Origin of the sequence: Pantanalinema rosaneae CENA516, from assembly GCF_050753385.1 — a bacterium.
GTDB classification, from domain to species: Bacteria; Cyanobacteriota; Cyanobacteriia; order Leptolyngbyales; family Leptolyngbyaceae; genus Pantanalinema; species Pantanalinema rosaneae.
The window spans coordinates 1-57671 of record NZ_JBLZFZ010000041.1; the positions used below are offsets into that span (position 1 = coordinate 1).

General features: G+C 50.1%; 48 protein-coding genes and 1 tRNA gene (1 of these 49 running past the window's edge). 28 read left to right on the forward strand and 21 right to left on the reverse strand.

Annotation, left to right across the window (positions count from 1 at the left end; translation table 11 throughout):
- From queA to ACN4EK_RS21280, 11 genes are all read left to right on the forward strand, one after another.
- Positions 1-772, forward strand: a 772-nt coding sequence (gene queA, locus ACN4EK_RS21230; RefSeq protein ID WP_431660199.1) for a tRNA preQ1(34) S-adenosylmethionine ribosyltransferase-isomerase QueA, incomplete at its 5' end; no start/stop codon positions are given.
- Between the two features lie 319 nt (positions 773-1091).
- Positions 1092-2840 (forward strand): ATP-binding protein, encoded by a 1749-nt coding sequence (locus ACN4EK_RS21235; protein WP_431660200.1) that lies wholly within the window; start codon positions 1092-1094, stop codon positions 2838-2840.
- 109 nt (positions 2841-2949) lie between these two features.
- Positions 2950-5682 (forward strand): ATP-binding response regulator, encoded by a 2733-nt coding sequence (locus tag ACN4EK_RS21240; RefSeq protein WP_431660201.1) that lies wholly within the window; start codon positions 2950-2952, stop codon positions 5680-5682.
- Positions 5683-5754: 72 nt separating this feature from the next.
- Positions 5755-6135, forward strand: a complete 381-nt coding sequence (locus ACN4EK_RS21245) for a response regulator (RefSeq protein ID WP_431660202.1) — start codon at positions 5755-5757, stop codon at positions 6133-6135.
- A 155-nt stretch (positions 6136-6290) separates the two neighbouring features.
- Positions 6291-6722 carry a hypothetical protein gene (locus ACN4EK_RS21250; RefSeq protein WP_431660203.1) on the forward strand — a complete coding sequence of 144 codons (432 nt, stop codon included), beginning with the start codon at positions 6291-6293 and terminating at the stop codon, positions 6720-6722.
- 254 nt (positions 6723-6976) lie between these two features.
- Positions 6977-7477, forward strand: coding sequence for a DUF2231 domain-containing protein (locus tag ACN4EK_RS21255; protein WP_431660204.1), 501 nt, complete (start codon positions 6977-6979; stop codon positions 7475-7477).
- Positions 7474-8076, forward strand: a complete 603-nt coding sequence (locus ACN4EK_RS21260; RefSeq protein ID WP_431660205.1) for a DUF2231 domain-containing protein — start codon at positions 7474-7476, stop codon at positions 8074-8076. Before ACN4EK_RS21255 ends, ACN4EK_RS21260 begins: the two co-directional genes overlap by 4 nt.
- Positions 8077-8116: 40 nt before the next feature.
- Positions 8117-9025, forward strand: coding sequence for a cytochrome c oxidase subunit II (locus ACN4EK_RS21265; RefSeq protein WP_431660206.1), 909 nt, complete (start codon positions 8117-8119; stop codon positions 9023-9025).
- Positions 9026-9467: 442 nt separating this feature from the next.
- Complete coding sequence (gene ctaD, locus ACN4EK_RS21270; RefSeq protein WP_431660207.1) at positions 9468-11141, forward strand: cytochrome c oxidase subunit I; 1674 nt, start codon at positions 9468-9470, stop codon at positions 11139-11141.
- Between the two features lie 40 nt (positions 11142-11181).
- A complete protein-coding gene (locus ACN4EK_RS21275; protein WP_431660208.1) occupies positions 11182-11793 on the forward strand; it encodes a cytochrome c oxidase subunit 3 in 612 nt (203 codons plus the stop codon).
- A 100-nt stretch (positions 11794-11893) separates the two neighbouring features.
- Positions 11894-13471, forward strand: coding sequence for a GMC oxidoreductase (locus ACN4EK_RS21280; RefSeq protein WP_431660209.1), 1578 nt, complete (start codon positions 11894-11896; stop codon positions 13469-13471).
- Between the two features lie 176 nt (positions 13472-13647).
- Here the strand turns inward: ACN4EK_RS21280 and ACN4EK_RS21285 are convergent, their stop codons facing one another.
- The 3 genes from ACN4EK_RS21285 to ACN4EK_RS21295 all read right to left on the reverse strand — a co-directional run bounded on the left by ACN4EK_RS21285 (position 13648) and on the right by ACN4EK_RS21295 (position 15247).
- Positions 13648-14133, reverse strand: coding sequence for a hypothetical protein (locus ACN4EK_RS21285; RefSeq protein WP_431660210.1), 486 nt, complete (start codon positions 14131-14133; stop codon positions 13648-13650).
- A gap of 113 nt (positions 14134-14246) precedes the next feature.
- Positions 14247-14663, reverse strand: coding sequence for a hypothetical protein (locus ACN4EK_RS21290; RefSeq protein WP_431660211.1), 417 nt, complete (start codon positions 14661-14663; stop codon positions 14247-14249).
- 65 nt (positions 14664-14728) lie between these two features.
- Positions 14729-15247, reverse strand: a complete 519-nt coding sequence (locus tag ACN4EK_RS21295; RefSeq protein WP_431660212.1) for a TolB family protein — start codon at positions 15245-15247, stop codon at positions 14729-14731.
- Between the two features lie 239 nt (positions 15248-15486).
- Between ACN4EK_RS21295 and ACN4EK_RS21300 the strand changes: the two genes are divergently transcribed.
- Positions 15487-15717, forward strand: a complete 231-nt coding sequence (locus ACN4EK_RS21300; protein WP_431660213.1) for a hypothetical protein — start codon at positions 15487-15489, stop codon at positions 15715-15717.
- A gap of 128 nt (positions 15718-15845) precedes the next feature.
- Here the strand turns inward: ACN4EK_RS21300 and ACN4EK_RS21305 are convergent, their stop codons facing one another.
- Positions 15846-17903 (reverse strand): ABC1 kinase family protein, encoded by a 2058-nt coding sequence (locus ACN4EK_RS21305; RefSeq protein ID WP_431660214.1) that lies wholly within the window; start codon positions 17901-17903, stop codon positions 15846-15848.
- A 114-nt stretch (positions 17904-18017) separates the two neighbouring features.
- A complete protein-coding gene (locus tag ACN4EK_RS21310) occupies positions 18018-19877 on the reverse strand; it encodes a tetratricopeptide repeat protein (RefSeq protein ID WP_431660215.1) in 1860 nt (619 codons plus the stop codon).
- Between the two features lie 172 nt (positions 19878-20049).
- Here ACN4EK_RS21310 and recN point away from each other — a divergent pair, with 172 nt between their 5' ends.
- From recN to ACN4EK_RS21350, 8 genes are all read left to right on the forward strand, one after another.
- Positions 20050-22047: a DNA repair protein RecN gene (gene recN / locus ACN4EK_RS21315; protein WP_431660216.1), complete on the forward strand. Its 1998-nt coding sequence runs from the start codon at positions 20050-20052 to the stop codon at positions 22045-22047.
- 402 nt (positions 22048-22449) lie between these two features.
- The gene (locus ACN4EK_RS21320; protein ID WP_431660217.1) at positions 22450-25143 is read left to right on the forward strand and encodes a GAF domain-containing protein; all 2694 of its coding nucleotides are present in this window, start codon (positions 22450-22452) and stop codon (positions 25141-25143) included.
- Between the two features lie 7 nt (positions 25144-25150).
- Positions 25151-25990, forward strand: coding sequence for an FkbM family methyltransferase (locus ACN4EK_RS21325; protein ID WP_431660218.1), 840 nt, complete (start codon positions 25151-25153; stop codon positions 25988-25990).
- 120 nt (positions 25991-26110) lie between these two features.
- Entirely contained in the window at positions 26111-26512 is a 402-nt protein-coding gene (locus ACN4EK_RS21330) for a DUF3119 family protein (protein WP_431660219.1), read from the forward strand.
- 68 nt (positions 26513-26580) lie between these two features.
- Entirely contained in the window at positions 26581-27903 is a 1323-nt protein-coding gene (locus ACN4EK_RS21335) for a DUF3086 domain-containing protein (RefSeq protein WP_431660220.1), read from the forward strand.
- A 137-nt stretch (positions 27904-28040) separates the two neighbouring features.
- Entirely contained in the window at positions 28041-28724 is a 684-nt protein-coding gene (gene plsY / locus ACN4EK_RS21340) for a glycerol-3-phosphate 1-O-acyltransferase PlsY (protein WP_431660221.1), read from the forward strand.
- Between the two features lie 58 nt (positions 28725-28782).
- Entirely contained in the window at positions 28783-29106 is a 324-nt protein-coding gene (locus ACN4EK_RS21345; RefSeq protein WP_431660222.1) for a hypothetical protein, read from the forward strand.
- On the forward strand, positions 29107-29649 hold the full coding sequence (locus tag ACN4EK_RS21350; protein WP_431660223.1) for a GIY-YIG nuclease family protein: 543 nt from the start codon (positions 29107-29109) through the stop codon (positions 29647-29649).
- Positions 29650-29750: 101 nt separating this feature from the next.
- Here ACN4EK_RS21350 and ACN4EK_RS21355 read toward each other — a convergent pair whose 3' ends face one another.
- Positions 29751-30350, reverse strand: a complete 600-nt coding sequence (locus ACN4EK_RS21355; protein ID WP_431660224.1) for a hypothetical protein — start codon at positions 30348-30350, stop codon at positions 29751-29753.
- 262 nt (positions 30351-30612) lie between these two features.
- Complete coding sequence (locus ACN4EK_RS21360; RefSeq protein ID WP_431660226.1) at positions 30613-31617, reverse strand: phosphoribulokinase; 1005 nt, start codon at positions 31615-31617, stop codon at positions 30613-30615.
- Between the two features lie 652 nt (positions 31618-32269).
- Between ACN4EK_RS21360 and petH the strand changes: the two genes are divergently transcribed.
- Positions 32270-33499: a ferredoxin--NADP reductase gene (gene petH, locus ACN4EK_RS21365; RefSeq protein ID WP_431660227.1), complete on the forward strand. Its 1230-nt coding sequence runs from the start codon at positions 32270-32272 to the stop codon at positions 33497-33499.
- A gap of 220 nt (positions 33500-33719) precedes the next feature.
- Here the strand turns inward: petH and ACN4EK_RS21370 are convergent, their stop codons facing one another.
- On the reverse strand, positions 33720-34475 hold the full coding sequence (locus ACN4EK_RS21370) for a 2-phosphosulfolactate phosphatase family protein (RefSeq protein WP_431660228.1): 756 nt from the start codon (positions 34473-34475) through the stop codon (positions 33720-33722).
- A gap of 301 nt (positions 34476-34776) precedes the next feature.
- On the opposite strand from ACN4EK_RS21370, the gene ACN4EK_RS21375 reads away from it, so the two are divergent.
- On the forward strand, positions 34777-35715 hold the full coding sequence (locus ACN4EK_RS21375) for a phosphoribulokinase (protein ID WP_431660229.1): 939 nt from the start codon (positions 34777-34779) through the stop codon (positions 35713-35715).
- Positions 35716-35732: 17 nt separating this feature from the next.
- Here the strand turns inward: ACN4EK_RS21375 and ACN4EK_RS21380 are convergent.
- The 3 genes from ACN4EK_RS21380 to ACN4EK_RS21390 all read right to left on the reverse strand — a co-directional run bounded on the left by ACN4EK_RS21380 (position 35733) and on the right by ACN4EK_RS21390 (position 38409).
- Positions 35733-35816, reverse strand: a tRNA-Ser gene (locus tag ACN4EK_RS21380).
- A gap of 121 nt (positions 35817-35937) precedes the next feature.
- Positions 35938-37305, reverse strand: a complete 1368-nt coding sequence (locus tag ACN4EK_RS21385) for a GIY-YIG nuclease family protein (RefSeq protein WP_431660230.1) — start codon at positions 37303-37305, stop codon at positions 35938-35940.
- A 111-nt stretch (positions 37306-37416) separates the two neighbouring features.
- Positions 37417-38409 (reverse strand): TIGR04168 family protein, encoded by a 993-nt coding sequence (locus ACN4EK_RS21390; RefSeq protein ID WP_431660231.1) that lies wholly within the window; start codon positions 38407-38409, stop codon positions 37417-37419.
- A 94-nt stretch (positions 38410-38503) separates the two neighbouring features.
- Here ACN4EK_RS21390 and ACN4EK_RS21395 point away from each other — a divergent pair, with 94 nt between their 5' ends.
- The 4 genes from ACN4EK_RS21395 (at position 38504) to ACN4EK_RS21410 (ending at position 46106) form a co-directional block, all read left to right on the forward strand.
- A complete protein-coding gene (locus ACN4EK_RS21395; RefSeq protein ID WP_431660232.1) occupies positions 38504-39508 on the forward strand; it encodes a zinc-dependent alcohol dehydrogenase family protein in 1005 nt (334 codons plus the stop codon).
- Positions 39508-41730 (forward strand): pentapeptide repeat-containing protein, encoded by a 2223-nt coding sequence (locus ACN4EK_RS21400; protein ID WP_431660233.1) that lies wholly within the window; start codon positions 39508-39510, stop codon positions 41728-41730. The genes ACN4EK_RS21395 and ACN4EK_RS21400 overlap by 1 nt, the downstream gene beginning before the upstream one ends.
- Positions 41731-41948: 218 nt before the next feature.
- Positions 41949-42419, forward strand: coding sequence for an ABA4-like family protein (locus ACN4EK_RS21405; protein ID WP_431660234.1), 471 nt, complete (start codon positions 41949-41951; stop codon positions 42417-42419).
- A gap of 333 nt (positions 42420-42752) precedes the next feature.
- Positions 42753-46106 carry a sensor histidine kinase gene (locus tag ACN4EK_RS21410; protein ID WP_431660235.1) on the forward strand — a complete coding sequence of 1118 codons (3354 nt, stop codon included), beginning with the start codon at positions 42753-42755 and terminating at the stop codon, positions 46104-46106.
- Between the two features lie 14 nt (positions 46107-46120).
- Here the strand turns inward: ACN4EK_RS21410 and ACN4EK_RS21415 are convergent, their stop codons facing one another.
- The 6 genes from ACN4EK_RS21415 to ACN4EK_RS21440 all read right to left on the reverse strand — a co-directional run bounded on the left by ACN4EK_RS21415 (position 46121) and on the right by ACN4EK_RS21440 (position 51018).
- Positions 46121-46810, reverse strand: a complete 690-nt coding sequence (locus tag ACN4EK_RS21415) for a pentapeptide repeat-containing protein (RefSeq protein WP_431660237.1) — start codon at positions 46808-46810, stop codon at positions 46121-46123.
- A gap of 298 nt (positions 46811-47108) precedes the next feature.
- Positions 47109-47336 carry a hypothetical protein gene (locus ACN4EK_RS21420; RefSeq protein ID WP_431660239.1) on the reverse strand — a complete coding sequence of 76 codons (228 nt, stop codon included), beginning with the start codon at positions 47334-47336 and terminating at the stop codon, positions 47109-47111.
- Positions 47337-47845: 509 nt separating this feature from the next.
- Positions 47846-49858, reverse strand: coding sequence for a ribonuclease catalytic domain-containing protein (locus tag ACN4EK_RS21425; protein ID WP_431660240.1), 2013 nt, complete (start codon positions 49856-49858; stop codon positions 47846-47848).
- 61 nt (positions 49859-49919) lie between these two features.
- Positions 49920-50135: a 30S ribosomal protein S18 gene (rpsR, locus tag ACN4EK_RS21430; protein ID WP_431660241.1), complete on the reverse strand. Its 216-nt coding sequence runs from the start codon at positions 50133-50135 to the stop codon at positions 49920-49922.
- A 111-nt stretch (positions 50136-50246) separates the two neighbouring features.
- A complete protein-coding gene (gene rpmG / locus ACN4EK_RS21435; RefSeq protein ID WP_431660242.1) occupies positions 50247-50441 on the reverse strand; it encodes a 50S ribosomal protein L33 in 195 nt (64 codons plus the stop codon).
- 46 nt (positions 50442-50487) lie between these two features.
- Positions 50488-51018 (reverse strand): RDD family protein, encoded by a 531-nt coding sequence (locus ACN4EK_RS21440; RefSeq protein ID WP_431660243.1) that lies wholly within the window; start codon positions 51016-51018, stop codon positions 50488-50490.
- Positions 51019-51136: 118 nt separating this feature from the next.
- Here ACN4EK_RS21440 and ACN4EK_RS21445 point away from each other — a divergent pair, with 118 nt between their 5' ends.
- Positions 51137-51475 (forward strand): hypothetical protein, encoded by a 339-nt coding sequence (locus tag ACN4EK_RS21445; RefSeq protein ID WP_431660245.1) that lies wholly within the window; start codon positions 51137-51139, stop codon positions 51473-51475.
- Between the two features lie 50 nt (positions 51476-51525).
- Here the strand turns inward: ACN4EK_RS21445 and ACN4EK_RS21450 are convergent, their stop codons facing one another.
- Entirely contained in the window at positions 51526-52311 is a 786-nt protein-coding gene (locus ACN4EK_RS21450) for an MlaE family lipid ABC transporter permease subunit (protein WP_431660247.1), read from the reverse strand.
- Positions 52312-52704: 393 nt separating this feature from the next.
- Between ACN4EK_RS21450 and ACN4EK_RS21455 the strand changes: the two genes are divergently transcribed.
- Positions 52705-55785, forward strand: coding sequence for a GAF domain-containing protein (locus ACN4EK_RS21455; RefSeq protein ID WP_431660249.1), 3081 nt, complete (start codon positions 52705-52707; stop codon positions 55783-55785).
- 9 nt (positions 55786-55794) lie between these two features.
- Here the strand turns inward: ACN4EK_RS21455 and ACN4EK_RS21460 are convergent, their stop codons facing one another.
- The 3 genes from ACN4EK_RS21460 to ACN4EK_RS21470 all read right to left on the reverse strand — a co-directional run.
- On the reverse strand, positions 55795-56298 hold the full coding sequence (locus ACN4EK_RS21460) for a GNAT family N-acetyltransferase (protein ID WP_431660251.1): 504 nt from the start codon (positions 56296-56298) through the stop codon (positions 55795-55797).
- 5 nt (positions 56299-56303) lie between these two features.
- Positions 56304-56579 (reverse strand): hypothetical protein, encoded by a 276-nt coding sequence (locus ACN4EK_RS21465; RefSeq protein ID WP_431660253.1) that lies wholly within the window; start codon positions 56577-56579, stop codon positions 56304-56306.
- A 131-nt stretch (positions 56580-56710) separates the two neighbouring features.
- Positions 56711-57671, reverse strand: partial view of an AmpG family muropeptide MFS transporter gene (locus ACN4EK_RS21470; RefSeq protein WP_431660254.1) — the 3' portion only. 329 nt of this gene lie beyond the right edge of the window; only the last 961 of its 1290 coding nucleotides appear in the window; its start codon lies off the right edge, out of view; its stop codon occupies positions 56711-56713.

Below are 57671 nucleotides of genomic sequence, written 5' to 3' on the forward strand. Positions count from 1 at the left end.
AGATGTGTATAAGAGACAGCCACTCCCCACTCCCCCATCTTCCCCCGAGGGCATTTGGGCAAACATCCTGGCAACCGATCCAGCCACCAGTGGGCGAATTATTCAATTTGAAGTCCCTCCAGAGTTCTCGTTACGAGAATGGATCTATCAAATGGGACAGTTACCACTCCCGCCTTATATCACCCAGACGGAGAGCGAGCCAGAACAATATCAGACCGTCTATGCGGCAAGCCCTGGAGCCGTGGCAGCACCTACAGCCGGGTTGCATTTTACTCCAGAACTATTGCAGCGCTTAGAGGAATCGGGAATTCGGCAGGCATTTGTCACCCTGCATGTGGGGGTGGGCACGTTTCGTCCGGTAGAAGTGGAGGACATTACGAGCCACCAAATGCATTCCGAGTGGGTCGAAGTCCCAGCGGATACGGTTGAGCAAATTCAACGTACCAAAGCCGAGGGCGGACGCGTAATTGCCGTTGGGACTACGGTGGTGCGATCGCTGGAGGGGGTTACCAACCAATTGGGAACGTTGCAGGCGTTTTGTGGCAGAACAAATTTATTTATTTATCCCGGTTATCAGTGGCAAGTGATTGATGGCATGATTACCAATTTTCATTTGCCGAAATCAAGTCTGATGATGTTAGTCAGTGCCCTGATTAGTCGGCAGAGACTATTGGATCTGTATCGGATCGCGATCGCTGAACAATATCGATTTTATTCTTTCGGGGACGCAATGTTGATCCTACCAGCCGCCAGAATTAACCGTGAGGCGTAAACTATTTTATCCATTTAAATAATAGAAATTCTTAAGCTCAGAGTGTGATTAGAAAAACAGCCGGTTAGAGAGTGGTAGTAGAAAGTATGATCAGCTTCTCAGTCGCAATATTTTTCTTTTAAGAACTATAAATTGGCTACTCAATTCAGATCAAAAATAATCTCAAATCAGTGGTTAATCACTCGTTTTAATTGGGTATTCTCTGATGAAGTAAGTATTTAAAAAGTTTCGACGGTACTTCAGGGGTAAAAAATAGAGGATTAAAGCAAGTTACTTGATCCTCATTTTCCGAATGCACTCGATAGGGCAGATAACGTCAATGACTGCGATTAACTTCAAGAGAATTCTCACGAAACGAGAGGTTCTAAATGTTCTACATGATCTGGTCAATGCCTTTGAAATTGAACTTTCTGTGCAAGATGCTACCGGAAATCCTTGCCTCCAGATTGGTAGTGATCAGAGCAGTTCTCTAGACGTAGTTGAGTCAGATCCGATTTATGGCAGTGGCGCGATCGTCGGTTGGGTGAGTTGTCGTTCTCAGAGCGATCGTTCGATTACAAAATCACAAAATGTAGCGATCGCTACGCTTTTATCGCACCTGATAAATCAAGAAATCGAAAAGAAATCTTTAGCCCATGAATTATTAGAAAAGTATGAGGAAATTGATCTCTTTCAAGACGTTTCCACCCAAATTACCACCAGTTTAGATCTGCAAGAACTGACGCAACTGGTGATTGAAGAAACCCGCAAAGTGATCGCTTCGACAAGAGGGGCTGTGTTGCTGGTAGATGCCGCTACCGAACCGTTACGGGTACTGGCGGCCTTTGGTCAGCCCTGGTATGAAGCCACTCCACCCCAGTTAGGAGAGGGGATCTTGGGGCAGATTGTCGCCTCCGGACAGGGCGAAATTGTCAACGAGGTGATTTCAGATGCTGGGGTCAGCGCTCTAATTGCCGTACCCATGCGCGTCAAAGACCAGGTGATTGGTGCGATCGTCCTCAGTCATGATCCCGCAATTCCCTACACCACCCATGATTTAAAGCTGCTGACTATTTTTGCGTCCCAGGCGGCGATCGCGATCGAAAAAGCCCTGCTGTATGAACAAAGTTGTATGGCAGCGTTATCGGCACAAATTCAGGCGCAACAACTTCAGCAGACCTTGCAAGAGTTAAAGCAGACCCAGGCGCAACTGATTCAAACTGAAAAAATGTCGAGTTTGGGGCAATTAGTCGCAGGGGTTGCCCACGAGATTAATAATCCGATCAATTTTATTGGTGGCAATCTGTCGCCTGCCTGTGAATATGCCCTGGATTTATTGAACTTACTGGCACTTTATCAACAGTGCTATCCCCAACCATTGGCGGTAATTCAGGAGAAAATTGCGGAGATTGATCTCGATTTCCTCACAGCTGATTTACCCAAGCTATTGTCCTCAATGCGGTTAGGGGTCGATCGCATCCAAAAGATTGTCCTGAGTCTGAAGAATTTCTCGCGACTTGATCAAACCGAACTGAGTCAAGTCAACCTCCATGAAGGGTTGGATAGTACCTTACTAATTCTGCAACATCGCTTAAAAGCCAACGGTCGCCAGGTGGGAATTCAGATTATTAAAGAGTATGGCGAACTTCCGCCCGTCGAATGCTATGCCGGACAACTGAATCAGGTATTTATGAATCTGATCAGTAATGCGATCGACGCGTTAGAAGAATCAACCCAGCAATTTTCTGATACCCAGCGATTACCAAGTGCAATGGCAAGTTGCCCCCTACCTACCATTTGGCTGCGGACAGAGTGGCAACACCCAGATCAGATTGTGATTCGGATTCGAGACAACGGTATTGGCATCCCCTCTGAGGTACAAGAAAAACTATTTGATGCCTTTTTCACTACCAAACCAATCGGCAAAGGCACAGGGTTAGGACTTTCGATTAGTCATCAGATCATTGTGGATAAACATGGTGGTTCATTGCACTGCTGCTCTCGATCGGGTGAAGGTACAGAATTTGTCATTGTCCTGCCAGTACGGGCGATCACCCCATCGCCTCCTGCTCCCACCATTGCGGTTTAAGTCTTCGCCTGGTGGGTCAAATACCTAACGATGCAGACAACCTAACCATTGGGTGCGTGAATGCTGTGAGAAAGTTCGAGCTGCGGTAGTCTAACCAACGGAGAAATCAGTGAATAGCCCCAACCCAGATCTGCGATCGCGCCACCATGCCCAATGGCTCACCGCCCTGCGATCGTCCTCTCGAATTGCCAGCCTGCTCGTCATTGCAATTGGTGGCATTGTCTTAGTGGGTTGGCTGTTCGATCTCCCGGCGCTCAAAAGTGTGTTGCCGATTTGGGTGACAATGAAGGCAAACACAGCGATCGCGTTTATGCTGGCAGGCTGCTCACTTTGGCAGTTACAGCATTCCCAACTCTCTAGCACCCGCATTGCCCGGATTTGTGCGGGATTGGTACTAGCGATCGGGCTGTTAACCCTGATTCAATACAACTTCGGCATTAATTTAGGCATTGATCAACTAATCTTTTCAGAATCAGCAGATGCCGTAGGAACGTTTGCGCCGGGACGGATGGCTGCCAATACCGCGTTTAATTTCCTCTTAATCGGGATCGCACTGTTACTACTGACACGATCGCGCCCGTTCTATGCTCTTGTCCAGCTATTGAGCTTTATCACCTTTCTGATTGCCTTCCTGGGCTTGCTCGGCTACCTCTATAACATTCAGGAATTCTATGGTTTTGGTTCCTACACCAAAATGGCAGTTCATACTGCTACAACCTTCATCATCCTCGGCATCGGCATAATTTTCCTGCATCCCCAGCGCGGCTTAATGGCCGTCATTACCAGCGAGCACGCGGGTGGCATCATGGCACGGCGACTATTGCTAGCCGTGGTCGGTATTCCCCCGATTCTGAGTGGGCTAATCTTAGCAGGCTATCGCGCCAAACTTTATAACAGTGAGGTGGGGCTATCCCTGTCTGCAATCTTCAGCATCATTGTGTTTGTGGCGTTGATCTGGATGAATGCCAGAGCCTTAGAACGCGTTGATAGCCGCCGTCAACGCGCCGAGGAACAAAGCCAGGTGGATGCGATCGCCGCCGCCCGAGCCGCCACCTACCTGACAGTGGTGATTGATAATTTGGCAGATGGGTTACTGGTGACCGATCCACTGGGGCAAATTGCTCGCTTTAATCCTGCCCTGGTCAACATGTTTGGACTCCACAACACAGATCTAGTGGGGCATCCCTGCCGGACGCTGTTTCCCGCCGCCATTACTGCCTTAGTTGAACAGGTCACCTCTCAATCAAGAGACGTTTTTACGGCGGAAGTTGCCCTGGCAAACCAACGAGTGGGACAAGCCGTTACCACCAACATTATGCGAGAGGCTAATTCCTCACAGCCTGCGGAGTGGCTCGGATCAGTCACTTTAATTCGGGATGTGACGGCAGAGAAAGAGATTGACCAAATGAAAACGGAGTTCATTTCTACGGTGTCCCATGAATTACGCACCCCGTTGACTTCCGTATTAGGCTTTGCCGCAATTATTCAGGAAAAGCTGGAAACGATCGCTCCAGTGATTCCGACTGACGATCGTAAAACCCAACGAAATCTGAATCAAATCGAAAAAAACATCAGCATTATCGTCTCCGAAGCTGAACGGTTAACGTCCTTGATTAACGACGTGCTGGATGTTGCCAAGATGGAAGCGGGCAAGGTGGAATGGCACATGCAACCGTTGGTGATAACAGCCATCTTTGAACGGGCAATTGCGGCGACTTCAGCCTTAGTTGAGAGTAAAGGACTGCTATTACAAACCAGAATCACACCGGATTTACCGGAAATATTTGGCGATCGCGATCGGTTAATCCAAGTCATGATTAATCTGATCTCAAATGCAATCAAATTTACCGATACAGGTTCCATTACCTGTGAAGTCAGTCGGCAACGGGATCACTTATTAATTCAAGTCGTGGATACCGGAGTGGGGATTCATCCTCAAGATCAACCCAAGGTATTTGATAAGTTTAAACAAGTGGGAGATACGTTAACCGATAAACCAAAAGGGACAGGGTTAGGTCTACCAATCTGTAAGCAAATTATTGAACATCATGGCGGCAGCATTTGGGTAGAAAGTGAGCCAGGTCAAGGTAGTCGCTTCTGTTTTACGCTACCGATTTACACATCATTCGATCCAGAACTGAGATCCAACATGGATGCTTTAGTCAAGCAATTGAAAGCCCATGTCGTTACCACAACCCCCGATGCAATTTCGCAAACTAAAACGATCCTAGTGGTTGATGATGATCATCATATTCGGGAGTTGTTACGCCAGGAATTAGAAGCGGCAGGGTATGAGGTGCATGAAGCGATCGATGGTATGGATGCCCTGGCTCAGGTCAAAATTGTCAAGCCTGATTTAATTCTTTTGGATGTGATGATGCCCCAAATTAATGGATTTGATGTGGCGGCTGTACTGAAAAATAATCCTCAAACAACTGATATTCCCATTATCGTGCTATCGATTATTGAAGATAAAAGTCAGGGCTATCGAGTCGGTATCGATCGCTATCTGACGAAACCAATTAATCGTGAGGAATTAATGCAAGATATTGGTTCACTTTTGTCTCAGGGGACATCCAGCAAAAAAGTGTTAGTGGTAGATAAAAATGTCTCTACCCTACGCATCATTTCTGAGGTATTACAATCCCAGGGCTTCAATGTAGTAGAAGCTTCAGATAGTCAGGAATGTATCGAAAAGGCTCTATCCACCAAGCCCGATATGATTATTGTTGATTCAGTGTTTTCGCAACAACATAACCTGATCCGGACGCTACGCTTTGAAAAAGGTTTAGAAAATCTCTTCTTTATTTTTCTCGCGGATCACGATCGCCCTGGTTTGTAACCCGCTAAACCGATCGCCAAATAGTTCCATGCCTCGCCATAAATATTGTCAGCACTTTAGCAATATTCGCTTATGAGCCCAAAAATTCTGATTGTAGACGACGAACCCAATATTTTGATTCTGATGGAACAAGCTCTGGAAACGCTAGAGGATGCTGGAGTCGAGTTACTAACCGCCAAAAATGGTGAAGAAGCCCTCAAACTGATTAGAACCGAAAGACCAGAACTGGTGTTCTTAGATGTAATGATGCCCAAGCTGAATGGTTTAGAAGTCTGCAAAGCCGTCAAAGGTGATCCTGAATTACAGGGGGTTTATGTAATTATGTTGACCGCTAAGGGACAGGAGGACGATCGCCAGAAGGGTAGTGATGTGGGAGCCGATCTCTATATGACTAAGCCCTTTCGACCAAAAGTAGTATTAGAAAAATCAATGCAAATTTTAGGGATTGAATAAATTTCTAGTAGCTAGCAACATTCAGGTTTTAACAGTTTTTCAGGAGAGATTACTCCTAGAGGCAGACGTGCAGAATCTGTCTTAAGAGTCTCATGCAACCCAGATCAACTTGATACTGTAGCCATATACACAAATGGTTAACAGGAGTCTTTATTATGGCTGAAGGGGCGAAAAAGCAGGATCCTAATCAAGAGTCTGAACAAGCAGGCTCTAAAGTGATCTCAGAAGGTGAACAAAATCTTCCTGAGGCAGATATCACAGCCCAAAGTTATGATGCTGAACAAATTCAAGAGGCTGTAGCTGAAGGTGAAGCCGAGTCCCCCCGAGTTGATTTAGATGCTGATTATGCTGCCGCTCAACAGATGAGTCAGGGGGCAAAAAGCAGTGCATCAGCCGCAACCAGTATGGGCAACCCTCAGTTTGAACAGTCCCATCAGGAATCAGCGAAAGCCGTGGCTGATTCGACTGGCAACCCCGATGATTATCGAGATATGGCAAAGGATGTCACTCATGCTCCCACTGAAACGGGCGATGTTAGTGATGATGTGATGCAACGATCGAGCCAGAAAGGTCAGGCTCAAAAGTAAGCTGCTTTAGCCCGTTTAACTTAATCCCCTATCAACTCCCTAGCTTCAGAGTGAATCCCGATCGTCTAACCATGTAGTTGGACGATCGTTTTTTATGGCATATTCCTAGTAATATTTTCCTCTGTTCGGGGGTTACTGCATCGCTTGCGACTATCCGATTCCTAAAGAGTATGCGACACTGCATAGCAACTGGTTCCGATTTGGAATCTACCCCGTAGCAAACGGTCGATCACCCGTGACTCAGGGAAATACTGATGCTGAACTATTTACCGCCATTAAACGATCACAATTTACCGTACCCCGATACGATTCATCCGATCGTCGTTCACTTTGTGATCGCGATGGTCTTATTTGCCTTCGTTTGCGATCTGATCGGCTACTTCACCAAAAACTCCCGGTTTTATGAAGTCAGTTGGTGGAATCTGTTTTTCTCCACCCTATCCATTTTTATCGCGGTCATTTTTGGTCAAATAGAGGCTGGGCTGGCAGAACCCTATCAAGCGGTGCAATCTACCCTGAATTTGCATACCTTGATCGGCTGGGCACTCGCTGGAATTCTATCAGCCTTTACGGCTTGGCGCTTCGTCTTGCGATCGCGCGACCCGCAAACGGTGCCCATTCCTTATCTCGGAGCCAGCGCCGTTCTAGCGTTACTCGTCTGTGTGCAGACTTACCTGGGAGATGAGTTGGTCTGGATTTATGGGCTACACACACTGCCGATCGTGGAAGCGGTGAAACAGGGAGCGCTGCGATGAACGAGGAGTTAATTCAACAATTAAGTGGGCTAGGAGCGAATGGCTTACCCTACGTCATGCCGATTCATCCCAACTTGGTCCATCTCACGCTTGGTCTATTTATTATTGGCATTGCCTTTGACATTGCCGGAGCCCTATTTCCCTTAGAAAAGTCCATCCTGAAGTTTTTGTCACTGACCGCCGTTCGTTCTAATTTTTTTGATGTCGGTTGGTACAACGTTCTAGCCTCTGCGATCGTCACGTTTTTCACCGTTGCGGCAGGGTTTTACGAAATCATGCTCGCTGCCCCCGCCGTCGATCTAAAAAGTTCCTGGGGATTAGGGGCGATGGAAACGATGCTGTGGCATGGTTTGGGTGGTGTGTTCCTCTTAATCCTGATCGTCGGCATGACCGTCTGGCGCGGTTATCAGCGCTTTCTCTGGCGGAAGGAAATGGCGCGGCAAGTGCAATGGAGCTATTTGCTCGCCGGATTGGTGATTCTCTTAATCATGTTTGTGCAGGGAACGCTCGGTGCCCATCTGATTGCCGACTTTGGGGTTCACAACACAGCGAGTGGTCTATTACATCTGGGCGAAGATCCCAATTTACTCCTGAAATAATGTCCTGATTCGTTCTAACGGCAATGGTTCGGAGGTTTGAATGAAACTGATCACGATTGTGCAACTGCTGTTATTTACACTCGCGATCGCGGCAGCCAGTTGGTGGATGGGACAGCAAGCCTATGGTTGGCTCCCTCCGCAAGCGGCAACCGAAGCCAAATTGATTGATGATTTATTTAGTTTTTTAGTGGCGTTAGGGACGTTCATCTTTTTAGGAGTGACGGGATTTATCGCCTACTCCCTGGTCTTCCACCGCGCTCCCCGCTATGACCTGAGTGATGGGCCGGCGATCGAAGGCAATGTCACGTTAGAAGTAATTTGGACGGCAATCCCGATTTTATTAGTGTTTCTAATTGCTGGCTATAGCTATCAAACCTATGAGCAGATGGCGATTCGGGGGCCGATGGAAGTGGTGCATTTACACATGCCAGGGATGGAGTCTGCCTATGCCGCCGATGCTACGAGTGAACCCGTGGAAGCGATCGAAGTTCATGCCAAACAGTGGGCATGGTCGTTCCGCTATCCCGACCAGAATGTCACGAGTACAGAGTTGCATTTGCCTGTGAACCATCGCATCCGGTTAGCCATGCAGACGGAGGATGTGATTCATGGCTTTTTCGTCCCCGCCTTTCGCCTCAAGCAAGACATTATTCCTAAACGGACGATCGAGTTTGAATTCACTCCGGTTAGAGAAGGCAAATATCGCCTGAGTGATTCCCAATTTAGCGGCACCTACTTTGCCACGATGCAAACGGAGGTAGTGGTCGAGTCGCCCCAAGCTTATCAACAATGGCTGACGCAAACCGCCTCATACCCAGCCACGCCAGCCAAGAATCCGGCTTACGCGGAATATACCCAACAAATTCAGCAACCAGGGTTTAAAACAGGTTGGGCAACGGTAAAACCTGCTAAACCTCCTTTAGTCAATCAACCCAGCCAAGCCGGATAGCCCCCAAATTTGGGTTACGGTGTACACACAAGTGATCAAATCTAGCTAAAGCGCTAACGAACCGCCCCCCGACCCCCAATACTGGGGGAGTCGTTCGCAGAGCGTGTGCGTAGCACATACCATTCAAAGTCCCCCAGTATTGGGGGATTTAGGGGGCTCAAAAGATGTCAACGAAGTCAGACTCGACTTATGTGTACACCGTAGCCCAAATCTAGGGGGAAACAACCGTTCAACCGTTCAAAGTCCTCAGAATATAGTCTGCGGCATCGTAGAAAGGGGGATTTAGGAGGCGCAACAGTTGGCAAGGATGACTACTCAAACTTGTATACACGTAGATTTCCAAGGGGGATTTAGGCAAATCTTCCATCGTTGGCAACAAACCATAGAACCTTTAAACCACTTCCTTCAAGTTAATCATTCCAGCTTTAGAGATAGGTGATTAATGACTAACGTTCCGATCGATCGCATGGATGTCCTGGGAGACCCATCTGAATCCGAGCCTCCCCATAATTGGCGACACTACTTTAGCTTTAGTACCGACCATAAAGTGATCGGGATTCAATATCTGGTCACATCTTTTATTTTCTTTCTGATCGGTGGCGTATTCTCAATGGTGATTCGCGCCGAACTGATCACCCCAGAGGCCGACTTCCTCGATCGCACTCTATATAACAGCATGTTCACCATGCATGGGACGATCATGATCTTTTTGTGGATCTTTCCGTCCCTGGTCGGGCTGTCCAATTATCTCGTGCCGTTGATGATCGGGGCGCAGGATATGGCGTTTCCCCGCTTAAATGCCGTGGCGTTCTGGCTAGTCCCCATTTTCGGCATTTTGCTGATGGCGACCTTCTTCTTGCCGGACGGTACTGCCCAATCCGGGTGGTGGGTCTATCCCCCGGTGAGTATTCAAAATCCTTCGGGGCGGTTAATTAACGGTCAGGCCGTATGGATTCTGGCGGTAGCTATTTCCGGGATTTCCTCGATCATGGGGGCAGTGAATTTTGTTGCCACGATCGTCAAAATGCGGGCACCGGGCATGACCTTCTTTCGGATGCCCATCTTTGTCTGGACGGTGTTGAGTGCCCAGTTGATCCAACTAACGGCTCTGCCTGCTTTAACGGCGGGAGCGGTGATGTTGTTATTTGATTTGACCGTTGGTACTGCCTTCTTCAATCCCGATAAAGGCGGCAACCCGATTCTGTTCCAGCACTTCTTCTGGTTCTACTCCCATCCGGCGGTGTATGTGATGGTGCTGCCGATCTTCGGTGTGTTTTCCGAAATCTTTCCAGCGTTCTCCCGCAAGCCCTTATTTGGCTACAAAGTCGTGGCGGTTTCCTCAATGGTGATCGCCGGAGTCAGTATTCTGGTTTGGGTTCACCACATGTACACCAGTGGCACTCCCGGCTGGATGCGTCTGGTATTTATGCTGTCTACCATGTGTGTCGCCGTACCTACAGGCATTAAGATTTTTGCCTGGACAGCGACCATCTGGCGGGGCAAATTGCGGCTGGATACACCGATGCTATTTGCCTTGGGCGGCATGGTGATGTTTTTGTTCGCCGGAATTACCGGCATCATGCTGGCTTCTGTGCCGATCGATATTCACGTCAACAACACCTATTTTGTCGTTGGTCACTTCCACTATGTAGTCAACAGCACAATCACCATGGGCATGTTTGCTGCCATCTACTTCTGGTTCCCCAAAATGACCGGACGGATGTATTACGAAGGCTTAGGCAAACTGCATTTCTGGCTGGCGTTTCTCGGCAATAATCTCACCTTCCTGCCCATGCACCCCGCCGGATTGCAAGGCATGGTGCGCCGAATTTCCTCCTACGATCCCGAATACGCCTTCTGGAACGTGCTGTCCAGTTTGGGAGCTTTTCTCCTCGGCATGTCTACCCTGCCATTTATTTTGAATATCGTCGGCTCCTGGGTGCAAGGCGAACCAGCTCCCGCCAATCCCTGGCGGGCGATCGGGCTGGAATGGCTTGTCTCCTCCCCACCCCCCGTCGAGAACTTTGAACAGCCTCCCGTCGTTGTCTCAGATCCCTACGGCTACGGCAAATCCGAACCCCTGATCGCCGGATCTCCTTCTAGCGACAGTCCATAAACCACTCCCCATCTCCCTCACCTCCCTTACCTTCCCACCTATGGACAGTTCCCTCACCTCCGAACCGATCGAGCAACAGGCTCACGCTACGGCTGCCCATACCCACGATGTCCAGGGCACCAGCCTATTTGGCTTCATCGTCTTCCTGCTCTCCGAGAGCATGATTTTCTTCAGCTTCTTTGCCGGTTACATTGCCCTCAAAACCACCACACCCGATTGGTCTCCGCCGGGGATGGAGCGGTTAGAGGTGTTTAGCCCCGCCATTAATACGATCGTCCTGGTGTCCAGTAGCCTGGTGATTTACTTCGCGGAAGAAGCCCTCAAACGTCATAAGCTCACCTTATTCCGGGTGTTCTGGTTTCTGACTTCGGCAATGGGTGCTTACTTCCTGGTCGGGCAAGCGATCGAGTGGAGTAGCTTACCCTTTGGCTTTACCGATGGCGTATTTGGTGGCACATTCTATCTGCTGACTGGATTTCATGGGCTACACGTTCTCACCGGAATTTTGCTGCAATTCTTGATGCTGGCTCGTTCCTTTACCCCTGGCAACTACGACACCGGACATGTGGGAGTAACGGAAGTGTCCCTATTCTGGCACTTCGTCGATGTCATCTGGATCATTCTGTTCTGCCTGATCTACCTCTGGCAGTAATTCGATCGAATTGCCTGAGCGGACAAATAGCCTATCTCCCCCATCCTCCCCAACTCCCTCATCTCCCTATCTCCCCCATTCCCTCGCGAGGACAGCCTCCATGATTATTGATGATCAACACTACGACCTCATCATTATTGGTACTGGTGCAGGTGGTGGAACCCTGGCACACAAACTTGCCGCCACAGGTAAAAAGATTTTGATCCTGGAACGAGGTGGCTTTCTGCCCCAGGAAGCCGAAAACTGGGACACGACGGAGGTGTTTCGCAAAGAGCGCTACCACCCAAATGAACAATGGTTTGACAATGCTGGAGAGCCATTTCGACCGCAAACCAATTACTGCGTCGGTGGGAATACCAAAGTCTATGGTGCCGCCTTACTGCGGATGCGGGAGCGCGACTTTGAGGAGGTGAAACATCAGAACGGCGTTTCGCCAGCCTGGGGTCTGAAATATGCCGACTTTGAACCGTACTACACAGAAGCAGAGCGGTTATATCAGGTGCATGGGGGTCAGCCTGAAAGCGACCCAACCGAGCCGCATCACAGTAGTGGCTACGAGTGTCCGCCGATTAGTCACGAACCCCGGATGCAGGAGATTTGTCAGTCGATCGCGTCCCAAGGACTCCATCCCTTTCACCTGCCGTTAGCCCTGAAACTGAATGAAGCCGATCGCGACCAAAGTACCTGTATTCGGTGTGATACCTGCGATGGCTATCCCTGCAAAGTTCATGCCAAAGCGGACGCAGAGATTACGGGCATTCGTCCGGCACTGGACTATCCCAATGTCACGTTGAAAACGAATGCGAAAGTGTTATATCTGCACACGAATGAATCTGGACGAGAGGTAAAAGCCGTTCAGGCAGAGGTGAACGGGCAGCGTTACCTATTCTCCGGACACCTATTTGTGGTGGCGTGTGGAGCCGTCAACTCAGCCGCGTTATTGCTGCGATCGACGAATGATAAACATCCGCATGGACTGGCAAATAGTTCTTCGCAGGTGGGACGCAACTTCATGAAGCACTTGATCAGTGCCGTGGTGCAGATCAGTCCGACCGCCAATCCCTCGGTCTATCCCAAGACGATCGCCGTGAATGATTTCTACTGGGGAGAACCGGGTTATCCTTACCCGATGGGACACATCCAAAACACGGGTAAAATTCACCAGGAAATGATTCCGGGGGAAGCACCACCCTTACTCTCGATCGTGTCTCGTCTGATGCCGGGATTTAGTTTGCGCCAACTGGCGACCCATGCGACGGGCTGGTGGCTGCAAACCGAAGATCTACCCGATGCCAAGAATCAGGTACGAGTGGTTGGCGACAAGTTGTATTTGGACTACACCCCTAACAACACGGATGCCCACGATCGCCTGGTGTATCGCTGGACTGAAGTGCTGAAAGCGGTGGACAAAAGCGCTGAACATACCGCCCTCCGCCGTGGCTTCTATCCTCGCAGTGACGAACCGATCCAGGTGGTTGCCAATCAATGTGGCACCTGTCGGTTTGGCGAAGATCCTGCCACCTCAGTGCTTGATCTCAACTGCCGCACTCATGATGTCGATAATCTGTACGTCGTCGATGGCAGCTTTTTCCCCTCGAATGCCGGAGTTAGCCCAGCCTTAACCATCATGGCGAATGCCCTACGGGTTGGCGATCACTTGCGCGATCGCTTGAAATAACATCTCCCATTCTTGTGAGTAGAGAGCTGAACCTTAGCTGAACGGCACTGACTTAAAGATACACTTAACTTTAATCGCCCCCTAAATCCCCCAATTCTGCGGGACTTTGAGGTTCGGCTCCCCCAAAATTGGGGGTTGGGGGGCAGTTCGGATTGTTATTTCAGTGACATTCAACCTTAGCTGACATCAATGCCTCTAGACTTCCAAAACTCGATTTGTTCTTGGTTAGCTTTTTCGATCTTTGCCTGTCTCAAATTTTCATTTAGCACTTCTGCAACTTGCTGCCTCGTAAAACTGTTGTAATTGCCTCCTATTGTTTGCACTGGTTGTAAAAGGCTAATCACCTCTGCTCCGAAACATTTCCACCAGGTATATTGTTGAGAGAAAAGATTAATTCCATAGAGCACATAATTAGCAAAATGCTCACAATTATTAACAGAAATATTGTACTGGGCTACTGACATGAATTTCTGTACTCGCTCAGATTCCTGAGACGTGATTTTAACCACTCCTCTCAACTCAAGACCATTTGGGCCCCAACCTAATGAATTAGAAAGCCCCGGAGTTTCAGCAAGGTAGTAGTGATCAGCTAAACCAGCCAGCTCCTGAATTGGTACTTTAAAGACTCTTAAAACGCTGGATTCTACAACTTCAAACCGCATAAATGCATATCCATAAACCGCAGCTAAAAATAGGATGCCCTTGATTATGCAATGCATCACAAATGCACCTAAAAAGTATCCTCAAACTTAAGCAGTCTGCTTGCTGATTCAGCCTAACGTAACGGTCGAATAAAACTACTGTTGGCGCGGACGAGGCAAATTTGGTCATTGTCACCGATCGTCACTTTCAGCCAGGGTTTGTTGGATTCATCCAGCAGCGTCACCATGCCAGCGGGAGTCATGTTGGCAACTAAGACGGTGTTGTAAGGAAACCGGCGAACGACGCTCCATTCTCGAACATTCATGCGGGGATATTTGGCATCCGGAGCGTACCACTCGGTTGGCATGGCAGATGACCACCGGCAATTTAAGCCATTGGCATCATCATCGACCACAATCCATTTTTCATGACTGGTGCGACGCGAAAAGTCACCAGTGCTATCGGCAACCGGAACCGATTGCGCCAGCACTGGAGTTGGAGCTAACAACAATAAAGAGAATGCCGCGATCGCAAATAACTGTTTCAGCATAAGGGTTCTATCCTTAGGAACTCGTACTAGCAACTACCCATTGCTCCCAGGCTGTTTCTGAAGCATCACCGCGACGGATTGACTCCATTGATCGGTTGACCCATGCGGTTATACAGCAGAATATCCCATTGTCCATTCACACTAGCTTCAAAGGCAATCACATTGCCATCCGCACTGATCACGGGATTGCGTACTGCTGCCCGCAGATTTTCCGTTAAGTTACGCAGTTGGCGGGTATTGCGATCGTAGAGATAAATCCCAGACTGCCCCTGCCGATTTCCAGCAAACACGATGAAGCGACCATTCTCCGATACCGCCGGATTCGACTCCAGAGTATCGATCGCATTTAGCCCCGGTAGCTCCACCAGAGTTTGATCCACCATGTCATACAAATAAATGTCCTGGCTACCCCGGCGATCGGAGGAAAACACAATATACCGTCCAGCAATTCGAGGTGTCACCTCCCCAAAGGGACTATTCAAACTGCGGCCACTGGGATCATAGGGAAAGGTAATCAGGCGAGAGCCACCACACCCCCCCAAACATCCTGCCAAAACTAACCCCAGAATCGTACGCAGTCTCACAGCCAGACCCGATTAGTAACATGAAGGAAATATTGCCCCCTCACGTTAACACGCAGGTTACGCAATCATGCCAGGTTTGATAAATCGTTGATTGACAGTCAGGAGGACGATCGCAAATCGGCATCTGGTGTAACGAGTTATCACGATTCTAAAAAAATCTGTATAGTCTACGACATTTCTCTGCCTAAATGAGAAGCTGAACAGTATAGATACTTAGAACTTGGATTAAAAAATCGCGTATGAATACCACCGATCCTCTCCGAGAACAGGTTGTCCAACAACGTCAGGACAAAGAGCATTTACATGAGAACGTTTTAAGTCGGGCGGAAGCAGAAGTTGCCACGACAGAAACAGGCACCGGCTTAAATGAGCAAGTCCGGGAACAGGTGGCTCAACTCCGCCAGGAGGCAGACGCGCTCCAAGAAAAGGTATTAAGTCGGGCAGAACAGCAGGTGAATCCGGCGAATTAGATCTCGATTGGCTGTCCCCACCCACTCCATACACGACTGCCAAACTTTCGGTTTGTTACGCTCCTGAATATCAAATGCAGCCCCGGTTACACGGGGTTTTTATTGGCAATCCGCATCTGGGCGCTGAACTACCGCTCGATCGCCGTCAGCCGAGGTGGAGTTACTTCCAGGGTTGCCGATAGCTCCGGTTCATCAGTCAGCAGAAATTCCCGAATTAACCGCGCGAGAACCCGTTGTGCCAATCCTTCCGCGATTTGCTGTCCCATCTGGTGCGTCTCTGGTTTTAGGAACAGGCGGGGCAGAACCGGCAAAATTTTCGTCGGATCAAACCCACGGGTTTCTTGTAGAATCCCCCAAATTCGCTTGATATGATCCAGATTTTTCTCAGTAGCCGGGGGAATTGCCGGATGGCTGACCGTTAAGCCCACCCATTCCCCGATCGCGGAGGTCGCGGTTTGCCATACACTTAACCCGATCGCATCCAGCCCCACCACAATTTCATTGACCAGATAGGTGCGAATCAGTTCACCCCGTTCCGAGAACAAATAATCCACGGTTTGATCCACAACCTGTCCTAAATCGTAGTCACTGCTATTCCGGGCATTCCGCAGCAGATTTTCCAGGCGATTCCAGCGGAAACTGCCATCCTTGAACAGGAGATCACGTAACGAAGTACGCAGTTGGGGAGCGGGATCGGTCAGCAACCGTTTGGAGACATAGGGATAAGCTTTACTCAGAACCTTAAAGTCCGGCTCCACATTGATCGCAATCCCTTCTAGCGTCACCAGCGATCGAATAATCAAGGCATAGTACGCTGGCACTCGGAAGGGATATTCATACATCAATGCCGACAGCTTATCGGTAATGCTTTTGATGTTGATCTCAGCCACCGTTGCCCCTAAAGCATCACTAAACACTTCCGCAAACGCCGGAATAATTGGGGTGAGATCGGTATCCGGTGTGAGGAATTCCAGATTGACATAATCCCTCGCCAAGCCTTCAAAGTCGCGGTTGACGAGATGGACGATCGCTTCAATCAGTCCATAGCGTTGATGGGGCTTGATCTCACTCATCATGCCAAAGTCGAGATAGGCTAGTTTGCCATCCGGAGTCGCCAGCAAATTCCCAGGATGGGGATCGGCATGGAAAAAACCATATTCCAACAATTGCCGCAGGGAACACTGCACCCCCACATCCAGCAGATAACTGGCATCAATCCCCTGGGCTCGAATCGCTTCCGGTTGGGTCAGCTTCGTTCCCGTAATCCACTCCATTGTCAACACTCGTCGGCCCGTGTACTGCCAATAAATCCGGGGCACATAGACATCGCGCATGTGACCATAGAGTTGAGCAAAGCGTTCGGCATTCCGACCTTCTTGCTCGTAGTCCATCTCTTCAAAAATGCGACTGGCAAACTCATCCATGATCCCGACCAGATCACTGCGAATTTGCTTGATCCGCCGCATGGCTAACGCCGCCATTTGCCGCAGGATATACATGTCTAATGTCACCGCCTGGGCCAGTCCGGGACGCTGCACCTTGACTGCCACCTCTTCCCCAGTTTTGAGTTTGCCCCGATACACTTGCCCCAGGGAGGCTGCCGCGATCGGGAAGTCCGTCAACTCGGCATAGATCTCATCTGGAGGGCTACCTAATTCTTCTTGAATGAATTGGAAGGCGATCGCATTGTCAAAAGCAGGTAACTGGTCTTGCAGTTTGGTCAGTTCTTCCAGATACAGAGGCGGCACTAAATCAGGTCGAGTCGATAATGCCTGTCCTACCTTAATGAAAGCGGGTCCCAGATTGGTCAACAGTTCTCGCAACCGAATCGCCTGCCGCCGTTGCTTGGCTTCCGTCAGTCCGGTGCGCCGGTTCCACCACCAGGTCAAGCCAAAGCCGATGAAGGGAAGAAAAATTTGGACGATGCGCCACCACACTTGGAAGGGACGCTGGTTGTAGTAAGCAGAAATCTCTTCCGCGTTGTAGCGTAAAGCGGGATTGTCCTCGGCGGCAGGTAACTGGGCGTATTTGAGTGAGGGCACTGCCCCAGATAACACTTCACCCTCGATCGTAGCCCTGGAGTCGATCGGCGGATCCAATTCTGAAACGGCAATCTCGTCCGGGGTCATGCCGGGACGGTAACTCCGGGAGGTGGAGGAAATCGGCGGTGCAGTGTTGACATTCATGGGGGTGATGGGGGTTAGGGGAGAAGCTTAGACCGTAATATTAAGTATTGTAACAAGCGAACCTCGATCGCGGACAGATTCCCTTCCACCCTACACTGTAGACCCTACCCTGGTTCAAGTCTGGGCAACCGCCCTTAAAGCCGTGATGACCCGTTGGATCACACCCTGCCAATCCCCAGGAGTTGATTGCCGGAATAAGCGCATGGTGGGATACCAGGGACTATCCTCGCGATCGAGCAGCCAGCGCCAATCGGCGGCATAGGGTAACAGCACCCAGACGGGTTTCCCTAATGCACCCGCTAAATGAGCAACAGCCGTATCAACACTAATGACTAAATCGAGTTGGGCGACGATCGCGGCGGTGGCAGCAAAGTCCGTTAATAGGGAGCTTAAGTCGGTAATCGGCTGAATTAATCCGCCTTCAGTTATATCTGTGGCGTGAAATCCAACTTGCAGACTATAGAGTTGCACCTGCTCCACTGCTGCCAACGGCATCATGGTAGATAAGGAACAGGATTTCATCCGATAGGTCCATAAAGCCCGGTGGGGTTTGCGATGGCTACCAGCCCACACAATGCCCACGTTGAAGTGAGTGTCGGGTAGTTGGGTCGGTGGCAATTCAGCCCCAGCCAGATAGGGAATATCCGTTGGCAGGTTCGCTAAGGTGATACCGAGTTGGTACGGCAGGCTGAGTAACGGACAGTGCAGATCGTACTCTGGCAAAGGATCTCCCGCCGGAATCACCTGGGTCACTCCAGCCACCGTTTGAAATAAGCGATCGAGTTCGGGTTGACATTCGACGATCACCTTAGCCCCCCGTTCGGCTAACAGCGGCACAAACCGGAGGAATTGGATCGAATCCCCTAATCCTTGTTCTGTATGGATCAAAATCGTTTTGCCTTGCAGATCGGAGCCTTGCCATTGAGGTTTTGGCAGCGATCGGGGTTGACCACCGTTACAGTACCAGCGCCACTCATATTCTGCCCAACCGGATTGCCAATCTCCTGCGGCTAAGAACGCCATACCCAGGTTGAGATGGGCTTCAGCAAAATTCGCATTTAGATGAATCGCCTGTTGGTACTGGGAGATTGCCTGATCAAGTTGGTTTTGTTGCTGAAAAGCAATACCTAAATTGTTATAGGCATCGGCAAACTCGGGTTTAAGCGCGATCGCCTGGTGAAAATGCGCGATCGCCGTTTCAGTGTGCGCCTGATTCTGAAGCAGAATTCCCAGGTTATTATGGGCTTCCGGTTGGTCGGGATGGAGCGCTAACGCTTGCTCATACGTGGCGATCGCGGCTTCCGGTCGTTCCAATGCTTCCCAAAGACTGGCTAGGTTATAGTAGCCACTAGCATTTTGCGGTTGCAGGTCAATAAAGCGTTCATACCATAGCATCGCCGCTTCTAGCTGACCTTGTTCTTGGAGCAAACTGCCTAAATTGTTATACGGTTCGGCATAGTTCGGATCAAGGGCGATCGCCTGCTGAAATTCAGTCTGGGCGGCATCCCATTGTCCTAACTGTTTTAACGCATTGCCGAGATTGTTATAGGCTCTGGCATAGTTTGGTTTTAACTGGATTGCCTGTTGGTAATGGGCGATCGCGCCGTAGTAATCCTGTTGTTTTAAGAGTAAATTGCCCCAGTTAAAGTGTGTCGGGGCATGGTGCGGATTTAATTCCACTGAATGCCGAAAATGAATTGCAGCAGCATCCCAGTCTCCCCGATCTTGTAAGGCGATCGCCAGATTGTTGTGAGCTTCAAAATGGCTGGGATCTAGAGTGATGACGGTTTGGTAATGGACGATCGCGGTGTCTAACCGTCCCGTTTGTTGAGCGATCGCCCCCGACAAAAACAGGGCAGAGATATGGTTCGGTTGCTGCTGAAGCACCGTCTGACACAACCATTCTGCCTCTACCAACTTGCTGGACTGATAGGCTTGAAAGGCTGCCTGTATCGCTTGGGAAACGTTATTCATACAAGAAATGAAGCCGAACTCTACCGCAAGGCGTTTGAACCCTGCCACTGTCGCAAACTATCTTCAAATTAGCCCGATTGATTGGTAACAGAATTACTCGGGTAGTGTCGGCAGCAATGAAACAGAGGTACTATTGGGTAGGTCAACTTCTCGTTGGGATAGTAGTTTAAAAGTGTTAGCAACTAACTGCCTGCCCGCGCGTACAGATGCCCCCCGATCGGAACTGGAGCATCTCTACACCCTACCCTACTCCATTAGCCCCATGTTGCTTGCGCTCCGCATTGAAAATTTTGCTTTGGTTGACCACCTGGATCTGGAGTTAGGCAAAGGATTAACGGTACTGACTGGCGAAACGGGTGCCGGAAAATCGATCGTGCTGGATGCGATCGATGCAGCGTTGGGCGGCAAAGTCACCAGCCGAGTAATTCGGACGGGAGCCGATCGGGCACTGGTGGAAGCCACCTTTCGGATTGACCCCGAATTAACGCAATGGTTACAGCAGCAGCAGATTGAAGCCGATGGCACGATCGTCTGTAGCCGCGAAATTATCCCCAGTGGCACCAGTCAGCGCAATCGCTCCCGGATTAATGGGGTGCTGGTCAACAAACAGCAAATGGAGCATGTCCGCGATCGGCTGGTAGAGATCACCGCTCAGGGACAAACCGTTCAAATTGGGCAACCCGCTTTACAACGGGAATGGCTGGATAGCTACGGCGGCGATCAAGTCATTCATCACCGCCAACAGGTAGCGATCGCGTTTCAGACCTACCAACAGGCAACCCAGGCATTAGACAAACGGCGACGGGCGGAACAAGAGCGGTTACAGCAACTGGATCTATTCGAGTACCAATTGCGGGAGCTCAACGCCGCCCACCTGACCGAAGCTGATGAGTTAGATCAACTGGAACAAGAGGCGAAACGCCTGAATCATAGTGTTGATTTGCAACAACAAAGCTATCAGGTTTACCAGGCACTCTATCAAAACGATAGTGGCGCGCCTGCCTGTGCCGATTTGCTGGGAGAAGCGGAAAATACCCTGCAAGACATGGTGGAGTATGATCCCCAACTCCAACCAATTTTGGATTTAGTCAGTGCCGCCCTCGCCCAGGTCTATGAAGCGGGACGAGAAATTAATACCTATGGCGACAGCATTGAAGCCGATCCCCAACGGTTACAGGAAGTTCAAAGTCGGATGGCAGAGCTAAAGCAAGTCTGCCGCAAATATGGCCCCACCCTGGCAGACGCGATCAACCTGCGCGATCGGCTGCAAGACGAACTTCATGCTTTAACGGGTGGCGGACAATCCCTGGAAGAACTGGAACTCACGATGCAGCAGTGCCATAAGACCCTGATCCAGGTATGTACTGAACTCACGCATCTGCGCCAGGTAGCTGCCCAAGCCTTAGAAAATCGGTTAGTGGCAGAACTCAAACCGTTAGCGATGGATAAGGTGCAATTCCAGGCACACTTGAGTGCTTGCCCACCGTCGGCGTATGGCGCGGATCAAGTGACATTTCTGTTTAGCCCCAATCCCGGTGAACCGTTGCAACCCCTGACCGAGATTGCCTCTGGCGGGGAAATGAGCCGTTTCCTGTTAGCGTTGCAAGCCAGCTTTTCTCAAGTCGATCCCGTCGGTACTTTGGTATTTGACGAAATTGATGTCGGGGTTTCTGGTCGGGTGAGTCAGGCGATCGCAGAAAAACTCTATCAACTCAGCCAGCATCACCAGGTTTTATGTGTGACCCACCAGCCGATCGTGGCAGCGATGGCAGACCAGCATTTCCGGGTGAGCAAGCAAGTAATTGGGACGGAGCCTCACCCGAAAGTAACCTCAATGACCAAACGCGCCAAATCTAAGGCAGGGAATCCCGATGCCAATGGGCATACCCCCACGGATCCGCCTGCCGCCGAAGTCCGAACTGTCGTGCGGATCACCCCCCTCGATCCGGAACAACGCCGGGAAGAACTGGCACAATTGGCTGGCGGTCAGTCCGATACCGTCGCGCATACCACGGATGCAGCCGCCTATGCGTTTGCTGAATCGCTGCTCACTCAGGCAGCCGTGCTACGCCAAGGACAGACTGAAACTCCCAATGGCAAATCAACCCCAAAAGACGGCTCGACCAAAGCAAAAGGGCGACGATCGCCAAAGTCCTCGAAAAAAGCCTGAAGTTGTTGTAAAACCAGATAGTCTGCGATCGTTCCTTCAGGTGCAACTTGGAAAATTGTGAAATTTTTTGGGGCAGCAACAGATTTTTTTGGGGGGTGGGAACTCTGACGTAGGAGACGATACCCTCATTTCCGGCAAATAATGGTAGAAAAAGGTACATATCTTTCAGGTCATAATGCCAAAATCATCCTAGAGTGGATGGTTTTCGGCGACAGAATGATCGTGAATGACGGATTCAGTTTGATAAGTTTTCAGCTAGGCTCTTAGGCAGACCCTACAACTCTCCAACCTTGGATCTATGGTTTAAGTTGTCATCTTCCCTAGTTGCGATTCCTGCTCAATAGGTCTTGCCTGGATTCCCCTTTTCCTGTACTGCTTAACTTTTATCCCCTGTAACTACTTATGACAGCCCCATCGTCGCATCTGCCTGAGCAAAATCAGCGAGATTCTGTCACCGAGGTGTCTCACAAGACCGTTAAGATGACCGGTGGGCAATCGGTGTCAAGTATCCAGACGGTTGACGTGGATGTGGTAATTGATACGCAGCCAGAGCGTTCATCTAGCCCTGAACCTACCCGCCGTCATGATTCTGGGCGGGGCGGCGCGCTGGTTAACTCTACTGGGGAAAAGGGCAGTTTCTCTTCCTTCCTGGCACCGTTGAAGAAAGATACCTTCAAGGAAGTCGTCAGTGATGTCGAAGATAAGTTAAAGGTGGTGAATCAAACCCTATCCATGCTGGATATGCAGGGGTTTGATGCGGTGTTAGAAGAAATGTTAAGTTCAATCACCTTTAAAACGGGTGAACTGCTGAATGCCGATCGCGCCACCATTTTCTTGATTGACGAAGAAAAGAACGAACTATATACGACCATTGCTCAAGGTAAAGGGGGCGGTACCGTTGAAATTCGGATTCCGGCAGATAAGGGAATTGCTGGTGAAGTCGCAACCTGGAAGCGCGTAGTCAATATTGCCTATGATTTCTATGATGACCCGCGATCGGGCGCTGCTAAAGAGTTAGATAAAAAGAATAACTATCGCACCTACACCATGCTGGCGATGCCCCTGCTGAATGAAGAGGGTGCCCTGGTAGCAGTTGTGCAACTGATTAATAAGCTAAAACCCAAGTCCGACCCGACTGCTCCCCTGGATGAAAAGATTGATCTGGCAGGCTTTACCAGTGATGATGAGGATGTTTTCCGAGAATTTGCTCCCTCAATTCGGCTGATTCTGGAATCTTCCAAATCCTTCTATGTTGCGACGCAAAAGCAACGGGCGGCTAATGCTCTGATTAAAGCCACCGAATCCCTCAGTAAGAGTAGCCTCGACCTGGATGAAACTCTGAAACGGGTGATGGAAGAGGCGAAACAACTAATGAACGCCGATCGCAGTACCCTCTGGCTGATTGATCGCGATCGCAATGAAATTTGGACAAAGATTGTGATTGCCGATGGTTCCTTGAAGGAATTACGGATTCCGATTGGAGTGGGATTCGCCGGACAAGCTGCCGCCTCTGGAGAAGTTCTCAATATCCCGTTTGACCTGTATGAACTGGAGGGAGCCGAGACGGCCAAAAAAACCGATCAAAGTAGTGGCTATCGCACCTGTAGCTTGTTATGTATGCCGGTTCTGGCGGATGGGGAACTGATTGGTGTCACCCAATTAGTCAATAAAAAGAAACAGGGTGAGTATCCTCCCTACGATCCCGCAAATTGGCCCCACGCTCCCGAATGTTGGAAAGCCAGTTTCAACCGCAGTGACCAGGAATTTATGGAGGCATTTAATATTCAGGCGGGGGTAGCACTGAAGAATGCCAAATTGTTCCAAACCGTGAAGCAGCAGGAGCAGATGCAACGCGATATTCTGCGATCGCTCTCCAATGGGGTCATCTCTACCGATCAAAACGGCAACATTATTGCGGCGAATGAAAGTGCCAAAAAATTGCTTGGGCTGGAGGAGACTGATCCGCTGGAAACCCAACCGGTGCGGGAGTTAATTCAGCTCGAGAAAAGTGATTTTAGTCGCTGGTTTAATATGGCGCTGGAGGCAAGGGATGATAAGAGCCGCCACCAATACTACCCAGATCAAACCCTTCAGTCCGTCAAAGGGATCGAGCAACACAGCATCAATCTCTCGATTAACACCATCAGTGATGCCAATGATATGACGAAAGTCTCCGGAGCGCTGGTGGTGATGGAAGATGTCAGCGCTGAGAAACGGCTAAAAAATACCATGTCCCGCTATATGAGTGAGGCCGTTGCTAAACAGTTGTTTGAAAACCCTGATGCGGCCAAGATGGGGGGCGATCGCAAGAAGGTTTCGGTACTGTTCTCGGATATCCGCAGCTACACCACGATTACCGAAAGCCTGACGGCGGAAGAAGTCGTCGAAATGCTGAACAAGTATTTTGAATCGATGGTGGATGCGGTCTTTACCTACGAAGGCACCCTGGATAAATATATTGGCGATGCCATTATGGCGGTGTTTGGTTCGCCCCTGCCGTTAGAGGATCACGAATGGAAAGCTGTTCAGACCGCGATCGCAATGCGGCATCGGTTAGCCGCGTTTAATGAGGAGCGTATCCGTCAAAATTATGCTCCGATCCGGATCGGGATTGGCATTAACTCCGATGAAGTGATTAGTGGCAATATTGGCTCTAGTAAACGCATGGAGTTCACGGCGATCGGAGATGGAGTTAACCTGGGTTCCCGCCTGGAAAGTGCCAGCAAACAGTACGGCACCGACATCGTGATTAGCGAGAACACCTACAAACCCTGTGCCGATCGCGTGTGGGTACGAGAACTCGATTACATTAAGGTCAAAGGCAAAACCAAGCCTGTCGCGATTTATGAACTAGTGGAATTGAAATCAGTGGATATTGGGTCTGAACTCAAACAAAAAATTCAGCTTTATCACGCAGGCTTGCACTATTACCGCGATCGCAAGTTCCGTAAAGCCCTTAACGAGTTTGCAGCTATCCTAGAAGATATTGACAGTCAAGATAAAGCGGCGCTCCTGCACATGGATCGCTGCCAATATTGGCTCCAAAATCCCCCTACTGATGATTGGGATGGTTCTTGGGCTCTGACCGAAAAGTAAGCAATTTATGGGTTTTTCGCTGAGTCAGCTATTCACCGACATTCCCCCCATTGATGTGGTTGATGTCGGAGCCAGCCCGATCGATGGCGAGCCACCTTACCAAGCCTTGCTCTCTATCGGCAAAGCCCGCGTGGTCAGCTTTGAACCGAATCCTGAGGAATATCAAAAATTACTGACGCATCCTGCCCCAGGGGTCACGGTGCTACCCTACGCGATCGGGGACGGGCAGGACGGTATCTTAAATATTTGTCAGGCTCCCGGCATGACTTCTCTATTGACTCCCGATCACGAAATCCTGGAGCATTTTTATGGGTTTGATCAGTGGAGTCAAATCATCCGCCAGGAACCTGTATCTACCTATCGGTTGGATGATGTTCGCGAAATTACGGCGATCGACTATCTCAAATTAGATGTGCAAGGTGGGGAACTGGCAATCCTGAATCATGCGACACGGCGGTTACAAACCATTTTAGTGATCCACACGGAAGTGCAATTTGTACCGTTTTATCAGGATCAGCCGCTGTTTGCCGAATTAGATCAAACCTTACGAGCACATGGGTTTTACCTTCATTCATTAAAGCCATTAATTCACCGCACCTTTAAACCCTTAATCGTCAACAACGACATCTTTACCGGCTTAAATCAACTCCTGTGGGGTGACGCGGTCTACGTGAAAAAATTCACTGCATTCGCCGATCGTACCCCAGCACAATTGTTAAAGATTGCTCTGATCATGCATGACCTATACGGCTCTTTTGATCTCTGTGCCCTAGCCTTAGAGCATGTCGATCACCAAACCCACAGCGATCGCCAAATTACCTACCTCAATCGCCTCACCGAACAGTAACCAACGGTCACGTCGTCACTCTAAACCAACTCACGGTTTCGTTCCACTGCAACAAATTACTGCAATAGACCCAAGCCGATAGAATAGAGTGGTAAACAAATGTGAACCCTTGCCCCCGCCATGACAGCTTCTGCGTCCTCTCCATCTACCACCGATACGATCGAACTAGCTCCCAGCTATACCTTAGCGATCGCGCTGATTGGCTTGGCAATTCCGTTGTTATTCGTCCAGGTTTGGCTCAGTGGCGCGATCGGGCTGTTTGGTGCGTTTCTCCTACTGCAAACGGTCACCCTGCGGTTACGCTTTACTCCAACCGATCTGGATGTTTACCGAGGCGACACCTTAATCCGCCGCTTCCCCTACCAGGATTGGCAAAACTGGGAAATTTTTTGGTCGCCTATCCCAATCCTGTTTTATTTCAAAGAGATCAAAAGTATTCACTTTGTGCCAATTTTGTTTGATCCAACCATGCTACGCCGTTGCTTAGAAGCCCGGTGTCCCACCAGCCGACCCTCCGCTTAACGGTGGGCAGCATAGTGGATGCTGCACGTTCTAATTGAGATTGCTTACTAATCACGAATCACCTGGTTATGACTTCAGCCGCATTCCCTACCGAAGACCCAATGGATAATTCAGCCGCCACTTTTGCTGACCTGCCGACTGACAACTCTGCGCTGTCACCCGTTGCCGACGCTTCAGTGGCAGACCATTTGCGGGAACAGTCCAGTCCAGCGGAAGCGATGCTGGCAGAACCCGCTCCGGCGGAGCTATCAGGGGTAGACATCATGACAACAGAAACAGAACGATCGGAGGCTGAAACTCCGTTGGGAATTCAAGCCGCTTCGGCAGAGGTATTGCGTGAAGAAGACTGTACCGCTGCGATCGAACAGTCTGGTGAGCCTCAGCCAAATGCCCAACTGGGTCATCTCACCTTAATTCCAGTTTTGGAACAACGAGTGGCTGAGTTACAGCAACAGGAACAGGCCTTGAAACAGGAAATTGCCCGATCGCAGACAGATCTGGCACAGATGCGCGAGCAAATGACTGCCACTCAGATGACGATCGGCAATATGGTGCAATCCGGGTTACGTGAGTTGGAGAAACGCAAGCAAGAACTCCAGATCAGCGTGGAACAATTGGAACGGCGGCAAGAACGAATTCGCACCGAAATGCGTACCACCTTTGCCGGAGTCTCGCAAGATCTAGCCATTCGGGTGCAAAGTTTCAAAGATTACCTGGTCGGCAGTCTTCAGGATCTGGCGCTGACCGCAGAACAACTCGATTTGCCAAAACCCGGTAAAGTCGTTGAGCCACCCACTATTGTGACGGAAGTAGCATCCTCTAAATCCGGCAGTCCTAAGTTTGCTGAGCAAAGTTTTCAGGATCAAACCAAACTCATTCGCAGCTTATTGGATCAATACCGTAATCGCCCCGATTACTACGGCCCCGCTTGGCAGTTACGCCGCACCTTTGAACCGGTTCATGCCGAACGCGTGTCGAATTGGTTTTTTACTCAGGGCGGACGGGGTGCGATTCGGACAATGGGTAGTCGGCTCCAGAATATTTTGATTGCTTCGGCGATCGTCTCTGTCCTGTGGTCACTCTACGAAGATCGGCTCCGAGTGCTGGTGTTGGCACAGTCTCCCGAACGGTTAGGGGAGTGGCGGCGTGGACTACAGGATTGTCTGGGCGTTACCCGCAGCGACTTTGGACCTGATCGAGGGGTGGCATTATTTGAAGATCCTGAGGTATTAGCTCAGAAAGCCGATCGTCTGGTGAAAGATGGCTTTATGCCCCTGATCCTGGTCGATGAAACCGAGGATCAAATTAGTCTCTCAATGCTGCAATTCCCCCTCTGGTTGGCATTTGCCCCCAACCCGCAAACCCCAAGTTATTCCTCCTATAGCTATTAATTAGCCAGTGAGAGTGATTGGAGTGGGTAGCGAAAACCGGGATAATGCTAGTAGCCTGTCGCTGATTTGCGATCGCAGGACGATCGCGAGATCATACTTTCCAGGTGGTTCGTTCTTCACTCTAACTGGCGGGATCTATGGCTCTCTGGCTTACCCTGAATGGGTTTCTGTTACTCGTTGCCTATCTGCTCGGCTCAATTCCACCGGGCTACTGGGCAGGACGGTTACTGAAGGGCATTGATATCCGAGAGCATGGCTCTGGTTCGACGGGAGCCACCAATGTCTTGCGGACATTGGGAAAAGTCCCCGCCTTCATAGTGCTATTGACTGATATCTTAAAAGGAGTCGCGGCGATCGCTCTGGTGAAATGGCTGTATACCCTGGAAAGTGTACGATCGCTAGCTCCCAGTGATACTGATTTCGCGACATGGCTACCCTGGATGGCGACCCTCGCTGGTCTGTGGGTGGTACTGGGACATAGCAAATCCATCTTCCTCAACTTCACGGGCGGCAAGTCGGTGGCAACCAGTTTGGGAGTGCTGCTGACTTTAAACTGGATGGTTGGGCTGGGCACCTTCGGCGTTTTTTTGCTGGTACTGGCTGTCACCCGAATTGTGTCGCTCAGTTCAATGGTGGGTGCGATCGCGGTGTCGGGTCTCATGGTTGCCATGAATCAACCCCTACCCTATCTGCTGTTTGGACTGGCAGGGGGGGTGTATGTGATTCTGCGCCATCGATCGAATATTCAACGACTGCTGGCCGGTACGGAACCCCGGATTGGACAAGCCGTACCAGAAGCCAGCCCACCCTCGCAGTCATAAGTCACTGGACTGGAGACGATCGCCGCGACAGCACTACCCTTTCCCCCTACTGGATCTCATGGGACTGAAAATTATCGAGCATTTTGACGGCAGCTTTACCCTTCAGCCAGAGGCGAAAGCCGCTTTATTTGCGTTATTAACTGGAGAAGCGTTTCTTCAGCAGGTAGCGCAGCAGGTAAACTGGTCGCAGATCGAATTTACGGAGCTATTATTTCAGCCCGTTCCCTACAGTACAGCGACACCCAAAGGGATGCCACCGGAATTTGAGGCGTACCATGCGTCGGCAGATCACATCATCATTAATGTGCCGCCAAACTTCATGTTCCAGGCAAAAATTTTCCAGCCCAATCGTCTTTGTGCCGTGTACCGCCGAGTAAACTAGATGACTTCTGACACTGAGCTCCCTACTCTCGCTAGCCTGGACTTTCTCCCCTACATTGATGTGCATGGGCAGTTGCCAGAACAATTTCAAGGCAAGGTCGGGGTCTATGCCATTTTTGATCAAGGCAAGGGCTTGCAATATATTGGCTATTCCCGTGATGTCTACCTCAGCCTGAAACAGCATCTGGTACGTCGCCCCCAATATTGCTATTGGCTGAAGGTACAAACGATCGATCGCCCCAGTCGCACCCTATTAGAAGATATTCGACAAGCCTGGATCACTGAGAATGGTGGTGTTCCTCACGGGAATGCCGCCGAGGAAGCTGCCTGGAGCCAGCCGATCGCCGTGAAAGGGTTGATGAACCCGGATGAACAAGCCAGCTATCAGGCCTCGATCGATGAAATGGCACAAATTAAGGTGCTCAAGCAAGCTGCCCGGCGAGTAGAGGCGGGGCTGTTAGAGGAATTACAGGCACGAGGAGTCAAAACCGACATTCGGTTTAATCCCAAGCTGAAAGAAACTGGACTTCTCGATCTCAAATAATCACCAGGAATGTAGCCGCGAAAATCCCATAGAATCTAGCGGCTACAACATAACGTGTATTTAATTAAATTTCCGATACTAAACCACTGGATGCCATCAAGTTAGTCAATGTAACCCATCAGGCTGGCTGGATCGTCGATGTCATTGGAGGCAATCGGACGATTGCCGGGCAGCATCGAACCTTGCATCAACTGAGGATCACTGACCATAATCGGACGATCGCCAGGGAGCATCAGACCTTCAACCAGGTGAACTGGACTGTTGAAGATGGGACGATCACCAGGCAAAGTGCCTCTCACTGTGAGATGGCTAGCTTCAATTGGACGACCATTTAAGAACGAACCAAATAACTCCAGATGGCTAGCCGCGATCGGGCGCACACCGGCTACTGTCATTGTTTCCACCACTTCTACCTCACTCGGCATTACAGGGCGATTCCAAACCATTGAAGTGGGCTGATGCAGCCGAATAGACGTTTCCTCCGGCGTTTCACCCTCAGAGATGGGACGAGCGGTAATCTTGACTATGTTATCGTTGCTCATAGCTTCTCCATCAGTTGTTTTAGAGCTATTTTCCGTTACTGTGGGTTCAATAGTCGGTGCTTGAGCGTCTGTTGCATCAGCCTTCGCCGTCCGGGAAGAACGTGATTTTTGGCTTTTACCTCCGCGTTCGCTAGCATCGGCAGTATTGTTCACAGTCATGACGGATTGCTCCTAAACAGCGCTTCACTAAGCTCTCGACATCTATGGGACTGCAAGCATCATTTAGTTCTGCTTTACCATCCCATCCCAAACCTTAAGAAAATATTATAGGCGAAAATCAGGTGACTCCTGCCTGATCGGGCTACAGGAGATCTTGTAGGACTGATTTGAATCCTTAATCAAACCACCACAGACCAAGGCTGACTTGCCATTTGGCGGGGCAGAGAAATCGCAATTTCCCCTCTCTGCCCCAGTCATCCCATTACGCTTTCGCTGCTAATTCAGCTTTCTTAGCGGTTAAGCGCTCATAGGTTGCCCGCATTTTCAGACCCGTCAATACCTGGAACAAGCCAGTACCATTGTTAGATCCGGGGTAATCCCGGTGTTGCAACAATAGTTCCGTCAGTTCACCACTGTACTTGGTCGAGGTCTTACTGAGGTGCTGTTCGATGTAGATTACTTCTTCCAGCTTGTCAAACTGACCATCCACTTCCAGAACGGAGACGCTATGCCCGTAGTAAGTATCAGGGCCGTAGTGCATTCTGATGCCGGGGTAGGAGCAGGTTAGCTTACGACCGCAGGGAATCCAGTCGATCGTGGAACCTTCATCAAACAGGTAGGCAGGCTCGAATCCTTCGACCTCATCCCGTTGAATCATCTGTACCCGCAGCACTTTCCGCTCGGTGTCCCCAGGAATCAATTGAGTCGGCAGTACCTGGATCACCACATCCGCAAAGCCTTTTTGAGGATCGATGTAGGCTTGGAAGTCAGGACGACGGGCGTTGATTGCCGCTAATACATCTTCATAGGTGTGTCCCCGCTCGGACATATCCCGTTGAATCTTCCAGGCAATCTTGACATCATCGCTGATATCGAGGTAAACGCTGAAATCAAGCAGCCCTCGTACCCGCTCGTCGTACAGGGGGTGAAGCCCTTCAATCACCACGATATGATTCGGCTCAATCAACTCAGGGGGGTCAATTTTTCCAGTCTCGTGGTTGTAGATCGGCTTTTGAATGGAGTTGCCTTCTTTCAGAGCTTTAATTTGCTCATACATCAGGTCAAAGTTATTGGCTCTGGGGTCAAGCGCTGTAATGCCGGTTTCTTTGCGTTGTACCCGATCCAGACTGTGGTAATCGTCCAGGCAAATTACGGTGACGAAGTCTTCCCCGAACAAATCCGTAATTCGACGTAAAAAGGTGGACTTGCCACACCCGGAGTCACCGGCAACGCCAATCAGAACCACACGGTCTGGCTTACTGGTCATAGGTTTCCTCTTATCGAAAGGGTTATCTACTTAGCTAAGTGTTAAGTCTGCAAATTTGCGATCCGTTGGAATCCTTTGTCGGCTCTAGACGCGATCGCCCTGTAGTCACCTCAAAGGTTGCTGTTACTTCAGGCGTTCACGCAGCACATTCCAAGAATTTAGCCTTAATCGATGGTTACAGTAAACCCGCTACCCACCGAGACAGACCCAAATTCTACCTGGTAGGTATTTAATACTACCGTTTGGGCTCGATCTTACCAAAAACGGGAGTGTTCCTACAAGGCGGAAGGTGAATTAGCAGATCCGACTTTAGTACCTATGCTAAAGGCAATGGGGACTTTAAAGATAAAGAAATTCACTTAGTCGTACTATCCTATCAATGTTTTGGTTCCCTTCTGGTCTATAAGGATATTAGGGCAAGTTATGACACCGGACGGTCGTGCGATCGGTTGCAGCATGGCGAAATTGTCCTATCCAAGCAAAATTCAAGGTTGATGCCAGCGATCGGATGTGGTTGTGGGTCAATGAACCCAGGGCATCAGCGTGATTGTGGTTGCTTCAGTCCCTACTCTATAGAGAGGGATGGACTGGGCAAAATGGTCACATTACCGCATGATGTTAAGTTAGGTTAACTTCGGAGACAGTAGGCAACATGTACAACTTAAGTGCAGCAGGCAGTGCTGCCAATACCGGATCTGGAAACCGTGTTTTTCGTTATGAAGTGGTAGGTCTGCGTCAAAGTGGCGACACCGATCAACAAGGCTATGCCATTCGCCAGAGTGGCAGCACATTTATTAATGTGCCCTACAGCCGGATGAATGAGGTGATGCAGCAGATCACCCGCATGGGCGGCAAAATTGTCAGCATTCAACCGATCGATGGAAACGTTCCCCTAGAACAGACACGGAGCTCAGCTACCCCTGACACTAATCAGAGCAAGGGTACACAGCAAGCACAAGAGAGTAAACCCATGACTCAAGCTAAAGCTGAGCTCGATATTCCCGTGAATATCTATCGTCCGAACAATCCATTTATTGGGCGGTGTATTTCCAACGAGTCGTTGATTGGCGAAGGCGGCATTGGCATGTGTCAGCATGTCAAATTTGACCTGTCTGGCAGTGACCTGCGGTACTTAGAAGGTCAAAGTATCGGCATCATTCCTCCCGGTGTGGACAAGAACGGCAAGCCCGAAAAGCTGCGGTTGTACTCGATCGCCTCCACCCGCCACGGCGATGACATGAACGACAAAACGGTGTCCCTCTGTGTGCGCCAGTTAGAGTACAAGCATCCTGAAACCGGCGAAACCGTGTACGGGGTTTGCTCGACCCACATCTGCAACCTGAAGCCCGGTGATGAAGTCAAGATCACGGGACCGACCGGGAAGGAAATGCTGTTGCCCAGCGATCCAGAAGCTACCGTGATTATGATGGCAACGGGCACCGGGATTGCTCCCTTCCGCGCCTTCCTGTGGCGGATGTTTAAGGATGCCGAACGGCAAGCCAACCCCGACTACCAATTCAAAGGCTTTGCCTGGTTGATCTTTGGGATTACCACCTCTGCCAACATTCTTTACAAAGCAGAATTAGAAGAACTGCAACAGAAATATCCTGACCACTTCCGGATCACCTACGCCATTAGCCGGGAGCAAAAGAATCCAGAAGGCGGCAGAATGTACATCCAGCATCGGGTGGCTGAACATGCCGAGGAGTTATGGAGCCGAATGCAATATGCCGGAACCCATACCTACATCTGCGGTTTGAAGGGCATGGAAGATGGCATTGATGCGGCGTTAGGTGGAGAAGCCAGCAAGCATGGCATCGAATGGAAAGACTACCAACGCCAAATGAAGAAAGCCGGTCGTTGGCACGTTGAAACCTACTAGGAACAACGATTTAATCAATTCTCGATAAATTCTAGGGGCGATCGCGCGATCGCCCCTTTCTCATGGCTTAGGAGATGTTTGAGAAACAGATTACCCCTGTAAGGGTTTAGCATTCGGCAGATCCTCTCTAACCAATTGGAAAGACGATTGACCGAATGCCAAACCCCTACAATCCGTGGGGATAAATTCTTCTGGAAATGACTTTAAGTAGCGATCGCCGCTAATGCACTCCTACGAGCAACTTGTTACTGACTAAAACTCCTGGCTCCCGTTGAATCGGGACGACGTTGAGAATATCAGTCTGGGAGCAATATTTCAGGTCTTCGTGGCAATTCAATCGCAGGAGCCGTTGACCGTGGGTTGCCAGTTGCAGCAGATCCAACAGTCGATCGCGCCATTGCTGGAATAAGCTGACTGCCCCAACAACCTCATCATTTCCCGCCAGTTGATCTAGTGAGTAGCCCAGTTCAGTTAGCAGCAGATCGGCGATCGCCCCGGCACAGACAGTATCTTCGAGGGAAAAACTGCCTTCCCAACCAGAGCCAACGATCCACACGGTTTCTGGCTGGTGTTCGATCAGGTATTGCACGATCGCTTGGCGGTTAATTAGGGCAGCCGCTAGCACCGTAGGAGCCGCTTGGACTCGTTGGAGGGCACGCGTACCGTTAGTAGTGCTGATAAACAGGCGACAGTCTTGAACCCGGTCTGGAGTGCAATCTAAGGGGGAATTACCAAAGTCAAATCCGGCAACTTTAGAGCCGCCTCGTTCACCTGCCCGAATGCGTTTTTCGGGTACCCAGTTCTGACTCACCTGGATCAATTCATCCAGGTCGCTAAATACCTGAACCGCTTCGGCACCTGCCGCTAAAGCAGTCACCATTGTGCTGGTAGCCCGTAATACATCCACTGCGATCGCGCAGTCGGGTGCTGCTTCGGTAGGGGTAAGTTCAGGGGTATGAAAAACGAATAGCTTCATAGGGTAGGAAGGAACGTGCTATCAGTGATGGATAAAAAGACCGGAAATGGGCACACCGTAACTCTAGCGGAATCAGGGCTAGCCAGTGTCCAGCATTACCGATAATAAAAGAACTCTTGCGGAATAGTAATCGGGTAAGGTATCCCCCCTAATACCATCCATTGACTCAGTCTGCCCAAAAATATGGAATCTAATCCGAAGAGGTGATTCTTCAGCCAGATTGCTTCCCTTCCTATTCCTTCATAAAATAATCCAATTTAGTGCGCTTTGCTGCAATGACTTTTAGAAGTCCGGAGGAATCATGACCCATCGCCCGATTATTCTTGGTATTGTTGGCGACAGTGCGGCGGGGAAAACCACCCTTACCAAAGGGATTGCTCAAGTGTTAGGACGAGAGAATGTCACGATCATCTGTACGGATGATTATCACCGCTACGATCGCAAACAACGGGCAGAACTGGGCATTACAGCGCTCCATCCCGACTGTAACCATCTGGACATCATGCAGCAGCATTTGTCGCTGTTACGCACCGGACAACCAATTCTGAAGCCGATTTATAGCCACAACTCTGGCACATTTGAAGCTCCAGAGTATATTAAACCCAGTCGCTTTGTGATTGTAGAGGGACTCCTGGGCTATTCCACTCGCGGGGCAAGGGATTGTTACGATGTCAAAGTTTATCTGGCTCCCCCCGAAGAATTACGTGCCCAGTGGAAGGTCAAGCGCGATACCCAGAAACGCGGCTATACGGAAGCCCAAGTGTTGGCAGAACTGGAGAAGCGGGAACCAGACTCCGACCAATTTATTCGACCCCAACGGCAATGGGCAGATATTGTTGTGACGTTTTACCCACCGGATGCTGCTGCTGCTAATCAAGGCTATTTGAATGTGCGCTTAGTCCTGCGTCCGAATATTCCCCATCCTGATCTGACTCAGGTAGTGAGTTGTGATACCACCACCTACTCTAAAGCCGCCATTCGGTTAGGGTTGGATCGCGATATGGGTAAGCCGGTGGATGTGTTGGAGGTGGATGGACACGCGACCGAGGGACAGGTGATGGAACTAGAGCATTTCATGTGTAATGAGATGCCCAATTTACGGACGGTCTGCGATCGTGAGGTGAACCCAGAACTAGGTCAGGTGGTGGGCACGACGGGCGAATCAATCCAGAGCTACCCACTGGCAATCACGCAACTGCTTGTGACCTATCACATGCTGCGGGCAACCCAACAAGGGTAATCAATTAGAACTTTCAACGGAGAGGGCGGGATTCGAACCCGCGAGGCTCATCACCTGCTCGATTTCAAGTCGAGTGCATTCGACCACTCTGCCACCTCTCCAGGCTATTCAGCACTTGGGATAGCTAACTTTCCCAGCAGCTTGATTTTAGCAGTCATTCCATAATCATGGCTTGATTGCTTTTTTGATTTTACAGGTATCTAAGAGTTTTAGGTCAACAACCTAGCTCTCCTGTTCATACACAACATTCTCAAGTGCAAGCTTAAAAGCTTTCAGTTCATGCTTACAGGGAAACCAAGGATCTCCTTCTTGAACATCTTCTAGTTCATTTAAAGGGATTGGTTGGTCAAGAGTTATAGGTTGACTAATCTCAACACACCATACTTCGCAATCACTAGAAAATCCACGCATTTGCCTACATAAATCTAGATCATCCCCTTGTCCGTGAGCATCTTGATCTAGAGCAAAGCTTTGCTGGTCATATTGAAAAATATTATCAACATTCACCCATCCTTGAATTGCGTGACTAGGAAACGTTTCCTGACTATATCCAAGCTTTTCTAAAATACTTAGACAGTTTTCTTGAAACCTTTGATCCGTAAACTTCTCATAGAAATCTAGGCTATGAATCAATAACCTACCTCTATAGCTAGCAACAGCATTTGTAACACCGAAAAACACAAATTTAGTGTAGCCACCTGCTAAGACTAAAGCGGCTTCATCAGGATAAAGTGAAATAGCCAAGTGACGAGCTATTCCTCTTTTATCAACTAAAGAGACTTCATTTGGATTAGTCTCTAACACTTTTGTATAAAAATCTTCTATATATTTAGAGAAATCAACTTCTTTTGCTTTATATCTTTCTGACAACTCCTCTAAAATTTTGAGATAAGGAGATTTATCAACCGCCATTAGACCAAAGGCGAAATTACCACAGTATTTTTGAAATTCATTGAATTGTGGGGAATTAAGTAATTGGGGCGGATCGATAAACCAGCCATTACCAAATGCATCATAAGACATTGAGCCTTTTTGATCGACTGCATCTTCTCTAATCTGTATTTCCTCAACTGTAAATCTATATAGGAGATAATATTGTTGGGGTTTATAGCCAATACCAACAATTAAATAAGCAGTATCACCTTTAGCATTTAGAATAGCTCGCTTCCCAGTTGATAAACCCGCCAACTCAGGGTCGCCTTCACCATTATCAAGTTCCAACTCACCAGGTATATGACCTAGCTCATTATATTTGTGGTACTGTATCCAGGATTGATGCGTTTTATCTTTCGGTTTTCCTTTACCTGGAGTCCACAGATTGCAATTGTATTGTGGCTTAACCGTTTCAATCCAAAAAGATTCTCGCTCAAGTAGTTCTGCTTCACCACACTCTTCAATAATCTCAAATTTAAACTGCTTCAATCCATACTTTTTAAATGCTGCTCTAAGGGGATAGCTACCACGTTGTAAAGCATTTTCTTTGTCTAGACCTCCTATATGCTGTCTCCATCTTCTCTTAATGTTGCGAGACTGACCAATATAGAATTTACCGTTGACTTGATTAGTGATCTGATAAATGCCGCAGGTCATGCTAATTACCTTAAGTAAGATTGACTGATTGAATTAACGTAGCTAAATCAGTATTCCCTCTTGGTATCAGGTTCACTATTTAATTTCTAAAAACTCAAGTAAAGTTTTTTTCTATCGATTTTTTACAGCATGTTCCTGTTTATAAATAGTTTCGTCAGTAGAAATTATTCCATCCCGATCGACCCAAACAAGTTTCACCTGAGTCACTATTCCTCGTTCTAAAGTCACCAGGGAGAAATTTCGCAGGGTTTGGTTACCTGTGTGGATAATGCGGGGAACACGGGCGGCATTGAGATAGATAGTACCCTCCGCAGCCATGAATGAAGTCCGCAGATATTGTTTGGTGTGGCGCAGATGATGGTGCATGTGCCCGAAGGTGACAAGCGGGATGGACATGCCTTCTTGCCGAACCTGGGCGATCGCTTGCTCAAAATCCGGATCACCATAATCGCCCCCTAAAGGTTGCCAATCGCGTCCACAGGGAGACTCGGGTAAATCCCCTAATCCCGTGGGGCCACAATGTCCTAAAAAGATCACGGTTTCACAGGTTGCCGATCGGGCAGCGGCGACAATTTGGGCAGTGGACTCCTTCCAGCCACTAATGCCATAGCGCGATCGATAAAAACTAGCATTTTTCCAGTCCGAGCCACCCCAACTAAAGGGACGAGCGCCCACCACCGTAAGATTTAACTTGGGAAAATCCAATTTGCTATACCCAACATGGGCACTTCCCAGGAGATCCAATTGCTGCTGGACTCGATCTTCCTTCTGGCGATCGTAGGGACATTGTTGCTTCCCCCAGGGCGAGGCACTATACCAGGCATCATGATTGCCCAGGATCACTGCCTTCGGGAGGTTCATCCCCGCGATCGATCGCACCACATCCACCGCTTCATTGCCAAAATCGCCGACCAGTAAGACCAGATCTACCCCTAACTGCTGCAACGCTCGCTCATCATCGGCATCCCATTGATCATGCACATCGCCAACCACTGCGATCGTCAGGCGGCGATCGGTGGCGGAGGTTGTGGTTGGTTGGGGGGTGGGGGTGTCTCGCTCCAGGTAGGGGATTTGAGCGCGATCGTTGTCCTGCCAGTCAGCCATGAGTTCACCGTTGTCTATCTCTATCCAAGATAAAGCAGTTGAGAGAAGCTGAAGGCAGAGTATTCTGAATAACTAGCTTCGGATAGAGGGTGGAATGATGAAAGCAGTGTTGATGACCCAGGCAGGAGCACCCGACGTTTTGCAACTGCGGGATGTGCCACCACCAACCTTACAACAGGACACAGAATTACTCGTGCGATTGAAGGCAGCGGGTGTCAATTCGATCGACATTAAACTCCGCCAGCGTGGGACATTTTACCCCGATCGTATGCCCGCCATTTTAGGCTGTGATGGAGCGGGAGTGGTGGAAGCGGTTGGATCTGCCGTAACCCGCTTTCGCGTTGGGGATGAGGTGTACTTCTGTAATGGTGGACTGGGGGGACATCAGGGCAACTATGCCGAATGGACAACGATCGATGAACGATTTGCTGCCCCTAAGCCAAAGTCCCTCAGTTTTGCGGAAGCCGCCGCCGCGCCGTTGGTGCTGATTACGGCTTGGGAAGCCCTCTACGATCGGGGACGGTTACAGGCAGGACAACGGGTATTGATCCATGCGGGAGCCGGAGGAGTCGGGCATGTGGCAATCCAACTGGCAAAGCTCCAGGGGGCTAGAGTGGCAACCACCGTCAGTACCCCTGATAAAGCGGATTTAGTCCGGCAGTGGGGGGCTGAGAAAGTAATTTTTTACCAACAAAGTGATTTTGTTCAAGAAACCCTGGCATGGACGGATGGGCAGGGTGTGGAACTGGCATTCGACACGATCGGTGGGAAATTATTCGAGCAAACGTTTCCGGCAGTGCAGATTTACGGCGATATTGTCACCATTCTGGAGCCAGCCGCCGATACCAGTTGGAAAGTTGCCCGGACACGAAATCAACGGATCAGCCTGGAATTGATGTTGACCCCCATGTGGCAAGGGTTGGTGGCAGAACAGCAGGCACAAGCCAAAATTCTGGAACAGTGTGCCCGCTTGATTGATCAAGGGGATCTCAAAATTCAGGTTAACCGCACATTTCCCCTTGCCGAAGCGGCAGCCGCCCATCGATCGCTGGAAGCTGGCTCCATGATCGGTAAATTAGTCTTACTAACAGACGCGTAATGCTCGATCGCCGCTTCGTTCATGGGTTAATGCTACTGGTTGCGATCGTCGGGCTGTTGCTGTCAATTCGCCTCATGCCCCAACCTGTTTGGGCAGCGCCGATCGCCGACCAGCCATCGGCTACGGTGAGCGATCGTCTCGTGTTAACCGGGGAATTATTGCAGGAACGCTTACGCCATCCAATTCAGAGCGATGGCATCCCTATGATCGATTTGCGGCGATTGGTGATTGATTTACGCCCAGACAATGCCAGTTTTCGGGATCAGTTTTATCGGTTAGTACAGGCTCAACTCCAGAAACCTGGGACTCCGATCGGACTGGATCTCAGTAATGCCGTGATTCAAGGGGATTTTCAAATCAGCCAACTGGGATTACGGATGCCCCTGTTTGGGCAGGCATTGTCGCCCCTCTTCACCCCTGCCGAGCAAGCCCAACTTCAGCGCGATCGGCGTCGGCTCTCTCGTCTCAGTGCCCTATCCCAGTCGTTGCTATCGACTGGATCGGAGGCAGATATGCAAACGGCATCCCTGCAAATCACGGTATTTCGCGGCAGCGTTAAATTAACCCGTACCCGGTTTACTCAGGTCGCCGACTTTAGCAATACCTTTTTCCTGAATCCGTTAGAGGCACAGGGAGCGCAGTTTTTGCAACTGGCAGACTGGTCACAAACCCGGTTTAGCCGACCCACCAGTTTTGCCGGAGCCAGTTTTAGCCGGGATGTTCGCTTCCGTAGCAGCATTTTTTTCGATCGCGCCGCCTTTGATCAAGTGCAGTTTCAGGGCAATGTCACCTTCCAGAGCAGCGAATTTCAGGCAACCGCCAACTTTAATCGCGCCACCTTTACCCAGCCTGCCAATTTCACCCGAGTCCAGTGGTTAGGCAATGCCGACTTTGCCCAAACCATCTGGAAACAGGAAGTATTGTTTAACCGCAGTCGCTTTAGCCAAGCTCTGTTTCTCCCGGATGCGGTGTTTGAACAGGCGGCGATGTTCCGCGAGGTGCAGTTCGATCGCCCGGTAAATTTGCGGGGAACCACCATTCTGGATCGGGCAGATTTCGGCTATGCCGGATTTTCGCAAGGCGCTTATCTGAATGTGCCGGGGCTGCGATTTGACTCCGATCGCGCCAAAATTGTCGGGAATCCAGGGCAGATCGGTCGCGTGATTTCTGTCCCAACCTTGCAAGGCAATGAAAATTTATTACGGGAGTTAGTCCGCAACTTCCGGCGGTTAGAGCAAATTGCCGATGCCAACGAACTGGAATATACCCGCGAACGCTTACGGCTGAAGGAATTACGCCAACAGGTATTTGGCATCAATCTGAATGCCGCCTCATTGTGGCAACTGGAACATAGTGGATTTTCCAGCCAGCAAGCCAGGGCGATCGTCCAACAACGTAGCCAACAACCGTTTCGGAATTTGACCGAAATTCTGGCATTGCCCGAAATTGACCTGGCAACCTATATTAATGTCCGCGATCGCATGATTGCCAGAGAACGGGTGTCACCCAGCCGTGAAGCGTTTAACCGCGTTTCGACGGGACTGTACTGTCTGGGTCTGAGTTTGCTGCTGCTCCTGAGTCGGTACGGCAGTGACTTTCGATTAGTGTTTGCCGTCGGCTTGTTAGCGATCGCCTATTTTGGCGTGGTGTTCTGGTTGATCGATCGCTGGCGACGGCTGACTCCCCACCCGATCGTGCCTACGGTCGCTGAAACGATTTGGGTATCAAGTGGCTTTACGGTGCTATCCAGTTGGGGATTGATGGAATTGTTTCATCAGGCAGAACATCCCTGGTTGGCGCTCGTTAGTTTAGGGGCGATCGTGGTTCTTCTGCCGACCATTCTGTTGGTTGTGCTGTACTACCGGGGACGCTACCATTCGCAGATGGATGTCAGTTACTTCATGGAAGAAGGCACATTGCGCCAACTCCGGATTGTGATTGGTCGCTTGCCGATCATTCCTCGATTTGAAGACTTCCGCAAACGCTATTTACCCATCCTCTGGGATCGCCGCTGGAACTGGCTCAATTACTTTGATTTCAGCCTGAATAACTTGATGAAACTGGGGTTTAACGACATTCGGTTGCGTGATACCCATTTGCCGGGATTAATCACTGCGTTGGTCTGGTATCAGTGGTCACTCGGTATTCTTTATATTGCCCTGGCACTCTGGACACTCTCCCGCACGATTCCCGGACTTAATCTGCTGATTTACTTCCGTTAGGATCGCAAATTTAATAAGCTGTAATTCCTTGCGTAGGGGCGTGGCATTCGGTAAAAAAACCTTGCCATTGTTCCAGAAATCTCTGCCGAATGCCGCGCCCGTACAGGTAGAAGGTTGCAGTTGTTCAGGTTATTTAGTTCGTGATCCTTAGCAACCATCATTTGGCAGTCCCAGCTAAGGTATGAGAGGCTGTTGCTGTTCGCTTGATGTGGTGCTTTATGACGATCGCGCAATTATTTGATCTAGCTAACCTGTTTGTCTTGCCCTTCTGGGCATTAATGATTCTGTTACCAAACTGGGAAATCACAAAACGGGTGATGGCATCCTATATCCCGTTTATTGTGCTTGCCGCTTTGTATCTCTATCTGCTTTCCAGCAGCCTGACTCCCGAAACCGCCCAAGCCATGTCGAATCCCAAGTTGGCAGATATTGCCCGCTTTTTTGGCGAAGAACGAGCGGCAGCGACAGGTTGGGCACATTTCTTGGTAATGGATCTGTTCGTCGGACGCTGGATCTACTGGGAAGGTCAAAAAAACGGCGTGTGGACAGTGCATTCCCTGGCACTTTGTTTATTCGCGGGTCCACTGGGCTTACTGTCCCATATTGTCACCACCTGGATCACAACCACCTTTGTCATGAAAACCCCTACCCCTTCTGAAACTACCTCCGCTTCGCCCACTGGAGAATAATTGAAGTTTCCTCCCGGATCTTTCTGACCTACCCTATCTTCCTGACCTGCCCTATCCTCCCCATTTTCCCCATCTCCCTCACCTCATCACCCCACCTGCCCCACCCCTCTGCCCTCATCCTTCTGGAGGAAGCCAGTCCAATACGGAAAAGTCAAGCTATATCTTGAAGACAGTGAACAATCAATGCGATCGGGGGGATAGCATGGTCACAACTGCATCAAATCTGATTACGCCAATCAATACCATCACAACCTGGATAACTTGCCACGATCGCGACCCTAGCACAGACATGGTAGACCTTCTGCGCGATCGTCTGCGGGCTTCATGGTAGCTATGCGGCTGAACCGTTTTCACCCAATCCGCTACTGGCTAATTATTAGTGCGATCGCGCTGACCTGTTTTCTCTCGGCGTATGGCACTTTTAAGACCCTTGATTTAGGGATAGAGGCTTCACCAATCTGGTTTCCAGCAGGAATTGGACTGGCAGCCCTACTGCTGTATGGGCAGCGAGTTTGGGTCGGCATTACGCTCGGTACCTTTCTGTTTGCTATGTCGTTGGGTGTGCCCTGGTGGGTGGCGATTCTAGCCGCTTTTGGCAGCACGCTGGAAGCGATCGTGGCTCAGAAATTGTTGCAGTGCGTAGGATTCGACCGATCGCTGAAACGGATTCCCGATACGATTAGCTTTCTGGCTCTCGCGGTCATCTTCGCTCCAACGTTAAACGCCACCACCAATACACTGCTGGGCTGTGTATCGGGTCTACGCTCTTGGAGCCAGTTTGCCTCTAACTGGTGGACGGTATGGTTAGGAGACGGCATGGGAATCTTGCTCGTCACGCCATTTCTGTTGACCTGGGTAGGAAGACCACTCCCCCCGGATCTCACCCTCAGACGGCTAAAACGGCGTTGGCAAACTGAAGCCGCCTTCCGCTACCAAACGCTAGCGCTGCTGATTTGGGCAGGACTCCTGATCGGGGTCAGTAGCATTGTGTTTACCTGTGCTAGCAAAACCGCGATCGCCCATTATCCCTTAGAGTATTTGCCCTTTCCCTTGATCATTTGGGCAGCTCTGCAATTAGGACAACGCGCAACGGTATTGAGTAGTCTGGTCGTTTCCAGCATTGCTATCTGGGGCGTGGTGCAAGGGGCGGGCTCGTTCATGGCAAAAACCAATGGGGATACGCGGCAGGCGGTACTGTTGCTGCAAACCTTCATTGGCGTAATGATGATGACCGCACTGGTGTTAGCGGCAGCAGTAGCCGAACGTCAGCAAAGTCAAGAGCGGTTTCGTGCCATTTTTGAAGGAGCCGCGATCGGGATCGGGTTAGATAGCCTGGATGGGCGCATTGTCGAGAGTAACCCCGCTCTCCAAAGCATGTTGGGCTATAGCCGGGAAGAACTGGCGCACATGACCTTTGCTGACTTCACCCACCCCGATGATCTGGCAGTGGATGTGGAGCTGTTTAGTGAAATGGTGACTGGTAAGCGGGACTTTTACCAGATTGAGAAGCGCCACTTTCAGCGAAATGGGCAAGAGGTTGCCGTTCGTTTAACCAATTCCCTCGTTCGAGATATTCAAGGCAATCCAGTGTTTACGATCGGCATGGTCGAAAATATCACTGACCTCAAACGGGCACAGGAGCAAATTCAGCGGTATGCCGATATTGTCAAACGGATGCAGATGGGGCTGTTAGTGTGGCAACTTCACGATCTCGATCAGGTCGATAGCTTCACTTTAGTCGAGTGCAATCCAGCCGCTCGCACCATGCTGCATATCACTGCCCCGATCGCAGACTTGGTAGGACACCGGATGGCAGACATTTTCCCGGTTCTAATGGAAACCGCCTTCCCTAAACTCTATGCTGAGGTGATTCGATCGGGGAAAGTGCGAGATCTGGGCGAGATCCGGTATACCGACCACCAGGTGCCCGAAGGAATTTATGCCACCAAAGCCTTTCCCCTCCCCGATAACTGTGTTGGTGTGATCTTTGAAAATATTACCGATCGCAAGCAAGCCGAAGAAGCCCTACAGCAAAGTGAAGCCCGCTTCCGGTTAGTCGCTGAAACCGCCGCCTGTGCCTTTATGGTGTATCAGGGGAATCGGTTACGTTACGTCAATCCCGCCGCCACCACCATTACAGAATATTCTCAGGAAGAACTGTTATCGATCGATTTTTGGCAACTGGCTCACCCCGATTTTCGGGCGATCGTGCAGGAACGCGGGTTAGCTCGCCAACAGGGAGCCGCCGTCCCCAGTCGGTACGAAATCAAAATTCTGACCAAAACGGGCAAAGAACGCTGGGTCGATATGAATGCTGGCATGGTGTACTTTGAGGGTCAACCCGCCGCCTTAGCCACCGCGTATGATATTACCGATCGCAAACAGGCAGAAGCCCAACTCCGGTTTGCCGCAGAACGGGAACGCTTACTGGCAGAAATCTCCTCTCGCATTCGCAGTTCTCTCAATCTCGAAGCCATCCTGAATACGACCGTGGCAGAAGTGCGACGATTTTTGCAAGTCGATCGGGTCTTCATTAGTCATCTGAGTGACACTGGCTGCTGTCGGGCCGTTGCTGAATCGGTGGATCCCCAATGGTCATCGGTTTTAGGGTGGCGGCTGGATGATGGCAATGCCGTCGCCGAAATTCGTCACCTGTTCAGCGATGGGATCCGGGTGGTGGATGATACCGAGCAGGTCGAAAAGACACCATTCCTAGCCGAATATTACCGTCGTTGTCAGGTCAAAGCCGGGATGGGCATTCGCCTGATGCTAGAGGGGCAGGTGTTTGGAGTTTTGATTGCCACTCAATGTTCTGCCCCCCGCCAATGGCAACCCTTTGAAGTTGATTTACTTCAGCAACTCGCTACCCAGGTAGAAATTGCGCTGCAACAAGCCCATTTATATCAACAGGTACTAACCTTAGCCGCCAGTTTGGAATGCCAGGTAGAAGCCCGGACACTAGAACTCCAGGAACGGATGCAAGAGTTACAGCAGATCAACCAGGTTAAGGATCTGTTGCTCCATGCGGTTTCCCATGATTTGCGTACCCCGACTCAGGGCATGTTGATGGTGCTGAATAACCTCTTGCGTAAATGCGATGATCCGATCGCTGTCCCTCGCGGCATGGTGGAATGTATGCTGAGAAGTAGCGAAAACCAATTACAACTACTGAATTCCCTGCAAGAGCAGCAAGACTGCACAGCCGCTCCCAGTATCCCAGATCCGGCTTGGGAAGCAACTAACCTGTCAGACGCGTTACAAGCCAGTTTGGTGGTAGTAGAAGCCCAAATTGTCAAGAATCAGGCAACGGTGCTGAATCAAATAACGCCGGATTTGCCTGCGGTTAAGGCAAATGGCAATGCCTTGAAACAGATCTTTGAGCAGTTGTTGACTAATGCCCTGAAGCATAATCCCCCGGGGCTGGTGATTACCTTGAATGCCACGATCTCCGAGGATCAGATGCTTTACTGTACCATTGCAGATAATGGCATTGGCATGAATCGTGCCCAGTGCGATCGCCTGTTTCACCTGTATATTCGGGGGTTGGATAATCGGCATCTGACGGGGATTGGCCTGGGACTACATCGCTGTCAACGGCTGATTCACCACTATGGCGGTCAGATCGGTGTGGATAGCACCCCCGGTCAAGGCTCAATCTTCTGGTTTACCCTGCCGATCGCTGGCTAATGGCGGTTGCTTGTTCAAGCCCGTTCAAAGATTGCCCCTCGTTGCTTCAACTCCCAAATCATTGGTTTCGTCAAGCCCTCGTTGCCAGCAAACTGAGTTCGCTTTAACGTTGCCCCATCCAAATTGGCATAGCTGAGGTTGGCAAACGCTAAACTGGCATCGCTCAGATTAGCTCCATACAGACTTGCCCCCGTCAAATCGGCAGAGGTCAGGTTAGCCCGCTGCAAATCGGCATGGCTGAACATGGCACCCCGAGCTTGGGTATTACTCAATTGCGCCCCGATCAAATTAGTCCGACGGCAATTCGCATGATTTAACTGGGCTCGTGTCAGGGTGACTTCAGCAAGCTTGGCATGTAACAACCTGGCACTACTGAGTTTGGCTCCAGTCAAATTCGCATTGGTCAGAACCGCATTATCTAAAATGGCGTTGGTTAAATCCGCTTCGGTTAAGTTAGCTTCCGTCAGATTGGCTTGACTGAGATTGGCATTGATCAAATTGGCACACATCAGGTTAGATCCAATCAGATCTGCCCCAATTAGTTGAGCCGCCCGCAGTTCTGCTCCAGTTAATTTGGCACCCGCGAAATCCTTCAGCGGATCAAACCCCACTAACTTCGCTAATTCAATAAAATCGTCAGTCTCTGCCTCTACAATCCGTTGAATCAGTTGTTGGAGCTTCTGGAGAGATGAGTCACTCAGCATTTGCAAAACTGCCTGATCTATTCAGGTCTTTGTGATTCAGGGCACAGCAACCAGTTAGGACTACAGTCTAATCACTAGAAGCTACGCAATCTTATGCAACTAGATAGAACAACCTAGCTGTGATACTGTTTCAGGCACCAGTTCTGCTAATTTACTTTAAGAAAATCTTAACATTAAGATCTAGAGATCGTCTGGAATCCGGATCACTGGCATTGAAGGTTAATACTGTTTGAGTTAACTCACCCCCAGCAAACCTAATTTTATCCAAACAAATAATTACAACTGCTCTATTCGTCACCTATGCTTCGGCATTCTGGAGCCAGGTGGTAATCAAATGCTCGACGATCGCTCGTTTATTGGGACTCAGCCCTTCTGGAACCAGACTATTGATCAACGCGTCACGATGAACGTTTGCGGAATTGGCGACAACCTGACTGCGCTGGGGCGGCTCCTGAACTGGACTGGAACTGTAGCGATGCGATGACCAGTCAAGGGGATGGGGTTGTAGCCGTTTGGGTTGAAACATTGCTGTTACAAAGGTTTAGGTGGTCAGCGAGTCATCATGGCGTTTAACTACAGAATTTGGTTACTGGAGAACCAGGATTAGGGTAGTTAAACCAATCTGGGCTGATGGATAGGGATGAAGTTGGCAGTTAGCGGACACGCCAAACAGAGCAATTAGCTCCCAGCAGTATCGACGCTCTACGATCAATAGTCAAGTCCCAAGATTAGTTGCTAACTAAGCTGAGGTACGATCAGGATGGTTTTCCCAAGCATAGACTACTGATATGGATAGAGTGCCCCACTTACCAATGACAATAACACTGTTCCAGGCAAGATCCCGTAGCCAATAGGGAATCTTTATAGAACTAGAGAAATTGTTCACTCACGGTTAGAAGTAACCTCAGGTAGATCTGCCTCTAGCCCAGGGGAGAAACGCAAATTACAAGGTTTGGTTTACCTCTGTATTTCTCTTGATCTTATCAAGTAAAATTCCTAGCTTCTATACCCACTTGGGTGGTATTTCAGGGTGATTTAGTTCGGTTGCCACGCTGTTTGCACCGTGACTTCTTCAAACTGCACAATGTCTTGCCGGGGATCCGCATAGCTGACTCGCAGATCCATGCGATCTCCCAGCGACACAGCTCGGTTAAACCGCATGGCTAACTCTAGTCCCAGATCTTCCAACAGCACCAGCCCCAAATTATCTTGCTCCCGCAGCCAACGTAGCATTAAAGCTTGCCAAACCTCGGCAGGGTGACGACGCAAATATTCCAAGCCCCAATAGCGGTTGGTTTGCCGCTCGACCAGGGTAGCCTCTTGAATCGTTGTACTCACTCCCATCGTCAGTTCCTGCATTTCCTCCGCCGAAAATGGCAGTGGCGAACCTCGCAGATGGGCTTTGATTTGGAAATGAGCCAGTAAATCACTGTATCGGCGAATCGGCGAGGTGACTTGCGTGTAGGTATCCAATCCTAAGCTGGCATGACGAGCCGGAGTAATACTCAACTCACTCCGGGGCATACAGCGCCGAATCGCACAGGAACGCACCGGACCGGCTGGCAAAATTAAGAGTTCCTCGTCTGGAGGCAGTTCGGGTTGCGGTTGATTGCGGAAGGGAATGGGTAAATTGTGAGCTTGGCTATACCGGGCGGCAACTTCACCCGCCAGAATCATCATTTCCGCCACCAGCATCCGGGCGCGGGAATCCTGAAGTACCTGAATGACAATCTCATCCTCATACACTTTAATCGAGGATTCTGGCATGTTAATGCTGATGGCTCCCTGAGACTGCCGCCAGGACTGTCGCCGCTTTGCCCACTGGGCGATCGCTTCCAGTTCAGATTCTGCCTGTACCCCTAACTCCAACATCTCATCGACATCTTCGTAGGTCAGGCGGTAGGTTGCCTTAATCTGACTGGTATGAATGCTGTAATCCGCGATCGCCCCAGCTTCATTCAATACCACTCCAAAACTGAGGGCACAGCACACTTTGCCTTGCACCAGGCTCATGGGCCCCGTCGCCAGTTCGGAGGGAAACATGGGAATCATGCCCGTTGGCAGGTACACTGTGGTACTGCGACGACGGGCTTCTAAGTCTAAATCATCACCCGGGAGGAGCCACCGGGTTGGATCCGCAATGTGGATCCACAGGCGCTGCTGTCCATTGGGCAATGCTTCCAGGCTTAAACCGTCATCAATCTCACGCGTACTCTCATCGTCGATCGTATAGACCTTTAAATGAGTCAGATCCAAGCGATCGGGATGCAAGTCTGTAGGTGGAGAGGTTAAGCGATGTTGCGCCACTTCCAATACCGTAGAAGGGAACTGAACCGGAATCTGACTGCGGCGCAGAAACAGATTTTCGTGGAGACTCCACAACCCCAAGTCTACCAGTAACTGAAAAGCTCCCTGAGGAGTTTCCGGTCGCTTTAAGTGCGCCAGGGTTTCCAGGGCGGGGGTGCGGTGGGTCGCTTCCTCTCCTAGCGTAGCAAATCGCTCTAGAGCGTCGAGTCGCAGTCGATCGCTAGGTTGCCATGCGATCGGTTGCTGGGCAAGTGCCTGCTGAATCCGCTCCAGAAACCCTTGCCATTCCTGCTGCCGTTGGGCTTCCATAGCTTGCTGGTGTTTCAGTTCAGCAATCTGGGCTTTGGGGCGCGGTTCGTACCGTTCACCTTTCTGCTTGAAGTAAAGCTTGTCCTCGGAAAGCAACCAATAGGCGGCATAACACAGTACCGGGCTTTGATCCGAGAACAGCAACATTGCCATTGTTTCTGGATCAGCCGTCTCGTTGTCTTCGACTAAAAGTTCCCAGGCAACTTCCAGGCTAGACGGATCAAGATAGGGTTGGACCTGATTGAGAAAGGCGGAAATCTCAGAAGGCTTATAGCTTCCTGAGATCTCATAGGTAATCTGTCGGGGATGGAGCGTATGCGGTTGCCCACGTTCATCGGTGACAATCCAGTGCTTTTTGCCCTCTGGACGCTCAACCACCCCAAGGCGACGATCGCTATTTACTCGAAATTCAACAAGAGTGCCCTTCTCCATGGAGGTACTGCGGCTTAAGGGATAAAACGGCAATCCGGATCGACCGAGAACGTCTCTGCCCTTAACCTTCCTTGTTGATGAACGGTAGCAGAGCCAGGACGCGAGCCCGCTTGATAGCTTCGGTCAGATCACGCTGTTGCTTGGCAGTTAGTCCAGTGATCCGGCGAGGCAGAATCTTACCGCGTTCAGTGATAAACTTCCGCAGCAGATCAACATCTTTGTAATCGATGGGATCTTCAGGTTTGATGGGGGAAACGCGACGACGAAGGTAGGTCATGGTTCAGTGATTTAGTAGCCAGTAACAAATGAGCAATGAATTCAGGGCAGCCAGGATCAATCACCGTTGGGATGGAGCAGTCCAACCCACTACGACGATGCCTCCAGGTTGTTATTTAATTTCTTTATGAACCGTATGCTTGTTGCAGTGCGGACAGAACTTTTTCAGTTCCAACCGAGCCGTGGTATTGCGGCGGTTCTTGGTGGTGGTGTAACGGGAAACCCCAGCCGATCGCTTATCCGGATTGGTGCGACACTCGGTACATTCCAGGGTGATGACTAGACGGACATCTTTACTCTTTGCCATACTCCGACTCGTTCAACGGTGGGACAGAATTCGACACAAACATCCATTATTTCATACGACGACCAGCTTGGGCAAATAACCGGCGTAACTTGATATCTAAGGAGTACCCTCGCCGCGTTTGCACGACGATCGTTTGAGCCATGCGATCGTGAAATGCCTGCCGATACTCAGCATCGGTGAAGGCAAAGCTACAGTCCACTAACAGCGGAATTGGTAAAACCAGTAATAATCCATTGGTGGGGCTGAGGTTTACCAGACCAATCCAGGCAAGTAAGGCACCCAATCCAGTGATAGTCTCGCGTTTGGTTAACTCCAGCAAGCCTGGAATCGCCCGATACTGGGGATTGATGACCTTCATATCCAACGCCCAACGCCCCAGACTTTGCCCCTTATTCTTCGCCACGACGAGGACGCGCAGCCCTAACCATAACAACATAAATAGGACACCATAGAACTGCTGACCCAATAACAGGCTCAACAGCCCAATGACCACCACATCGATCGCAAATGCAGCGATTCGTCGGGGCAGGGGCACTCGGGGAAACCGTGGGACTAAAACTAGCTCACCGTCATACATTAGACTACATAAAAATTACAGCGGATCGCTCTCCTGTCTCCATAGTAGGGGATGCCTCCGGAAGCCAGTGGCGGTTTCTAGAATGTGGATATCCCATCAGCCGTCTCAGGTAGGTCTTATGTTGAAGAAATTTTGGGTCGTCGGCATTCTGATCACCGCTCTACTCCTGATGCTGCAAGGGCGAGTCACAGCGCAACCCTCCTATAACTTGCAATCAGACATTTATGTATTACGGGCAGAGGTCAGCCAGTTACGGGCACAGGTAGCTCAATTGAGTGCGCGGCAAGGAGCCGGAGCAGCCCCTTCTCGTTCACCTGCACCTACCAGCCGAGCCAGATCACCGGAACTCAGCGATCAGCAAATGCTCGATCGCTTGGCAATTTTGGCGATCGAGGCAAAGGATCGGTTGAATGCCTTGGAAGGCCGCATGGCCGCGTTGGAAGGGCGGAGCAAATAAAGTCCGGCGGGGAGAGTATAGATCCGTGTACCAACCAGGCACGCTCCTGGTTAAAGTGACACCTTGCCTAGCCCCTGGAACATCAGCCAGGAGAGAAAGAAATTGGAAATAAAAATTGCCAGTAACGAGGTGACAACTGCCGTTGTAGTGGATTGTCCTACACCTTTCGCGCCTCCGGTCGTGGTTAGCCCCCAGCTACAGCCAATGATGGCAATTAATGCCCCAAAGACAAACCCTTTCAGTGGGGACGTACAGAGATCCCAAACGGACAAAAAATTCCGCGCCGAGTTGAGGAAGACCGTCGGGGAAATGCCATAGGGTTCCGCCATGAGCATGCCGCCCAACATGCCGATCAGAAACGAAAAGACGGTCAAAACCGGCAGCATCAGGCAGCAAGCGACTACTCGGGGAATCACCAGGTAATCGATCGGATCGGTCTTCAGCACGTATAGCGCATCAATCTGTTCCGTGACTCGCATCGTGCCAATCTCGGCGGCAAATGCCGACCCGACCCGTCCCGCCAGCACGACCGCCGCCAGAATCGGAGCCAGTTCTCGCCCTAAGGCAATCGCTAACACTCCACCGACGGTACTGCCTGCCCCCAAACTGACAAACTCTCGCGCCACTTCGATCGAGAACACCATGCCAATGACAGCGGCAACTACCAGAGTAATGAAGAGGGACTCGGGACCAACAACTGCCATTTGTTCCAGTGTATTGCGACGGTGAATTTTACCTGCCAGTAAATGCACTAAAACTTGCCCACCGAGTAGGATGGCTGCGAATAGGCGCTGGCTCCATAAGCCAAATTTAGAATTACTTGACGCGTCACTCACTCTAGAAGTACTCGGATAATTACGCAATGAGTAGAATACGGAAACTGTAACAGACTACTTAGTCAGAATAACGGATTCCCAAACTTCTGGTAGAAATGGCAGATTGAAACAGATCCCCCTTTTTGATCCATTAGGGTCAGCCATGATCGAGCAATTGGCTCAACAGACTCCGCAAATCTACTGTTAACCCATGTTTGTTTACGGTTACAACTAACCGTAAAGTGACGGTGATTGCCATATTTGTCACCTGGGGAAGCACATATTTTTCTAAGTAGAAAGAATTTACTATGCCTGTGAATTCCGGAATTCTGCACACTTTTTTTGTTCATTCCCTTAGTTAGAAAAAATTGCTCAGTTGCCACAGTAACCAGCGCAAATTGACTTTATTGATCTATGGCAAGAGTGTTAGTCGTTGAAGATGACCTGGTTGCTGCCTTAAGTATTCAAGAGTTTCTTAAGGAAACGCCCTATACTGTTGTCGCTAGCGTTACCTCCGGTATAGCCGCAATTTCGGCAGTGAGAAAGAATAAACCGGATCTAGTGCTGATGGATATTCACCTGGAAGGTGACATGGATGGCATTACGTCGGCAACCCAGATCCGTGAACAATGGGATATCCCGATTATTTATTTAACGGCTAATACCACCAGTCAAGTGCTGGAACGGGCGATCGCCACGGAACCCTTTGGCTATTTGCTCAAACCGTTCGATCGCTGCCAACTCCATAGCACGATTCAAGTTGCCCTGCGCCGCTACTGGCTAGAACAGCAGATGCAACAGACGGAACAATGGTTAGCGACAACGTTGATGAGTATCGCTGATGGCACGATCGCCACTGATACAAATGGTTGTATTACATTTATGAATCCTGCGGCGGAAATGCTGACAGGATGGCAACAAGCCGAAGCGTTAGGGGAAGCCGCCGATCGCGTGTTGCATCTGGTTGATCCGCAAACTCGCGTAGCGCTGGAAAATCCGGTGTTACGAGCTATTCGGGTCGGTACCAGTATCAGCCTGCCCAACTCCTGTATCTTGCGAACTAAAGATGGCTTAGAGCGGGCGATCGGCGATACAGCCGCCCCGATTCGGAATCACCAGGGTGAGATTACGGGGGGGGTGATTGTCTTTCAGGATGTAACGCAACGGATGCAGGCGGAAGCGGCGCTGCGGCATCAGGTCGAACAGGAGCAGTTGATCGGACAAATTGCCCAACGGATTCGCCAGTCCCTTGACCTGCATGACATTCTCAATACCACCGTGGCAGAAGTGCGGCAATTGCTGCAAACCGATCGGGTGATTATCTACCAGTTTGCCCCTGACTGGAGCGGGTCTGTGCTGGTGGAATCGGTCGTTGCAGGCTGGCGATCGATGTTAGGCGAAACGCTGTATGACCCCTGTTTAGCCCAGGCAGATGCCATTGCCTCCTATACCCAGGGCAAGGTCAGTTCTGTTCAAGACATTTATACCGATGAGTTATCGGACTGCTATGTCAAATTACTTGCCCAATTTCAGGTTAGGGCGAATTTAGTTATTCCCGTATTACAAAGCGAACAACTCTGGGGGTTGTTAGTCGCTCAACATTGTGCCGCCCCTCGGCAGTGGCAAGCCTGGGAAATTCACCTGCTGACCCAACTCTCTAATCACCTATCGATCGCGCTGCAACAAAGCCAGCTTTACCACCAAATGCGACACCAGGTAGAACGGGAACAGGCTTTGAACCGAGTGATTCAAGCCATTCGCAATTCCCTGGAGTTACAAACCGTCTTTGCAACGGCGGTAGCAGAAGTCGGTCCTCTATTACAGCTCGATCAGGCAACGATCGTGCAATATTTTCCCCCAGATCAAGTGTGGCGGCATGTGGCTAGCTATTGCCGAACTGCCCAAATCCCCGATCCAACTGGGCAAGAGATTCCTGATCACAGCCATCTGTTTACGGCTCGACTCAAACAACTGGAAGTGGTGCGGGTGGATGACTATAGTACCCGTACAGCCCCCCAGGATGGAGCAACTCCCTCCAGCTATCCTGGGGCATGGTTATTAGTGCCTTTGCAAGTTGGGGAACAGTTGTGGGGCAGTTTAAGCCTGAATCATTGCCATCAATCCTGGATCTGGCAGGACTCAGAGGTAGAACTGGCGCGAACCGTGGCAAACCAATTAGCGATCGCCATTCAGCAGTCCCAACTCTATCAGCAGGTGCAGCAATTTAATGCGGAGTTAGAGATCCAGGTACAGGAACGCACCACGCAACTGCAACAGGCGTTTCAATTTGAAGCCACTTTAAAGCGGATTACCGATCGCGTCCGCGATAGTCTGGATGAACATCAAATTCTGCAAACCGTGGTGCAGGAGCTAGGATTGGCGATCGGAGTCACGACCTGTAATGCCGCTCTGTATAACCTGGAGCAGCAGGTCTCAACGATCTGCTACGAATACAGCAAGGCAGCCCAGCCCTTCCAGCCCTATACCGTGGCAATGACCCAATTTCCGCAGGGGTATCAGCAACTACAGCAGGGGCAGCATTTTCAGTTTTGTACGACCTCTCCCCTCTTTTCAGAAGGACAGGCGGCAATTCTGGCATGTCCGATCTTCGATAATCAGGGAGTGCTAGGCGATTTATGGTTGATCCATCATGCCCACGTTACCTTCAGTCAGGTGGATATTCGCTTAGTCCAACAAGTGGCTAACCAATGCGCGATCGCCTTACGCCAGTCCCGTCTGTATCAAACGGCTCAAACCCAGGTGTTAGAGCTAGAACGCTTAAATCGGTTAAAAGATGACTTTCTCAGTACCATCTCTCATGAACTGAGAACCCCGATGGCAAATATCAAGTTGGCAACCCAGTTATTAGATGTATCCCTGCAACGATTAGGGGTGGTTGGAGAGCAGGCGGGTTCCACAACGCGGTATATGAAAGTGTTGCAGGAAGAATGCCAGCGCGAGATTAGTTTAATTGACAACCTGCTCGACTTATCTCAGATCGAGCAAGAGATGGAAGGGTTAGAACTGGCAAGGATTGACCTATCGACCTGGATACCATCTACGATCGCACCATTAATTGACCGAGCGGCGCACCAATCTCAACACCTGCACCTGCATATCCCCGATGACCTAACATTGCTAACCACCGATCCAGTGTGTCTGGAACGGATTCTGATCGAGTTGTTAACCAATGCCTGCAAATACACTCCGACCCACGGACAGATTACGGTCTTTGTGCAAGCGACTTCTACACAGATTCAAATTGGGGTGAGTAATTCTGGCAGCGAGATCCGCGCCAATGAACTGCCCTACATTTTTGACAAGTTTTACCGTGTCCCTAGCGCTGATCCTTGGAAACATGATGGAACAGGACTGGGATTAGCACTGGTCAAAAAGCGGGTAACTCAGTTAGGTGCCAGTATCCAAGTGGCTAGTGCTGAGGGCATAACTACCTTTACGCTCCAGTTTCCGCGTGAGCAGATGCCTGAGTTCTGATTCAAATTCTCAAGGTGGTAACGGTTTCACCATCCATAACGATTGAGTTTGATACCCTAACTGGTGATATAACTGCAATGCGGGTTGATTGGTTTGAAATACCTGTAATCCGATTTGACGATCGCCGCGTGACCTTGCCCAGGTTTCCGCATACTGCATTAAGGCTGTACCAATGCCTTGCCGCCGATGGTCTGGAGCCACATATAACAGAAAAATATGGGCGTGGCGTTCTCCCGTTCCCTGATCGATCGCCGTTCCTAACCAGAGGCAGGCAACGGGTCGAAATGGAGTTCGTGGCAGAGTTGCTGGTGATACGGCTGGGGCAGGATGCAGCGGCTCAACCCACCATAGGGGCGTTTCCCAGGAAAAATATTGCTCTACTGTCTTTGCCAGGTGGCTATGGTGATGCCCAGGCTGAATTTCAGCATAGGAACGCTGCATAAACTGGACTAGCAACGATCGCTCTACACCGGAACCGGAACGTAGTTGATACCCTGCCGGTAAAACCACCACAAACCCTAAAGTTGCTCCACTAAATCAAAGTCATCAGTAACGCCTTTAATTAAGGTCGAGAGCGAGGGGGGCAGTTTGGTAGCCGTATCCGTAGCGGTGGACTTAGCAGTTCCGATCGCGATTTCAAGTTTTGCCTGGGGCTGTAAGGCATGGGTGTCTTCGATCGGAGCCGGAGCCGCCAGATCAGAGGGCAAGAAAATCCGCGAACTGACTGCTAACAGGGCGACTAGAAAAACCAGAACAATCAAAAATGGTGCAATATATTGCCGGAAGATTGCCATAAAGCAGGATGCAACTGGGAAGCAAGGGAATTCTGAGACTTCACTCAAGATTTATGAAGCGCTCTGATCCTATGCTACTACTTTGCTCCCACCTTGCAGGCAGAATTCCCCTGATTACCACTCTGATCTGATTACCAAATATCCAAGTTGTCTGAGTCGGATTTGATGACATCAGGAGATGGCAGGATGGGAGCAACCTGGTTCCAGGGAGCCACGATCGGCAATAGTAACAGCCCCGGTAAGGCGGCAACGAGGGTGAGCAAGAAAAATACCGGCCAACCTGTGGTCTTGGCTAACACTCCGGCGGGAGCGGCTAAAACAATACCCGCTGTCGCCATCAAACTCGACAGGAGAGCGAACTGAGTCGCCGTGAAGCTGTGATGACACAAACTCATGAGATAGGCAACAAATACGGCGGTCACTAATCCGGCACACAGGTTTTCGATGTTAATCGCCAGCAGGAGCAGCAGACTATTATTCCCTACCGCCGCCAGTGTAAAGTACCCCAGATTGCTCAAGGCTTGCAGCCCACCAAACACCCAGAGCGATCGATAAATGCCAATTTTGGTTAATATCGCGCCGCCACCAATCACACCAACCGTAGTTGCCAGAAAGCCAAAGCTACCCTGAATCGCCCCAATTTCGGTTTTGCTGAAGCCAATATCCAGCAGGAAGGGGTTTGCCATGTTATTGACCAGTGCATCCCCCACTTTGTAGAGCAAAATGAACAGCAAAACTAGAATGCTAGATTGCCACCCTAAGCGTTGAAAAAACTCCTGAAAGGGCAAATAAACCGCTTTGATTAACGATTCTGGCGGTGTATCCCGTTGTGGCTCAGGTGCCCACAGAGTAGTGATCAGTCCAACCAGCATCAACACTGCCATCAGGAGATAGACCCAACTCCAAGGCATTTGATCCGCCAGAATTAGGGTAAGAGAACCAGAAACAAGTACCGCCAACCGATACCCTAAGACCCAGGTGGAAGCCCCAATCCCCAGTTCAGATTGAGTCAATACATCTGTCCGATAGGCATCTCCAGCGATATCCTGAGTGGCACTGAGCAAAGAGATTGCCATCGCTGTCATTGCCAGC

Bases quoted from the DNA above. Each gene is read 5' to 3' on its own strand.
- ACN4EK_RS21235 (WP_431660200.1), top strand. From the start codon at position 1,092: ATGACTGCGATTAACTTCAAGAGAATTCTCACGAAACGAGAGGTTCTA.
- ACN4EK_RS21245 (WP_431660202.1), top strand. From the start codon at position 5,755: ATGAGCCCAAAAATTCTGATTGTAGACGACGAACCCAATATTTTGATT.
- ACN4EK_RS21250 (WP_431660203.1), top strand. From the start codon at position 6,291: ATGGCTGAAGGGGCGAAAAAGCAGGATCCTAATCAAGAGTCTGAACAA.
- ACN4EK_RS21255 (WP_431660204.1), top strand. From the start codon at position 6,977: ATGCTGAACTATTTACCGCCATTAAACGATCACAATTTACCGTACCCC.
- ACN4EK_RS21260 (WP_431660205.1), top strand. From the start codon at position 7,474: ATGAACGAGGAGTTAATTCAACAATTAAGTGGGCTAGGAGCGAATGGC.
- ACN4EK_RS21265 (WP_431660206.1), top strand. From the start codon at position 8,117: ATGAAACTGATCACGATTGTGCAACTGCTGTTATTTACACTCGCGATC.
- ctaD (WP_431660207.1), top strand. From the start codon at position 9,468: ATGACTAACGTTCCGATCGATCGCATGGATGTCCTGGGAGACCCATCT.
- ACN4EK_RS21275 (WP_431660208.1), top strand. From the start codon at position 11,182: ATGGACAGTTCCCTCACCTCCGAACCGATCGAGCAACAGGCTCACGCT.
- ACN4EK_RS21280 (WP_431660209.1), top strand. From the start codon at position 11,894: ATGATTATTGATGATCAACACTACGACCTCATCATTATTGGTACTGGT.
- ACN4EK_RS21285 (WP_431660210.1), bottom strand. From the start codon at position 14,133: ATGCGGTTTGAAGTTGTAGAATCCAGCGTTTTAAGAGTCTTTAAAGTA.
- ACN4EK_RS21290 (WP_431660211.1), bottom strand. From the start codon at position 14,663: ATGCTGAAACAGTTATTTGCGATCGCGGCATTCTCTTTATTGTTGTTA.
- ACN4EK_RS21300 (WP_431660213.1), top strand. From the start codon at position 15,487: ATGAATACCACCGATCCTCTCCGAGAACAGGTTGTCCAACAACGTCAG.
- ACN4EK_RS21305 (WP_431660214.1), bottom strand. From the start codon at position 17,903: ATGAATGTCAACACTGCACCGCCGATTTCCTCCACCTCCCGGAGTTAC.
- ACN4EK_RS21310 (WP_431660215.1), bottom strand. From the start codon at position 19,877: ATGAATAACGTTTCCCAAGCGATACAGGCAGCCTTTCAAGCCTATCAG.
- ACN4EK_RS21320 (WP_431660217.1), top strand. From the start codon at position 22,450: ATGACAGCCCCATCGTCGCATCTGCCTGAGCAAAATCAGCGAGATTCT.
- ACN4EK_RS21325 (WP_431660218.1), top strand. From the start codon at position 25,151: ATGGGTTTTTCGCTGAGTCAGCTATTCACCGACATTCCCCCCATTGAT.
- ACN4EK_RS21330 (WP_431660219.1), top strand. From the start codon at position 26,111: ATGACAGCTTCTGCGTCCTCTCCATCTACCACCGATACGATCGAACTA.
- ACN4EK_RS21335 (WP_431660220.1), top strand. From the start codon at position 26,581: ATGACTTCAGCCGCATTCCCTACCGAAGACCCAATGGATAATTCAGCC.
- plsY (WP_431660221.1), top strand. From the start codon at position 28,041: ATGGCTCTCTGGCTTACCCTGAATGGGTTTCTGTTACTCGTTGCCTAT.
- ACN4EK_RS21345 (WP_431660222.1), top strand. From the start codon at position 28,783: ATGGGACTGAAAATTATCGAGCATTTTGACGGCAGCTTTACCCTTCAG.
- ACN4EK_RS21350 (WP_431660223.1), top strand. From the start codon at position 29,107: ATGACTTCTGACACTGAGCTCCCTACTCTCGCTAGCCTGGACTTTCTC.
- ACN4EK_RS21355 (WP_431660224.1), bottom strand. From the start codon at position 30,350: ATGACTGTGAACAATACTGCCGATGCTAGCGAACGCGGAGGTAAAAGC.
- ACN4EK_RS21360 (WP_431660226.1), bottom strand. From the start codon at position 31,617: ATGACCAGTAAGCCAGACCGTGTGGTTCTGATTGGCGTTGCCGGTGAC.
- petH (WP_431660227.1), top strand. From the start codon at position 32,270: ATGTACAACTTAAGTGCAGCAGGCAGTGCTGCCAATACCGGATCTGGA.
- ACN4EK_RS21370 (WP_431660228.1), bottom strand. From the start codon at position 34,475: ATGAAGCTATTCGTTTTTCATACCCCTGAACTTACCCCTACCGAAGCA.
- ACN4EK_RS21375 (WP_431660229.1), top strand. From the start codon at position 34,777: ATGACCCATCGCCCGATTATTCTTGGTATTGTTGGCGACAGTGCGGCG.
- ACN4EK_RS21385 (WP_431660230.1), bottom strand. From the start codon at position 37,305: ATGACCTGCGGCATTTATCAGATCACTAATCAAGTCAACGGTAAATTC.
- ACN4EK_RS21390 (WP_431660231.1), bottom strand. From the start codon at position 38,409: ATGGCTGACTGGCAGGACAACGATCGCGCTCAAATCCCCTACCTGGAG.
- ACN4EK_RS21395 (WP_431660232.1), top strand. From the start codon at position 38,504: ATGATGAAAGCAGTGTTGATGACCCAGGCAGGAGCACCCGACGTTTTG.
- ACN4EK_RS21400 (WP_431660233.1), top strand. From the start codon at position 39,508: ATGCTCGATCGCCGCTTCGTTCATGGGTTAATGCTACTGGTTGCGATC.
- ACN4EK_RS21405 (WP_431660234.1), top strand. From the start codon at position 41,949: ATGACGATCGCGCAATTATTTGATCTAGCTAACCTGTTTGTCTTGCCC.
- ACN4EK_RS21410 (WP_431660235.1), top strand. From the start codon at position 42,753: ATGCGGCTGAACCGTTTTCACCCAATCCGCTACTGGCTAATTATTAGT.
- ACN4EK_RS21415 (WP_431660237.1), bottom strand. From the start codon at position 46,810: ATGCTGAGTGACTCATCTCTCCAGAAGCTCCAACAACTGATTCAACGG.
- ACN4EK_RS21420 (WP_431660239.1), bottom strand. From the start codon at position 47,336: ATGTTTCAACCCAAACGGCTACAACCCCATCCCCTTGACTGGTCATCG.
- ACN4EK_RS21425 (WP_431660240.1), bottom strand. From the start codon at position 49,858: ATGGAGAAGGGCACTCTTGTTGAATTTCGAGTAAATAGCGATCGTCGC.
- rpsR (WP_431660241.1), bottom strand. From the start codon at position 50,135: ATGACCTACCTTCGTCGTCGCGTTTCCCCCATCAAACCTGAAGATCCC.
- rpmG (WP_431660242.1), bottom strand. From the start codon at position 50,441: ATGGCAAAGAGTAAAGATGTCCGTCTAGTCATCACCCTGGAATGTACC.
- ACN4EK_RS21440 (WP_431660243.1), bottom strand. From the start codon at position 51,018: ATGTATGACGGTGAGCTAGTTTTAGTCCCACGGTTTCCCCGAGTGCCC.
- ACN4EK_RS21445 (WP_431660245.1), top strand. From the start codon at position 51,137: ATGTTGAAGAAATTTTGGGTCGTCGGCATTCTGATCACCGCTCTACTC.
- ACN4EK_RS21455 (WP_431660249.1), top strand. From the start codon at position 52,705: ATGGCAAGAGTGTTAGTCGTTGAAGATGACCTGGTTGCTGCCTTAAGT.
- ACN4EK_RS21465 (WP_431660253.1), bottom strand. From the start codon at position 56,579: ATGGCAATCTTCCGGCAATATATTGCACCATTTTTGATTGTTCTGGTT.